Source organism: Marilutibacter chinensis, assembly GCF_021725675.1.
Taxonomy (GTDB): domain Bacteria; phylum Pseudomonadota; class Gammaproteobacteria; order Xanthomonadales; family Xanthomonadaceae; genus Marilutibacter; species Marilutibacter chinensis.
The window spans coordinates 112,777-167,472 of the sequence record NZ_JAKJPO010000007.1 but is presented as its reverse complement, the minus strand read 5'-3'; the positions used below and the strand labels follow the sequence as shown (position 1 = coordinate 167,472).

The 54,696-nt window shown below is 69.0% G+C and carries 58 protein-coding genes (2 of these 58 cut by a window edge); 20 read left to right on the top strand and 38 right to left on the bottom strand.

The window, feature by feature from the left end:
- On the top strand, positions 1-353 hold the 3' portion of the coding sequence (locus tag L3V18_RS12005) for a hypothetical protein (protein WP_237055171.1). The gene continues 325 nt to the left of window position 1, outside the view; the window shows 353 of its 678 coding nt (coding positions 326-678); its start codon lies beyond the left edge, outside the window; its stop codon occupies positions 351-353.
- Between the two features lie 41 nt (positions 354-394).
- Here the strand turns inward: L3V18_RS12005 and aroB are convergent, their stop codons facing one another.
- Positions 395-1,498, bottom strand: coding sequence for a 3-dehydroquinate synthase (gene aroB / locus L3V18_RS12000; RefSeq protein WP_237055169.1), 1,104 nt, complete (start codon positions 1,496-1,498; stop codon positions 395-397).
- Positions 1,495-2,037: a shikimate kinase gene (locus tag L3V18_RS11995; RefSeq protein ID WP_237055167.1), complete on the bottom strand. Its 543-nt coding sequence runs from the start codon at positions 2,035-2,037 to the stop codon at positions 1,495-1,497. The genes aroB and L3V18_RS11995 overlap by 4 nt, the downstream gene beginning before the upstream one ends.
- A 151-nt stretch (positions 2,038-2,188) precedes the next feature.
- Between L3V18_RS11995 and L3V18_RS11990 the strand changes: the two genes are divergently transcribed.
- Positions 2,189-2,392 carry a dodecin family protein gene (locus L3V18_RS11990; protein ID WP_237055165.1) on the top strand — a complete coding sequence of 68 codons (204 nt, stop codon included), beginning with the start codon at positions 2,189-2,191 and terminating at the stop codon, positions 2,390-2,392.
- 18 nt (positions 2,393-2,410) lie between these two features.
- Here L3V18_RS11990 and L3V18_RS11985 read toward each other — a convergent pair whose 3' ends face one another.
- Entirely contained in the window at positions 2,411-3,223 is an 813-nt protein-coding gene (locus tag L3V18_RS11985) for a kinase (protein WP_237055164.1), read from the bottom strand.
- A gap of 17 nt (positions 3,224-3,240) precedes the next feature.
- Here L3V18_RS11985 and pdxH point away from each other — a divergent pair, with 17 nt between their 5' ends.
- A complete protein-coding gene (pdxH, locus tag L3V18_RS11980; RefSeq protein ID WP_237055162.1) occupies positions 3,241-3,843 on the top strand; it encodes a pyridoxamine 5'-phosphate oxidase in 603 nt (200 codons plus the stop codon).
- A gap of 11 nt (positions 3,844-3,854) precedes the next feature.
- Entirely contained in the window at positions 3,855-4,649 is a 795-nt protein-coding gene (locus L3V18_RS11975; RefSeq protein ID WP_237055336.1) for a cobalamin-binding protein, read from the top strand.
- A 292-nt stretch (positions 4,650-4,941) separates the two neighbouring features.
- Here the strand turns inward: L3V18_RS11975 and L3V18_RS11970 are convergent, their stop codons facing one another.
- The 3 genes from L3V18_RS11970 to L3V18_RS11960 all read right to left on the bottom strand — a co-directional run bounded on the left by L3V18_RS11970 (position 4,942) and on the right by L3V18_RS11960 (position 7,340).
- Positions 4,942-5,502 (bottom strand): DUF4426 domain-containing protein, encoded by a 561-nt coding sequence (locus tag L3V18_RS11970; RefSeq protein ID WP_237055160.1) that lies wholly within the window; start codon positions 5,500-5,502, stop codon positions 4,942-4,944.
- Positions 5,502-6,350, bottom strand: coding sequence for a pyrroline-5-carboxylate reductase (gene proC, locus L3V18_RS11965; protein WP_237055158.1), 849 nt, complete (start codon positions 6,348-6,350; stop codon positions 5,502-5,504). Before proC ends, L3V18_RS11970 begins: the two co-directional genes overlap by 1 nt.
- A gap of 273 nt (positions 6,351-6,623) precedes the next feature.
- Positions 6,624-7,340 (bottom strand): YggS family pyridoxal phosphate-dependent enzyme, encoded by a 717-nt coding sequence (locus L3V18_RS11960; protein WP_425493518.1) that lies wholly within the window; start codon positions 7,338-7,340, stop codon positions 6,624-6,626.
- Between the two features lie 213 nt (positions 7,341-7,553).
- Between L3V18_RS11960 and L3V18_RS11955 the strand changes: the two genes are divergently transcribed.
- From L3V18_RS11955 to L3V18_RS11930, 6 genes are all read left to right on the top strand, one after another.
- Positions 7,554-8,591, top strand: a complete 1,038-nt coding sequence (locus L3V18_RS11955) for a type IV pilus twitching motility protein PilT (RefSeq protein WP_237055156.1) — start codon at positions 7,554-7,556, stop codon at positions 8,589-8,591.
- A 168-nt stretch (positions 8,592-8,759) separates the two neighbouring features.
- Positions 8,760-9,890 (top strand): PilT/PilU family type 4a pilus ATPase, encoded by a 1,131-nt coding sequence (locus tag L3V18_RS11950; protein ID WP_237055154.1) that lies wholly within the window; start codon positions 8,760-8,762, stop codon positions 9,888-9,890.
- A gap of 229 nt (positions 9,891-10,119) precedes the next feature.
- Entirely contained in the window at positions 10,120-14,550 is a 4,431-nt protein-coding gene (locus L3V18_RS11945; protein WP_237055152.1) for an RHS repeat-associated core domain-containing protein, read from the top strand.
- Positions 14,551-14,552: 2 nt separating this feature from the next.
- A complete protein-coding gene (locus L3V18_RS11940; RefSeq protein WP_237055151.1) occupies positions 14,553-14,870 on the top strand; it encodes a hypothetical protein in 318 nt (105 codons plus the stop codon).
- Positions 14,871-15,127: 257 nt separating this feature from the next.
- Positions 15,128-15,376, top strand: a complete 249-nt coding sequence (locus L3V18_RS11935) for a hypothetical protein (protein ID WP_237055149.1) — start codon at positions 15,128-15,130, stop codon at positions 15,374-15,376.
- Positions 15,377-15,602: 226 nt separating this feature from the next.
- Positions 15,603-16,085: an FKBP-type peptidyl-prolyl cis-trans isomerase gene (locus tag L3V18_RS11930; protein ID WP_237055147.1), complete on the top strand. Its 483-nt coding sequence runs from the start codon at positions 15,603-15,605 to the stop codon at positions 16,083-16,085.
- Positions 16,086-16,191: 106 nt separating this feature from the next.
- Here the strand turns inward: L3V18_RS11930 and L3V18_RS11925 are convergent, their stop codons facing one another.
- On the bottom strand, positions 16,192-16,758 hold the full coding sequence (locus tag L3V18_RS11925) for a DNA-3-methyladenine glycosylase I (RefSeq protein ID WP_237055145.1): 567 nt from the start codon (positions 16,756-16,758) through the stop codon (positions 16,192-16,194).
- Between the two features lie 153 nt (positions 16,759-16,911).
- Here L3V18_RS11925 and L3V18_RS11920 point away from each other — a divergent pair, with 153 nt between their 5' ends.
- From L3V18_RS11920 to L3V18_RS11905, 4 genes are all read left to right on the top strand, one after another.
- Positions 16,912-17,478: a YqgE/AlgH family protein gene (locus L3V18_RS11920; protein WP_237055143.1), complete on the top strand. Its 567-nt coding sequence runs from the start codon at positions 16,912-16,914 to the stop codon at positions 17,476-17,478.
- Positions 17,471-17,965, top strand: coding sequence for a Holliday junction resolvase RuvX (gene ruvX / locus L3V18_RS11915; RefSeq protein WP_237055142.1), 495 nt, complete (start codon positions 17,471-17,473; stop codon positions 17,963-17,965). Before L3V18_RS11920 ends, ruvX begins: the two co-directional genes overlap by 8 nt.
- A 16-nt stretch (positions 17,966-17,981) precedes the next feature.
- Positions 17,982-18,950 (top strand): aspartate carbamoyltransferase catalytic subunit, encoded by a 969-nt coding sequence (locus tag L3V18_RS11910; protein WP_237055140.1) that lies wholly within the window; start codon positions 17,982-17,984, stop codon positions 18,948-18,950.
- Between the two features lie 173 nt (positions 18,951-19,123).
- Positions 19,124-19,564, top strand: coding sequence for a nuclear transport factor 2 family protein (locus L3V18_RS11905; protein WP_237055138.1), 441 nt, complete (start codon positions 19,124-19,126; stop codon positions 19,562-19,564).
- A 16-nt stretch (positions 19,565-19,580) separates the two neighbouring features.
- On the opposite strand, the gene L3V18_RS11900 is transcribed toward L3V18_RS11905, so the two are convergent.
- The 17 genes from L3V18_RS11900 to L3V18_RS11820 form a co-directional block, all read right to left on the bottom strand.
- Positions 19,581-20,432: a carboxylesterase family protein gene (locus L3V18_RS11900; protein WP_237055136.1), complete on the bottom strand. Its 852-nt coding sequence runs from the start codon at positions 20,430-20,432 to the stop codon at positions 19,581-19,583.
- A gap of 122 nt (positions 20,433-20,554) precedes the next feature.
- Entirely contained in the window at positions 20,555-20,962 is a 408-nt protein-coding gene (locus L3V18_RS11895; RefSeq protein WP_237055134.1) for a nuclear transport factor 2 family protein, read from the bottom strand.
- 26 nt (positions 20,963-20,988) lie between these two features.
- Positions 20,989-22,341 carry a magnesium transporter gene (gene mgtE, locus L3V18_RS11890; protein WP_237055132.1) on the bottom strand — a complete coding sequence of 451 codons (1,353 nt, stop codon included), beginning with the start codon at positions 22,339-22,341 and terminating at the stop codon, positions 20,989-20,991.
- Positions 22,342-22,870: 529 nt separating this feature from the next.
- Complete coding sequence (ptsP, locus tag L3V18_RS11885) at positions 22,871-24,601, bottom strand: phosphoenolpyruvate--protein phosphotransferase (protein ID WP_237055130.1); 1,731 nt, start codon at positions 24,599-24,601, stop codon at positions 22,871-22,873.
- Positions 24,602-24,936: 335 nt separating this feature from the next.
- Positions 24,937-25,206 (bottom strand): HPr family phosphocarrier protein, encoded by a 270-nt coding sequence (locus tag L3V18_RS11880; RefSeq protein ID WP_237055128.1) that lies wholly within the window; start codon positions 25,204-25,206, stop codon positions 24,937-24,939.
- 27 nt (positions 25,207-25,233) lie between these two features.
- Positions 25,234-25,626, bottom strand: a complete 393-nt coding sequence (locus tag L3V18_RS11875; RefSeq protein WP_237055126.1) for a PTS sugar transporter subunit IIA — start codon at positions 25,624-25,626, stop codon at positions 25,234-25,236.
- A gap of 441 nt (positions 25,627-26,067) precedes the next feature.
- Positions 26,068-26,466 (bottom strand): hypothetical protein, encoded by a 399-nt coding sequence (locus L3V18_RS11870; protein WP_237055124.1) that lies wholly within the window; start codon positions 26,464-26,466, stop codon positions 26,068-26,070.
- Between the two features lie 87 nt (positions 26,467-26,553).
- Positions 26,554-26,946, bottom strand: coding sequence for an EF-hand domain-containing protein (locus L3V18_RS11865; RefSeq protein ID WP_237055122.1), 393 nt, complete (start codon positions 26,944-26,946; stop codon positions 26,554-26,556).
- A 372-nt stretch (positions 26,947-27,318) separates the two neighbouring features.
- Positions 27,319-28,224 (bottom strand): RNase adapter RapZ, encoded by a 906-nt coding sequence (rapZ, locus tag L3V18_RS11860; protein WP_237055120.1) that lies wholly within the window; start codon positions 28,222-28,224, stop codon positions 27,319-27,321.
- Positions 28,225-28,226: 2 nt separating this feature from the next.
- A complete protein-coding gene (gene hprK / locus L3V18_RS11855) occupies positions 28,227-29,177 on the bottom strand; it encodes an HPr(Ser) kinase/phosphatase (protein WP_237055119.1) in 951 nt (316 codons plus the stop codon).
- A gap of 187 nt (positions 29,178-29,364) precedes the next feature.
- Positions 29,365-29,694: a ribosome hibernation-promoting factor, HPF/YfiA family gene (hpf, locus tag L3V18_RS11850; protein WP_237055116.1), complete on the bottom strand. Its 330-nt coding sequence runs from the start codon at positions 29,692-29,694 to the stop codon at positions 29,365-29,367.
- Positions 29,695-29,858: 164 nt separating this feature from the next.
- Complete coding sequence (locus L3V18_RS11845; RefSeq protein ID WP_237055114.1) at positions 29,859-31,292, bottom strand: RNA polymerase factor sigma-54; 1,434 nt, start codon at positions 31,290-31,292, stop codon at positions 29,859-29,861.
- A gap of 139 nt (positions 31,293-31,431) precedes the next feature.
- Positions 31,432-32,151 carry an LPS export ABC transporter ATP-binding protein gene (gene lptB / locus L3V18_RS11840; protein ID WP_237055112.1) on the bottom strand — a complete coding sequence of 240 codons (720 nt, stop codon included), beginning with the start codon at positions 32,149-32,151 and terminating at the stop codon, positions 31,432-31,434.
- Positions 32,151-32,690 (bottom strand): lipopolysaccharide transport periplasmic protein LptA, encoded by a 540-nt coding sequence (lptA, locus tag L3V18_RS11835; protein ID WP_237055110.1) that lies wholly within the window; start codon positions 32,688-32,690, stop codon positions 32,151-32,153. The genes lptB and lptA overlap by 1 nt, the downstream gene beginning before the upstream one ends.
- On the bottom strand, positions 32,671-33,237 hold the full coding sequence (gene lptC, locus L3V18_RS11830) for an LPS export ABC transporter periplasmic protein LptC (RefSeq protein WP_237055108.1): 567 nt from the start codon (positions 33,235-33,237) through the stop codon (positions 32,671-32,673). The genes lptA and lptC overlap by 20 nt, the downstream gene beginning before the upstream one ends.
- Complete coding sequence (locus L3V18_RS11825) at positions 33,234-33,806, bottom strand: KdsC family phosphatase (protein ID WP_237055106.1); 573 nt, start codon at positions 33,804-33,806, stop codon at positions 33,234-33,236. The genes lptC and L3V18_RS11825 overlap by 4 nt, the downstream gene beginning before the upstream one ends.
- An 83-nt stretch (positions 33,807-33,889) precedes the next feature.
- The gene (locus tag L3V18_RS11820; RefSeq protein WP_237055104.1) at positions 33,890-34,903 is read right to left on the bottom strand and encodes a KpsF/GutQ family sugar-phosphate isomerase; all 1,014 of its coding nucleotides are present in this window, start codon (positions 34,901-34,903) and stop codon (positions 33,890-33,892) included.
- 231 nt (positions 34,904-35,134) lie between these two features.
- Here L3V18_RS11820 and L3V18_RS11815 point away from each other — a divergent pair, with 231 nt between their 5' ends.
- Both L3V18_RS11815 and murA read left to right on the top strand, forming a co-directional pair.
- On the top strand, positions 35,135-35,365 hold the full coding sequence (locus L3V18_RS11815) for a BolA family protein (RefSeq protein WP_111265722.1): 231 nt from the start codon (positions 35,135-35,137) through the stop codon (positions 35,363-35,365).
- Positions 35,366-35,390: 25 nt separating this feature from the next.
- Positions 35,391-36,647, top strand: coding sequence for a UDP-N-acetylglucosamine 1-carboxyvinyltransferase (gene murA / locus L3V18_RS11810; RefSeq protein ID WP_237055102.1), 1,257 nt, complete (start codon positions 35,391-35,393; stop codon positions 36,645-36,647).
- Between the two features lie 66 nt (positions 36,648-36,713).
- Here the strand turns inward: murA and L3V18_RS11805 are convergent, their stop codons facing one another.
- The 4 genes from L3V18_RS11805 to purM form a co-directional block, all read right to left on the bottom strand.
- The gene (locus L3V18_RS11805; protein ID WP_237055100.1) at positions 36,714-37,421 is read right to left on the bottom strand and encodes a DUF3108 domain-containing protein; all 708 of its coding nucleotides are present in this window, start codon (positions 37,419-37,421) and stop codon (positions 36,714-36,716) included.
- 127 nt (positions 37,422-37,548) lie between these two features.
- The gene (locus L3V18_RS11800) at positions 37,549-38,355 is read right to left on the bottom strand and encodes a DUF3108 domain-containing protein (RefSeq protein ID WP_237055098.1); all 807 of its coding nucleotides are present in this window, start codon (positions 38,353-38,355) and stop codon (positions 37,549-37,551) included.
- Between the two features lie 76 nt (positions 38,356-38,431).
- Positions 38,432-39,088: a phosphoribosylglycinamide formyltransferase gene (gene purN / locus L3V18_RS11795; RefSeq protein ID WP_237055096.1), complete on the bottom strand. Its 657-nt coding sequence runs from the start codon at positions 39,086-39,088 to the stop codon at positions 38,432-38,434.
- Between the two features lie 4 nt (positions 39,089-39,092).
- On the bottom strand, positions 39,093-40,145 hold the full coding sequence (gene purM / locus L3V18_RS11790) for a phosphoribosylformylglycinamidine cyclo-ligase (RefSeq protein ID WP_237055094.1): 1,053 nt from the start codon (positions 40,143-40,145) through the stop codon (positions 39,093-39,095).
- 293 nt (positions 40,146-40,438) lie between these two features.
- Between purM and L3V18_RS11785 the strand changes: the two genes are divergently transcribed.
- Genes L3V18_RS11785 through hda form a run of 3 tightly spaced genes read left to right on the top strand, consistent with a single transcriptional unit; the run spans position 40,439 to position 43,436 of the window.
- Positions 40,439-41,503 carry a DUF2066 domain-containing protein gene (locus tag L3V18_RS11785; RefSeq protein WP_237055324.1) on the top strand — a complete coding sequence of 355 codons (1,065 nt, stop codon included), beginning with the start codon at positions 40,439-40,441 and terminating at the stop codon, positions 41,501-41,503.
- 8 nt (positions 41,504-41,511) lie between these two features.
- A complete protein-coding gene (locus tag L3V18_RS11780) occupies positions 41,512-42,732 on the top strand; it encodes an AI-2E family transporter (RefSeq protein WP_425493523.1) in 1,221 nt (406 codons plus the stop codon).
- A complete protein-coding gene (gene hda / locus L3V18_RS11775; protein ID WP_237055093.1) occupies positions 42,729-43,436 on the top strand; it encodes a DnaA regulatory inactivator Hda in 708 nt (235 codons plus the stop codon). Before L3V18_RS11780 ends, hda begins: the two co-directional genes overlap by 4 nt.
- 64 nt (positions 43,437-43,500) lie before the next feature.
- Here hda and L3V18_RS11770 read toward each other — a convergent pair whose 3' ends face one another.
- From L3V18_RS11770 to cysG, 7 genes are all read right to left on the bottom strand, one after another.
- Positions 43,501-44,319: a PDZ domain-containing protein gene (locus L3V18_RS11770; protein ID WP_237055091.1), complete on the bottom strand. Its 819-nt coding sequence runs from the start codon at positions 44,317-44,319 to the stop codon at positions 43,501-43,503.
- Between the two features lie 5 nt (positions 44,320-44,324).
- A complete protein-coding gene (locus L3V18_RS11765; RefSeq protein WP_237055089.1) occupies positions 44,325-44,723 on the bottom strand; it encodes a hypothetical protein in 399 nt (132 codons plus the stop codon).
- A gap of 8 nt (positions 44,724-44,731) precedes the next feature.
- A complete protein-coding gene (locus L3V18_RS11760) occupies positions 44,732-45,364 on the bottom strand; it encodes an RNA polymerase sigma factor (RefSeq protein ID WP_237055087.1) in 633 nt (210 codons plus the stop codon).
- A gap of 78 nt (positions 45,365-45,442) precedes the next feature.
- Positions 45,443-46,177 (bottom strand): N-acetylmuramate alpha-1-phosphate uridylyltransferase MurU, encoded by a 735-nt coding sequence (gene murU, locus L3V18_RS11755; RefSeq protein WP_237055085.1) that lies wholly within the window; start codon positions 46,175-46,177, stop codon positions 45,443-45,445.
- Positions 46,174-47,241 carry an aminoglycoside phosphotransferase family protein gene (locus tag L3V18_RS11750; protein ID WP_237055083.1) on the bottom strand — a complete coding sequence of 356 codons (1,068 nt, stop codon included), beginning with the start codon at positions 47,239-47,241 and terminating at the stop codon, positions 46,174-46,176. The genes murU and L3V18_RS11750 overlap by 4 nt, the downstream gene beginning before the upstream one ends.
- Before the next feature lie 313 nt (positions 47,242-47,554).
- Positions 47,555-48,514, bottom strand: a complete 960-nt coding sequence (gene cysK, locus L3V18_RS11745; protein ID WP_237055081.1) for a cysteine synthase A — start codon at positions 48,512-48,514, stop codon at positions 47,555-47,557.
- Between the two features lie 89 nt (positions 48,515-48,603).
- A complete protein-coding gene (cysG, locus tag L3V18_RS11740; protein ID WP_237055079.1) occupies positions 48,604-50,055 on the bottom strand; it encodes a siroheme synthase CysG in 1,452 nt (483 codons plus the stop codon).
- A 278-nt stretch (positions 50,056-50,333) separates the two neighbouring features.
- Between cysG and L3V18_RS11735 the strand changes: the two genes are divergently transcribed.
- The gene (locus L3V18_RS11735) at positions 50,334-51,317 is read left to right on the top strand and encodes a LysR family transcriptional regulator (protein WP_237055077.1); all 984 of its coding nucleotides are present in this window, start codon (positions 50,334-50,336) and stop codon (positions 51,315-51,317) included.
- Between the two features lie 236 nt (positions 51,318-51,553).
- Here the strand turns inward: L3V18_RS11735 and L3V18_RS11730 are convergent, their stop codons facing one another.
- The 3 genes in view from L3V18_RS11730 to L3V18_RS11720 are tightly spaced (at most 1 nt apart) and all read right to left on the bottom strand, a layout consistent with a single transcriptional unit that may run on beyond the window.
- Positions 51,554-52,339, bottom strand: coding sequence for a phosphoadenylyl-sulfate reductase (locus L3V18_RS11730; RefSeq protein WP_425493517.1), 786 nt, complete (start codon positions 52,337-52,339; stop codon positions 51,554-51,556).
- Positions 52,336-54,051 (bottom strand): assimilatory sulfite reductase (NADPH) hemoprotein subunit, encoded by a 1,716-nt coding sequence (gene cysI / locus L3V18_RS11725; protein WP_237055075.1) that lies wholly within the window; start codon positions 54,049-54,051, stop codon positions 52,336-52,338. Before cysI ends, L3V18_RS11730 begins: the two co-directional genes overlap by 4 nt.
- 1 nt (position 54,052) lies before the next feature.
- Positions 54,053-54,696, bottom strand: the 3' portion of a protein-coding gene (locus tag L3V18_RS11720; RefSeq protein ID WP_237055073.1) for an assimilatory sulfite reductase (NADPH) flavoprotein subunit. It continues 1,240 nt past the right edge of the window; 644 of the gene's 1,884 nt are visible here — the last part of the coding sequence; its start codon lies beyond the right edge, outside the window; the stop codon is at positions 54,053-54,055.

The window sequence follows — 54,696 nt, the reverse complement described above, 5'->3', positions numbered from 1 at the left end:
CCGGCAACGACGCCGCCCGGCAGGCGATCACCGGCGCGCTCGCGCGTTTGTGCATGATCCTCGGCGGATTGACCCTGTCGGCCAACAACGGCACCGCGCCGACGAGCTACTCGATCGTCATGGCGTCCGACCTCTACCGCACCTGGGAGCATTGGGCGTTGGGCCTGGCCAACAATGTCGGCGCGCCGGGCAACCCGCCGGTGCAGTACGTGCAGCGCGATGCCGGGGTCAATCCGGTCAATACCCGTTCGGCGGAGGTCTGGGGCGATCACCCGATCCTGACCACGGTCTACATCACCGGCCTGCTCGACGGCCACGTCGAGTACCTGCGCCACGCCGTCGGCTGGCCCTGAGCGACCGGGGCTGGACCGATGGGCCGAGCCGGCCGGGGCGATCAGGCCGTCAGCGTCGCCAGCACCGCCTCGTCGGCGATGCCGGCCACGATCCGTGCCGCACCGGCCTTGTCCCAGAGGATGAAGCGCAGACCCTGCGCGTCGGCCTTCTTGTCCAGCCGCATGCGCGTCAGCAGCGCCTCCGGCGACAGCCCGACGGGGATTTCGACCGGCAGCCCGAATCGCTGCAGCAACGCCTGCAGGCGCTGCGCATCGGCCGCCGGGGCGAGGCCGAGCCTGGCCGACAGCCGCGCCGCCAGCACCATGCCGACCGCGACCGCTTCGCCATGGTTGAGGCCGTCGCCGCTCGTGCCCGCATAACCCTGTTCGGTCTCGATCGCGTGGCCGAAGGTGTGGCCGAAGTTCAGCAGCGCACGATCGCCGTGTTCGAGCGGATCACGCTCGACCACGTCGGCCTTGTAGCGGCAGCTGCGCGCGACCGCCTCGGCGACCGCGGCGTCGTCGCGTGCGAGCAGCGCATCGACATGCGTTTCCAGCCAGTCGAGGAAACCGGCGTCGAAGATCGCGCCGTACTTGACCACCTCGGCCAGGCCGGCGCGCAGCTCGCGGTCGGGCAGGCTGCGCAGAACGGTGGTATCGGCGACCACCGCACGGGGCGGATGGAACGCGCCGACCAGATTCTTGCCGCTGGGCAGGTCGACCGCGGTCTTGCCGCCGACCGATGAGTCGACCATCGCCAGCAGGGTGGTCGGCACCTGGATCACGTCGATGCCGCGCATCCAGCAGGCACCGGCGAACCCGGCCAGGTCGCCGATCACGCCGCCGCCGAGCGCGAGCACCGCGGCGTCGCGGGTCGCGCCCAGCGTAGCCAGCGCATCCACGCATTCGCCGAAGCGGGCGAGGGTCTTCTCATGCTCGCCCGCGGGCATCACATAGCGAGCCGTCGTCAGCCCGGGTCGCGCCGCGCGTGCCGCGGCTTCGACACGGTCGGCATAGAGCGGTGCGACGTGCGCGTCGCTGACCAGCAGCAGATGGCGGCCGCGCAGCGCCCGGGTCAGTGCGGCGCCGTCGTCGATCAGACCGGGCGCTATCGTCACCGTGTAGGGGGCCGTGCCGCCGATGTGGACGGTCTGGGTGGCGGTCATGCGGTCGCTCCGGTGCGTTGCCAGTGGCGGTCGAGCTCGTGCTGCAGCCGGCGTGCGGCATCGGCGGCGCCGAGGGTGTCGGTATCGAAGGCGAGGTCGGCGACCTCGGCATACAGCGGGTCGCGGGTCGCGGCCATCTCGTGCAGTACCGCCTCGCGATCGGGCCGCGCCAGCAGCGGGCGGCTGCGGTCGTGGCGCAGCCGTTCGAGCTGCTGGGCCGGCGTCGCCCGCAGATGGACGACGAAGCCGCGCATGCGCAGCAACTCGCGGTTGTCCGGATCCAGCACCGCGCCGCCGCCGGTCGCCAGCAGCAGGCCATCGTCGCGGAGCAGCGTCTCCAGCATCGACCGCTCGCGGGCGCGGAAGCCGGCTTCGCCCTCGCATTCGAAGATCGTCGCGATGGTGGTGCCGGTATGCCGCTCGATCTCGTGGTCGGCGTCGACCAGGCGCAGCCCGTAATGCCCGGCCAGGCGACGGCCGATGCAGGTCTTGCCCGCCCCCATCGGGCCGACCAGGATCAGGTTGCGTGCGGGATTCATCCGCCGATTGTAGAGCCTGTCTCCGATTCTCCGACCGGAGGTCGCCGCTCCTGCCCTGCGTGGGCGACGGATGTTGCGCCGGCTTAACGGACGCACGCGTAGCGTAGGCGGCTCGGGCGATGTCGCCCGGCCAGTCCAGAAGGAGCCTGCCATGTCCATCGCCAAGGTCATCGAGCTCAATGCCGCGTCCAGCGTCGGCGTCGAGGATGCGGTCAAGAACGGATTGAAGAAGTGCAGCGAATCGGTGAAGAACATCCAGGGTGCCTGGGTCAGCGACATCAAGGTCGTGACCTCGCCCGATGGCAACGTGACCGAGTGGCGGGTGAACCTGCGGGTGACTTTCGTCGTCGAGTAGGCGTGGAGCCGCCGACGCTCAGCCGCCCAGCGGCCGGCGCCGTCCGTCCAGGCGCACCGTGCGCTCGGCCAGGCCGGGCAGGGTGCGCAGGGCGTGCCGGCTGACCCGTTCGTACAACTGGACGAAGCGGACGATCTGCGCCCGGCTCATCCCGATGCGCCGCGGACGCGCGGCACGCATCGCCTGCTCCTGTTGCCAGCGCCACTCCGGCACTGCCTCGAAACCCGGTGGCTGCAGGAACAGCAGGCGGTCCAGCCGCGACCACAGCGCGGGGTAGTCGCGCGCAAGTGCCCGGTTGCACCAGCGGCGCCAGCGGCCGTCCGGATCCTCGTTGCGCTCGACCGCATTGATCGGCGCGACCAGCGCAGCCGCCGCCTGCGCCGGAGTCTTCAGGCACCAGCCTTCGAACAGCACCAGGTCGACCGCATCGCAACGGCGCCAGCGCGACGGCGGCAGGCGGGTGTCGGCCAACTTGTCGAAACGTGGCAGGCGAACCGGTAGGCCTGCGCGCATGGCATCGAGCGTCGCGCACGCCAGTCCGACCTCGTGCGTGCCCGGGGGGCCGCGGGTCGCCAGCAGCGGGTGCACCTCGCGTGCGAGCCGCTGCCGATCGCGACGGCCGAGGTAGAAATCGTCGATCGACAGCGTCGCGCAGCGCAGCCCGCGCGATCGCGCAAGCGCGGCGACCTGGGCGGCCAGGGTCGATTTCCCTGTGCCCTGCAGCCCGGCGATCGCGTACACCCGCGCGCCGCTCGCCAGCGCATCGTCGAGCACGCCGGCGACGAAGTCCGGTTGGAAACCGGCGGCAGGGGGATGCAGCGTTCGCGCCATCGCTCCACAATAGCGCGATGGATACCTCACCCCTGCTGACCGAAGCCCTGGCCACCTTCGACCGACTGTTCGAGGAAGCCGTGGCCGCCGCCGAGCCCGACCCCACCGCATTGACCGTGGCCACCGCGGGACTCGACGCCCGGCCGTCGGCGCGCATCGTGCTGCTGAAGGCGCACGACGCGCGCGGCTTCGTGTTCTACACCCACCTGGACGGGCGCAAGGGCCGCGAGCTGCAGGCCAACCCGCATGCCGCCCTGCTGTTCCACTGGCCGCGGGTGCGCAACGGCGTGCAGGTGCGGATCGAGGGCGCGGTCGAGATCGTATCCGACGCCGAGGCCGACGCCTACTTCGCGAGTCGGCCGCGTGGCAGCCAGCTCGGTGCCTGGGCCTCGAAGCAGTCCGAAACACTGGAAGGCCGCGAGGTCTTCGAACAGCGCCTGGCCCGGGTCGAGCAGGAGTTCGACGGCCGCGACGTGCCGCGCCCGGCACGCTGGACCGGGTTGCGCGTGCGCCCGTCGACGATCGAGTTCTGGTATGGCGCCGATTTCCGCCTGCACGAGCGCCAGCTCTACGAATGCGACCGCGCCGGTGAGTGGTCGCGTCGCATGCTGTACCCCTGAGCGCCGACGTGATCGGCCCCCGCCGCATCGTCTGCCTGACCGAGGAGCCGACCGAGACGCTGTACGCGCTCGGCGAGCAGGACCGCATCGTCGGCATCAGCGGTTTCACCGTGCGGCCGGCGATCGCACGCAAGGAGAAGCCGAAGGTCAGCGCGTTCACCAGCGCGAAGATCGGCGAGATCCTCAAGCTGCGCCCGGACTTCGTGATCGGCTTTTCCGACATCCAGGCCGACATCGCCGCCGAGCTGGTCCGCCACGGGATCGAGGTCTGGATCAGCAATCACCGCAGCGTCGACGGCATCCTCGACTACATCCGCCGGCTCGGCGCGCTGGTCGGGGCCGGCGAACGCGCGAATGCCTGGGCCGGAGAGCTGCGGCGCGGCCTGGAGACGATCGCCGCGGAGGCGGCGACGCTGCCGCGGCGGCCGCGCGTCTATTTCGAGGAGTGGGACGAGCCGCCGATCACCGGGATCGCCTGGGTCGCCGAGCTGGTCCGCATCGCCGGCGGCGACGACATCTTCCCGGAACGCGCGGCCGAGCCGCTGGCGAAACAGCGCATCCTCGAGGATCCGCGCGAGGTGGTCGCGCGGGCGCCTGACATCATCGTCGGCTCCTGGTGCGGCAAGAAGTTCCAGCCCGGGAAAGTCGCCGCGCGCCCCGGCTGGGACGCGATTCCGGCGGTGCGCGACGGCGAGCTGCACGAGATCAAGTCGCCACTGATCCTGCAGCCGGGCCCGGCTGCGCTGACCGACGGCGTGCGCGCGCTGGCGGCGATCGTGCAGCGCTGGGCGGAGCGACGGTCCTGAGTTTCTTCTGATTCGGCCGATCACGCGCGCCAGGCTACACATCGTCCCCCCGTAGGAGCAGCGTGGGCCGCGATCGGGCTTTCGTGGGGAGGCTGCATCGCGGCTCACGCTGTTCCTGCGAAGGCCGTGAGCAGCCAGCCCCTCGGCTCAAGGCTCGATGTCTGGTGGAAGAAAAGCGACAGCCATCGATCACGCGGACGAACACGGAGTCCGTTGACCAGGCCCTCGCCTTGTCCGTGTTCATCGGCGCAATCCGTGGCGGCGCATTTGCGCCTTCATGCCTGCGTGCGGCTCAATCCGGGAACACGTCGCGGCTGAACTGCAGGCGGATCGGCGCCTCGCCCGCGCGTTCGACCCGGATGTCGAAGCGCAGGGTCTCCGGCGGCGTCACCCGGACCGTGCCCACGTAGTCGATCAGCGCCTGCTCCGGGGGGCCGCCGCTGCGTACTTCGCGCAGCACCTGCCGTTCGGAGACGCCGCGCAGGTCGGCGGTTTCCAGGGTGACCTGCGCCGGCAGCGCGATCTCCCCGGTCTCCGGGCCCTGGCGGACGCCGACCAGCACCAGCACCCGGCCTGGGCCGCGTTCGATGCCGTATTGGCGCGCCACCGCCTCGCCCACGCGCAGGGTCGGGACCACGCTGGCGCGTACGGTGACGTCGCCGGCGCGCACCGTCGCCTCTTCCATTACCTGCCCGTGCGGCTGCGCAGGCGGCGTCGACGACTCGCGTCCGCAGCCGGCCAGCGCGAGCGGCAGCACGGTCAGGGCGAACAGGCCATGCAATGCGCTGCGGGCGAAGCCGGTGCGTGCCCGGGACGGAAGCGGTACCGTCGTCACCACCGGAAACGCCGCCATCAGTCGTTGGCCGCCGACAGCTCGCGCCCGCGCCGGGTCGCCGCTTCGATCGCGTCGGCGACCAGGGCGCGGAAGCCGCCGGCCTCGAAGGTCTCGATCGCGGCCTGGGTGGTGCCGCCGGGCGACGTCACCCGCTTGCGCAGCACCTCGGCGGATTCTCCGGACTCGACCAGCATCCGGGCGGCGCCGAGCAGGGTCTGCGCCGCCAGCGTGCGGGCGGTATCGGCCGGCAGGCCCTGGGCCTCGCCGGCCGCCTGCATCGCTTCGGCGAGGAGGAACGCGTAGGCCGGACCGCTGCCGGAGACCGCGGTCACCGCATCCATCAGCGCCTCGTCGGCGATCCAGACGGTTTCGCCCGCGGTCGCGAGTATGCGTTCGGCCAGCGTGCGCTGGTCGGCGTCCACGCGCGGGTTCGCGAACAGCCCGGTGATGCCGGCGCCGAGCAGGGCCGGGGTGTTCGGCATCGTCCGCACCACCGCACGGCCGTCGCCGAGCCAACGGTCGAGCTGGGTCGAAGTGATTCCCGCGGCGATCGACACGATCAACGGGTCGGCCGCTGCGGCGTCGGCCACCGTTTTGCAGACCGTGCGCATCACCTGCGGCTTGACCGCGAACACCCAGACCGGGGCACCGGCGGTCGCTTCGGACGCGTCGGCGAAGGTGGCGACTCCATAGTCGGCGTGCAGCGCGGTGCGCAGCGCCTCGACCGGCTCGGCGACACGGATCGAGCCGGGCGGCGTGCCGCGCGAGACCAGGCCGGCGATCAGGCTGCGGGCCATGTTGCCGCCGCCGATGAAGGCGATGGCTTGGGAATCGAGGGCCGGGGGCTGAGAACCGGGAGTGGACATGGAGACGGAGGGCGGCAGTTCGGGAAAGCGAGGATAACAAGGCCACGGCGGCCCTCGGTCTTCAGGCCGGTCAAGCGGAGCGCACCCGGGATGAACGCCAACGCGTAGATCCGTGGCCCCAGGCCGATCGCAATCGCGGGCTGTGCCCTGGGTTTGCCCGGGTGAAACCCCGCGAACCCCGTAGGAGCGGCGTGAGCCGCGACGGGCTTTCATGGGAAGGCTCCTCGCGGCTCACGCTCCTACAAAAGACCGCGGGCTGCCAGTCCTCGGCCCTCAGCCCCGCTTCCCGAACAATGCGGTCCCGATCCGCACCATCGTCGCGCCTTCGGCGATCGCGAGCGGGTAGTCGTCGCTCATCCCCATCGAGAGGGTGTCGACGTCGGGATGAGCGGAGCGCAGGATCTCGAAGCATTCGCGCATCGCCGCGAACGCCTGCCGGCGCACCGCGTCGTCCGGCGACGGCGCCGGGATCGCCATCAGCCCGCGCAGGCGCAGGTTCGGGTGTCCGGCGATCTGCGCCGCCAGCGCGGCAACCTGGTCCGGCCGGCAGCCGTGCTTGCCCGCCTCGTCGTCGATGTTGACCTGGATCAGCAGGTTCAACGGCGTGCGGCCGGCAGGGCGATGGCGGGCGAGGGCGGCGATCAGCTTGCTCCGGTCGATGGTCTGGACCCAATCGAACAGGGTCGCGGCCTCGCGCGCCTTGTTCGACTGCAGGTGGCCGATCAGGTGCCATTCGATCGGCGGGACGCCGGCGATCGTCGCCAGTTCAGCCTGCTTCGCCGCCGCTTCCTGAACGTAGTTCTCGCCGAAAGCGGGAATCCCGTCGGCGTCGAGCTCGGTGAAGGCGGTGGCCAGCCCGGCGACCGCACGAGCCGGCTGGGTCTTGCTGACCGTCAGCAGTCGTGGCGCTGGCCGGCGATGGCTTTGTGCCACGTTATCAATACGTTGCAGGGTATCGCACAACGTGGCGTGCAGTGGGGTCGCGTGCACGGTAGGGGCCGTCGGAGTCGTGGTTGAAGTGGGGGGCGAGGTGGGCGTCGAAGCGGAAAAGGGCGTCGACGGGTCGCTTTGCGACCCATGCCGCAGTTGGCGGTCGACGCTGGATTTGCGTCGTCGATCCGGGGCTATACTGCCCCGCAGGGGTAGTATCGTTCCATTCCACGGCGCCTGACAGGGGCCGACCAGTAGTGCGGGGGAGCACGCATGGATATCGCCGAGCTGTTGGCGTTCTCGGTCAAGAACAAAGCATCCGACCTGCATCTGTCGGCCGGACTGCCGCCGATGATCCGCGTCGACGGCGACGTCCGCCGGATCAACATCCCGGCCCTGGACCACAAGCAGGTGCACGCGCTGGTCTACGACATCATGTCGGACAAGCAGCGGCGCGACTACGAGGAATTCCTCGAGGTCGACTTCTCGTTCGAGATTCCCGGCCTGGCCCGCTTCCGCGTCAACGCGTTCAACCAGAACCGCGGTGCCGGTGCGGTGTTCCGTACGATTCCCTCCGAGGTGCTGACCCTGGAGGACCTGGGTTGCCCGCGCATCTTCAAGGAACTGATCGACCAGCCGCAGGGCCTGATCCTGGTGACCGGCCCGACCGGTTCGGGCAAGTCGACCACGCTGGCGGCGATGCTCGACCACGTCAACAAGAACGAGTACGCGCACATCCTGTCGGTCGAGGATCCGATCGAATTCGTCCACACCTCGCAGAAATGCCTGATCAACCAGCGCGAGGTGCACCGCGACACCCATGGCTTCAACGAGGCGCTGCGCTCGGCGCTGCGCGAGGACCCGGACTACATCCTGGTCGGCGAGCTGCGCGACCTTGAAACCATCCGCCTCGCGCTGACCGCCGCCGAGACCGGCCACCTGGTGTTCGGCACCCTGCACACCAGCTCGGCGGCCAAGACCATCGACCGCATCATCGACGTGTTCCCGGCCGGCGAGAAGCCGATGGTGCGCTCGATGCTGTCCGAATCGCTGCGCGCGGTGATCAGCCAGGCGCTGCTGAAGAAGGTCGGCGGCGGCCGCACCGCGGCGTGGGAGATCATGGTCGGCATTCCGGCGATCCGCAACCTGATCCGCGAGGACAAGGTCGCGCAGATGTACTCGGCGATCCAGACCGGCCAGCAGCACGGAATGATGACCCTCGACCAGCACCTGCAGGACCTGGTCAAGCGCGGCCTGGTCGCGCGCCAGCAGGCCCGCGAATACGCGAAGGACAAGCGGCTGTTCGATTGATGCCGGGACTCGCGGCTCCGGATTCCGGACCCGCAAAGACGATGACGTACACGGTACGGGTTTGATTCAAAGCAGATGGACAGGTGACCGACGGGAATCGCGGCGGACGCAGGGCTCACGGCCTTGCCGAGTCGCCAGTCCCGAGTCCCGAGTCCCGGGAGTACACCCATGAGCACGATCGACTTCACCTCCTTCCTCAAGCTGATGGCGCACCAGAAGGCGTCGGATCTCTTCATCACCGCCGGCATGCCGCCGTCGATGAAGGTGCACGGCAAGATCTCGCCGATCACCCAGAACGCGCTGACCCCGCAGCAGAGCCGCGACCTGGTGCTCAACGTGATGAGCCCGCAGCAGCGCGAGGAGTTCGAGAAGACCCACGAGTGCAACTTCGCGATCGGCGTCGCCGGCGTCGGCCGCTTCCGCGTCAGCTGTTTCTACCAGCGCAACCAGGTCGGCATGGTGCTGCGCCGGATCGAGACCAAGATCCCGACCGTCGAGGAACTGAGCCTGCCGCCGATCATCAAGACGCTGGCGATGACCAAGCGCGGCATCATCATCTTCGTCGGCGCCACCGGCACCGGCAAGTCGACCTCGCTGGCGGCGATGATCGGCTACCGCAACAACAACTCGACCGGCCACATCATCACCATCGAGGATCCGATCGAGTTCGTGCACAAGCACGAAGGCTGCATCATCACCCAGCGCGAGGTCGGCATCGACACCGACAGCTGGGAGAACGCGCTCAAGAACACCCTGCGCCAGGCGCCGGACGTGATCATGATCGGAGAGGTGCGTACCCGCGAAGGCATGGACCACGCCATCGCCTTCGCCGAGACCGGCCACCTGGTGCTGTGCACCCTGCACGCGAACAACGCCAACCAGGCGATGGACCGCATCATCAACTTCTTCCCCGAAGACCGCCGCCAGCAATTGCTGATGGACCTGTCGCTGAACCTCAAGGGCGTCGTCGCCCAGCAGCTGGTGCCGACCCCGGACGGCAAGGCGCGCCGGGTCGCGATGGAAATCCTGCTCGGCACCCCGCTGGTCCAGGACTACATCCGCGACGGCGAGATCCACAAGCTGAAGGAAGTGATGAAGGATTCGGTCCAGCTGGGCATGAAGACCTTCGACCAGAGCCTGTTCGAGCTCTACCAGGCAGGCGAGATCAGCTACGAGGACGCCCTGCGCTACGCCGACTCGCAGAACGAAGTCCGACTGCGCATCAAGCTCGCCCAGGGCGGCGACGCCCAGACCCTCGCGCAGGGGCTGGATGGGGTTGAGGTGGCGGAGGCGCGGTAGCCAGTCGTCTTAGACAGGCTGCCCCGACGTTGGCGCCCGGGCAGCATCAGTCCAATAGGCGAAATGCTGAAGCGGTCGGACGAGCGTGCCTTGTCCGGCCGCTTATGCTTTTGCATGCAATCGAAACATGGCATCTTGGCCGCGTTACGGTCCTGCCGCGATGACGCGTCACGACTCGATGCGGACATCGTCCTTCATGCATCTTGATGAAAAGTTCAAGGATTGAATTATGAGGTTTTTGTTGTGTTCGTGTTATTCCCTGATGTTCGGGGTGCTCGCCCTGGTCGCGCCTGGTCAGGTGAGTGCTCAGAACCGGGACATTCCTGCTTCCACCGCATACAAACCTCAGGTGGCCATATCGGGGTACTTGTTCTCTAATGGAGATGAGGCTTGTCGTCGTGTCGGGGATAACTACAACTCCCGCGAAAATCATGGCACGACGTACGCGAACGCGAAGTTCGCGGTGCATCCCGAGTTGGGGGTCGGATGCTATTACGACGAGACGGATGAGGCGTCGGGTAATGTTAGATACGGTCAGTTTCGGGCCAACTGGGTGAACAGAAAGCTTGTATGTCCATCCGGATATAACTACATGAAGAATGGCGGGTTCTGTCGCAGGTACGACTCGCCGGTTGTGGTGGACAACAAGCCCATCAAGCAGTGCGTTCACGCAGGAAATCCAATCGTCTGCAATCAGCAGTCGAAGCTTGAGATTGATATCGATCAGATTACGCCCGGCTTTGCATTGAGGAAGACATACAGGTCGGTACCGCTTTCGCCCGAGTCGATCGATAATCTTCACGGCAGGAACTGGACGTCCAGGCTGACCCGGCAGCTGTCGCTGCCTGATGAGCATGCGCTGCCTCAGTCGCAGGGAGTGATCTATTCCTTCCGGGAAGACGGAACGACCATCCCGTTTGTCGATAGCGGTGCCGGCCAGTGGGTGTCGGAGGCCGACATGGATGGTTATTTGCTGGTCGATCTGGGACCTGCCGGTGATGAACGCTGGGTACTTTCGCGTCCCGATGGGCAGAGCGAACACTATGACGATAAAGGCAGGATCGTCAGGGAGTCGTTCGGCAATGTTGATGTCGCCAGGTACGTGCGTTCCGATGCCGGACGCATCGAATCTATAGTTGATGAGATGGGCCGTTCCATCCATATCAACTATGTCTTGAGCAACGGTCTGATCGACAGTATCACCGCTCCGGATGGTGCCGTTTTTGGCTACCAGTACAACGACAAAGGGCACCTCGTTGGTGTTCTGAAGGGCGGTGAATTCAAGGAATTTGTTTACAATGTCTCTGGCAACAACCCATATCTCGTAGAGGTTCGCGAGAATGGGGTAGCGACTGCGAGTTTCTCCTATGATTCAGGATACAAATACACCCATACGGAGAAAGCTGAAGGGCTTGACGCGTACAGCATCTCCTATGCGAACTATGGTTTGACCGCCACAGTAGTCAACCCCGTTGGCGGTGAAACACGCTATACCTTCGAGAGCCGCTATGGAATGCGGGTGCCGGTGCTGGTCGAGAAGCTGCTCGATGGCCAAGTGCATTCAACCGTACAGCTCGGTTACGACAATCGCTCGAATGTCGCGATGAGACGTGATGATGCGATTACCGAGTGCAGCTATTACGATCCGGTGCAGCGTTTCAGGACCGCGCACTTTGTCTTTGACGCGACGATGGCGTCGTGCCCCTCGGACGTTCAGGCAGCGCAGGCGGCCGGGCCTTTAAGAGGTGAGGTTGTAACCAAGGACGCACTTCTGCCTCGGCCCGTACGGATTGATCACTACGGAAGCACGGGGGAGATACTCAAATATGAAGCCATCACTTATAACGATATCTGGCGGGTCTCCTCCAGCACCGTTACCGATACGATCAGCAGTGAATCGAGGACGACGAATTTCTCGTACTGCGAGGCTCCGGGAGTTGCTGCGGGCACCTGCGCCCGCATCGGCAACCTCCTGTCGGTAGACGGCCCCCGCACCGACGTCAGCGACCTGACCAGCTACCAGTACTACCCCGCCGACCACGCCGACTGCGCGATCTCGCCGACGACCTGCGCCTGGCGCAAGGGCGACTTGTGGAAGGTCACCGACGCGCTCGGCCACGTCACCGAGACCCTGCGCTACGACGGCGCCGGCCGGGTGCTGTCGGTCAGGGACGCCAACGACGTCGTCACCGACTTCGAGTACCACCCGCGCGGCTGGATGACCGCGCGCAAGGTCCGCGGCAGCGACGACACCGCCGAGGCCGACGACCGCATCACCACCATCGCCTACCTGCCGACCGGCCTGGTCAGCAGCGTGACCCTGCCCGACGGCAGTTTCACCTCCTATGTCTACGACGCCGCACACCGGTTGACCGACATCGTCGATGCCGACGGCAACCGCCTGCACTACACCCTCGACAACGCCGGCAACAGGATCAAGGAAGAAGTGCTGGGCGAGAACGACGCCGTCAAGCGCACCCTGTCGCGGGTCTACAACCAGCTCGGCCAGCTCGCGACCCAGGCCGATGCCGGCGCCAACCCGACCGACTTCACGTACGACGCCAACGGCAACCTGAAGACCACCACCGACGCGCTGGACCGGGTGATGCAGAACGACTACGACCCGCTGAACCGGCTGATCGGCACCCTGCAGGACGTCGGCGGCATCGAGGCCGCGACCGCGTTCGAATACGACGCGCTCGACAATCTCACCAAGGTCACCGACCCGAAGGGGCTGGACACCGTCTACAGCTACAACGGTTTCGGCGACCTGACCCAGCTCGACAGCCCGGATACCGGTATCACCACCTACACCTACGACGCCGCCGGCAACCGCACCGGCCAGACCGACGCGCGCGGTGAGACCACGACATACGGCTACGACGCGCTGAACCGCCTGACCTCGGTGAGCTACAGCGACAGCAGCCTGGACGTCGCCTACGCCTACGACACCGTCCAGACCAGCTGCGCGACCGGCGAGACCTTCGCCATCGGCCGCCTGAGCCGGATGAGCGATGGCAGCGGCCACACCGACTACTGCTACGACCGCTTCGGCCAGCTGGTACGCAAGGTCCAGGTCACCGATGGCCAGCCCTTCACCCTGCGCTACGTCTACACGAAGGCCGGCCAGCTCAGCCGGATGACCTACCCGGACGGCACCGAGGTCGACTACGTCCGCGACGGCCAGGGTCGGACCAGCGAGATCGGCGTCACCGCGCCCGGTGGCAGCCGCGAGGTGCTGCTCAGCAACGCGAGCTGGTACCCGTTCGGCCCGGTCGGCGCCTGGACCTACGGCAACGGCCGCACGCTGTCGCGCACGCTGGACCTGGACTACCGCCCGCAGTCGATCCTGAGCACCGGCACGGGCTCGGCCACCAGCGGCGGCGGCGGCCTGGACCTGGGCTTCGGCTTCGACCCGGTCGGTAACCTGACCAGCCTGCACGGCGCCGACCGTGCCGAGCCGCCGCGGGTGCGTCTGGACTACGACGGGCTGAGCCGGCTGACCGCGTTCCGCGACGGCCCCACCGACACCACGATCGAGAGCTACGGCTACGACGCCACCGGCAACCGCACCAGCTTCACCAATGCCGGCGGTACCCAGGCCTACAGCTATCCGACCGACAGTCACCGACTCAGCGCGGTCGCGGGCGTGGCCCGCGGCTACGACGCGGTCGGCAACACCACCACGATCGGAACTACCCGCGAATACGTCTACAACGCCGCCAACCGCCTGAGCGCGGTCAAGCAGGGCGGTGCGGTGACGATGAACTATGGCTACAACGGCCGCGGCGAGCGTGTGCATCGCCACTTGGGCAGCGACGTCACCTACAGCGTCTACGACGAAGCCGGCCATTGGGTCGGCGACTACGACGCCAGCGGCGCCCCGAAGCAGCAGGCGATCTGGCTCGACGACCTGCCGGTGGGCCTGCTCAGCGGTATCGCGACAACCGCCAACCGCCTGCACTACATCGAGCCCGACCACCTCGGTACCCCGCGCGCGGTGATCGAACCCCAGCGCGACGTCGCGGTCTGGACCTGGGACATCGCCAGCGAGGCGTTCGGCAACAGCGCCCCGAGCCAGGATCCTGACGGCGACAGCACCGCGTTCGTCCTCGACATGCGCTTCCCCGGCCAGCGTTACGACGCGGCAAGCGGGTTGAACTACAACTACTTCCGGGATTACGAGGCAGGGACGGGACGGTATTCGCAGTCGGATCCGATAGGGCTTTCTGGAGGTGTCTCGACCTACGCCTATGTGCGGTCGAGCTCCTTGCAGCATGCCGATCCACTAGGACTCGTTGACCATGTCAGCGGTCGCTGGATCGACTGCGGAAAGGGGTGCCGAATTCGTATCGACTTTACCTTTGATGGAAATACCGGCCAAAGGACAAGGCATTTACATTGGGAATGCAAAGGCGAGTCAGGAGAGTGTGGTGAGTTCGGAAAGCCTTCGCATGGCGGAACTTGGGATGACGCTCCTAGACACATTCGGGAATGCGCGCTTCGAAATGGATTTAGTGGGCAGACGTCGCGCGATCAGGAGCAACGACGAACCGCACCAGAGATGCCTGAAATGAGTCCGGGTTCTAAGGCGGCGGCGGCCGGTGCGGTAGTTGGCGCAGCCCTGGTGGCCTTATTTGGCTATCTTGTAGGAGGGTGACTATGACTTTGAGTGAAGAATTTTCCGACCTCGCTAGTCGTGACTTTCACGATGCCGAAATAATAGCTATCCACTTCGATTTGCGAGCGCGACGATGTAATATCGAACTGGCGTTGCCAAAAGAGATGGATCGCGAGCGCCTTCCGTTCGCCCTGGAATTGACAGGGTTATCTGCCGCGACGTGTGCTCTGGATATAAATGAGATTGTAGATAACGCTAAGACGGGGAACGTTATGACTTGTCGCGTCGATGAGGAGCGGAAGATTGTTCGGCTTTATCTAACCGATGGGTTTGTTGAATTGCGGGGAGAAGGTGGCTGACCGGTAGATATGGCTTGAAGAATGGGGTCGGGTTAATTTTCTAACCGCGACTAGCAAACGCGAGATGCTTGCTTGCAGCCAGCGTAGCCCGGATAAGCGGAGCGCATCCGGGACTATTTCCGTTGCCAATGTTGAGCTTGACGAATTGCTCTTTTCACAACGCACCCCATTGATTCGGCTGGAAGCACTCGCGAATACGTCTACAACGTCGCCAACCGCCCGAGCATGATCAGGCAGAGCAGGGTGGTGAGGACGGGATGAACTACGAGAATGGAGCGGCCGTCCTGATCGGCGATAGGGTGGATCTCGGCGGTGGCATGACAGGAGTCGTCGTAGCCGTTATCGATACCGGCGATTTTTCCGCAGGCTATGCGGCTAAGGAATGGAGCTATCTGCGCGCGGGGATCCTGGTCGAGTCGTCCCAGGCCGGAGTCGTTCACTATCCGGGAGCATGGGCTGGTCTTGTCCTGCTTGGTCGGGCCGATGCCGGCTCGCGGGACCACTGAATCGTTGCGTCCGGACTCGATGAGTTGTGGTGGTCCAGGTGCGATCGCTGAACGGGCGGTTCCTGCGGCGAGGGAATATGCGCTTGGGCACCCCAACTTGCACTCCCTGCCCGCCACGTCCAGACTTCCCGCATGGCCGCCTTGTGCGGCTGTTTCTTTGCGTCGTCTGTCAGTGCTTCGGCCTTTTCGGCGTATTCCCAACACTTCCCGAATGATGGAGGCCCTCATGGAAATCGCCGACCGCTGCGTCGCTTCCTTTCACTACACTCTGACCGACGATGCCGGCCAGGTCATCGACTCGTCCAGCGGCCGCGACCCGCTGAGCTACCTGCATGGCGCCGGCAACATCGTCGCCGGTCTGGAGAAGGCGCTGGCCGGCAAGCAGGCCGGCGACAAGCTCAAGGTCGACGTCGCCCCGGAAGAGGGCTACGGCATCCGCCACGACGGCCTGGTCCAGCAGGTGCCGCGCGACGCCTTCCAGGGCATCGACAACGTGCAGCCGGGCATGCAGTTCCAGGCGCAGACCGGCAACGGTCCGCTGCTGGTGACGGTGACCGAGGTCGGCGAAGGCACCGTGACCGTCGACGGCAACCACCCGCTGGCCGGCAAGACCCTGCATTTCGACGTGGAGGTCACCGAGGTGCGCGAGGCCACTGCGGACGAACAGCAGCACGGCCACGCCCACGGTGCGGGCGGCGCGCACGGCTGATCGCCGGCGATGGTCGCGGCCTTCCGCGACCACGCTAGGAATCCCGGCCCGGATCGCGTTGGCGGTCTGGGCCGTTTCGTGTCCGCGGGCGAGGGTCGCGCTGCGCTCAGCCTGCCAGCGCGACGACCGACGGCAGCTGCGGGTGGGCGCGGGCGATGCGCTGCATCGTCGGGCAGTCGTGGCGGTGCGCGCCGGGCAGGTAACCCAGGCTCATCAGGAATTCGCCGGTGATCTCGCCACCGGTGAAGCGGAAGGTGCGCTTGAACAGCTTCACCCATGCGGCCTTGTCGCGGTGGCGGTCGCCGTCGCGGGCATGCGCGTCGAGCCAGGCCGCGAAGCCGCCGTGGCTGTCGCGCATCCCGCGGATTACGCCGGCGTTGTGGATCGCGGCCTCGACCTTGAGCCGGTTGCGGATGATGCCGGCATCGGCCAGCAGGCGTGCGCGTTCGGTATCGCCGTAGGCAGCCACCGCGTCGACGTCGAAGCCGTCGTAGGCGCGGCGGAAGCCCTCGCGCTTGCGCAGGATCGTCTCCCAGCTCAGCCCGGCCTGGTTGATCTCCAGCAGCAAGCGCTCGAACAGCACCGCTTCCTCGTGTTGCGGGAAGCCGTACTCGTGGTCGTGATAGGGGCCGTGCAACGGGTGGCCGGGTGCGATGTCGCAGTAGCCGGACATGGGGCGCTCCTGGCGATCGGACACAGGCCCGATGGCCTGGACGGGTGGGGTGGGAGTGGCAGCGCCGGCCGGGTCTGGCGGGCGCCGGACCCACGACGATAACGCGTCGGCGCGCTCCACGCGAGGCGCGGGCGAGGCGGTAGAATGCAGGCCATGTCCGTGTCTCCCACCCCGCTCGCCAACCAGCTCCTGATCGCCCTGCCTTCGCTGGCGGACAGCAATTTCTCGCGCAGCGTCGCGCTGATCTGCCAGCACGACGAGGACGGCGCGATGGGGATCGTGGTCAACCGGGCCTCGGAGTACACGCTGGGCGAGGTGCTGGGCCAGATGGGCGTGGAGGGCGGCAGCGAGTCGCTGCGCGCGCAGCCGGTGCTGGCCGGCGGGCCGGTCCATCCGGAGCGCGGCTTCGTGCTGCACGACGGCGGCCTGCAATGGGATTCGACGATGCAGATCGGCGAGCGGCTGTACCTGACCACCTCGCGCGACATCCTCGAGGCGATGGTGCGCGGCGAGGGGCCGCGGAACGCGACGGTGGCCCTGGGCTGCGCGGGGTGGGGTTCCGGCCAGCTCGAACGCGAACTGGCCGACAACGACTGGCTGACCGCGCCCTCCGATGCCGAGCTGCTGTTCTCGCTGCCGCTGGATTCGCGCTGGCAGGCCGCGGCCGGCCGCATCGGCGTGGATTTCGCGCACCTGGCCGACTACGCGGGCCATGCCTGAGACGGCGACGATGAAGCGCGACGGCACGGTCCTCGGTTTCGATGTCGGCGCGCGCCGCATCGGGGTCGCGGTCGGCAGCGCGTTCGGCAATGGCGCGCGTGCGCTGGCCGTGGTCGACGTGCACGGCCACGGTCCGGACTGGACGGCGATCGACCGCCTGCGCAAGGAATGGCGGCCTGACGGCTTCGTGGTCGGCGACCCGATGACCCTGGACGGCGGCGACCAGCCGATCCGCAAGCGGGCCCACGCCTTCGCCCGCGAACTGCATGCGCGCTACCGGCTGCCGGTGGCGCTGGTCGACGAGCGCGCGAGCTCGATCGAGGCCGCGCAACGTTTCGCCAGCGATCGCGCCGGAGGACGCCGGCGCCGCCGCGATGCCGAGGTGCTCGACGCGATGGCGGCCGCGGTCGTCGTCGAGCGCTGGCTGGCCGCACCGGACGATGCCATGGAGATAGGTGTCGCACCGCCCTCCGATGCTTCCCACTGAACCTTCTCCGGACCGCATGAACCAGGATCTTTCCGCCCCCGCGCCGCATGCAGCGGTCGATGCCTCTCGCCACCTGATCGGACTGCAGGAGATGCCGCGCGCCCGGATGGAGGCGCTGCTCGATCGGGCCCAGCATTTCGCCGATGGCCATGATGAGCGCAGGGCGCTGGCCGGCGTCGCGGTCTGCACGCTGTTCTTCGAGCCATCGACCCGGACCCGGCTGAGCTTCCAGCTCGCGGCGCAGCGGCTGGGCGCGGACGTGCTGAGCTTCGATGCGTCGACATCGTCGACCAGCAAGGGCGAGACCGCGTGCGACACCCTGAAGACGATCGAGGCGATGGGCGTACGCGGCTTCATCGTCCGCCACAAGGACGACGGCGCGGTGGCCGGACTGGCCGCCGAGGCCGGCGAGGGCACCTGCCTGATCAATGCCGGCGACGGCCGCAGCGCGCACCCGACCCAGGGCCTGCTCGACATGCTGACCCTGCGCCAGGCCAAGGGCGCGGATTTCTCGCGGTTGAAGGTGCTGATCGTCGGCGACGTGAAGCACTCCCGTGTCGCTCGCTCGGACCTGCATGCGCTGCGCACCCTGGGTACAGGCGAGGGCAGGTCGATTGAAATCCGGGTCTGCGGCCCGCAGGCGCTGTTGCCGGACGACGACACCCTTCACGGTTGCGCGGTGTCGCAGGACTTCGACGCCGCGCTGGAAGGCGTGGACGCAGTGATGATGTTGCGGCTGCAGCGCGAGCGGATGGAGGACGGCCTGGTCGCATCGCTGGAGGACTACCACCGCGACTATGGCCTGACCCTCGCACGCCTGGCCCGAGCCGATGCCGACGCGGTGGTGCTGCATCCGGGCCCGATGAATCGCGGTGTCGAGATCACCGACGCGGTCGCCGATGGCCCGCAGTCGCTGGTGCTGCGCCAGGTCGCCAACGGCGTGGCGGTGCGCATGGCGGTGCTGGAGAGCCTGCTGAAGGGCTGAGGCCGGGGCGGGGGATTGATCCATAATCGGGAAAACCGACTGTGGAGATCGCTTCGATGTTTGCCGTCCTCCGTCCGAAGGCCTTGGCGACGTTCGCCTTGGCGATCGCGCTTTGCCCTCCCTTCGCACTGCATGCACAAGGTGGCGGCGGTGACGCCGGACCCGTACCGAAGGTGGAACGTAGCGCCGATGCGGGTACCGAGAAGGTCGCGATGGAGGCGTGGCGACGTTTCCTCGCGGCCTGGGACAGTGGCGACTGGGCGCCGTTCCTGGAGATGACCACGGATGATTTCCAGTTCCAGTTTCCTGTAGGTCCCCATGCCGGTCGACACGAGGGTGCGGCAGGCAAGGCGGCGCTGGAAGCGTGGATCGAGTCGAACCGCGGTGTACGAATCAAGGGGCGGGCACTCGAAGTGTTGATCGCCGGCGATACGGCTGTGTTCGAGAGCTACGGCGAAAGCGTTCCGCCCGACGCTTACCGCAACTTCGAAGCGATCGTGTTCGAGGTCGAGGGAGACAGGATCCGCGCGATGCGCGAATACTGGGGTCTGGCCGATCCATCGCCGACCGGCGCGGTGCGGCCGGCGATCGACGTCGATGCCCCGCAGAACTAGCGGGGCTGCCAAGACTTCAGCGGCGCCGCTGCTGCGCGAACAGCCAGTCCCACATCGGCGCGTGGCCGTAGGTCGCGTCCCAGGAGTTGTGGTTGGCGTCCGGAAACTCGGTGTAGCGGACATCGGCGCCGGTCGCCTCGAGCGCGGCGTTCATGCGCCGCGACTGCTCCGGCGGCACCACGTCGTCCAGGCCGCCGTGGAAGATCCACACCGGCAGCTCGCGCAGGCGTTCGGCGGTGGCCATGAACGGGTCGGCGCTGCCTGCGACCGCTTCGACCGTGAGCGGCGATTCCGCCCGCGGCGATGTGATGCCGCCGCAGACCGGGACCAGCGCGGCGAAGCGTCGCGGCTGCAGCAGCGCCAGCTCCCATGTGCCGTAGCCGCCGCGCGACATGCCGGTCAGGTAGGTGCGGTCGGGGTCGCCGCCGAACTCGGCGCTCGCCGCGTCGAGCATGGCGAACGCCATCGCCGCGACGTCGCCATCCCACGAGCGTTCCGGCGGCGACTGCGGGAACACCACGATCGCGGGGAAATCCCGCGCATGCCTCCGCAGGTAGGGGCCCAGTCCGACCTCGGTCTGCTTGACGCCATCGTCGCCGCGTTCGCCCGAGCCGTGCAGGAACAGCACGACCGGCCGCCTGCCGCCGGCGTCCTGCAGGCGCGCGGAGGAGGGGACGAAGACCTGGTAGACGTGGGCGACACCGTCGATCGTCAGCGTGCGGCGGACGAATCCGCCCGGCGCTGCGGGCTCGGGGGACGCGGCAGGCCCCTGCGATGGCGCTGGTGAGGTCGTGCAGGCGGCGGTCAGCAGGGCGGGCAACGTGATGGCGGCCATCAGGATCAGGATCCGGCGCAATGCGAAGGGCATGACGGGAAGCTCTCCGGGTGCGTTCGTGCAGGTCATCGGCAGGCTACCGCAACGTACCGGTCGTTGCCCGCCCTGCATGTCCCCCGACGGCTCGGCGGCACATGGTGGGCTCCCGATGGCGGTCAATCGCCCTGGTCGCGATCTGCCGTCGTTGGCGTGCCCTGGTGGAAGACCATCCGCCACCATGCGTGCCCCGCGACGCTTTCGCGTCGCCACAGCGAGCTTCGCAGGGAATGGCGCGGCGGTCGCGCGGAGTCGGGATCGGCGATCGTCGCCCGATAGGTCGCCAGGACCAGGTCGCCGGCCATGACACGTACCGCGAAACCGGCGATCGAGTAGCGGTAAAGACCGGCCTCGCGCGGCAGCCGTGCCAGCACTTCGGCCTTGCCGAACGAACGGCCGGTGCTGGCGAACTCGAGAAAATCGTCGGCGATCAACGCATCCAGCGCCTCGACGGAGGCACGGATGTCGGGCTGGAGCAGGCGCCGTTCCAGTTCGAGGATGCGTGCCTGCAATGCCGTGGTGTCCATGAGCTCGCCGTCGTCGGGGCAGCGGTTCAGTGCAGGAGAACCAGCGTCGCCAGGCCGAGGAAGGTGAAGAAGCCGAGTACGTCGGTGACCGTGGTCAGGAAGATGCTGCTGGCGAGGGCGGGGTCGAAACCGAGCCGCTTCAGCGTCAGCGGCACTGTCACCCCGGCGGTGGCGGCGAACAGCAGGTTCAGCGTCAACGCGGAAGCGATCACCAGCGACAGCTGCAGGTCGTGGAACCAGAACCAGACCACGGTGCCGAGCAGGGTGCCGAGCGCGAGTCCATTGAGCAGCGCCAGCCGGACCTCCTTCCACAGCAGCACGCCGGCATTGGAGGCGCCGACCTGGCCGAGCGCGAGGCCGCGTACCATCAACGCCAGCACCTGGGTGCCGGCGTTGCCGCCCATGCCGGCGACGATCGGCATCAGCACGGCGAGGGCGACGATCTTCTCGATCGTCGCCTCGAACTGGCCGACCACGCTGGCGGCGAGGAAGGCGGTGCCGAGATTGATCGTCAGCCAGGCCAGCCGCCGCCGCATCGCCCGGCGGATCGGACTGAACAGGTCTTCCTCCTCGTCGAGACCGGCCGCACCCAGCGCCTGGTGCTCGGCACGATCGCGGATGATGTCGACCACGTCGTCGATGGTGATGCGGCCGAGCAGCACGTTGCCGTCGTCGACCACCGGCGCGCTCAGCCAGTCGTGGTCGGAGAACTGGCGGGCGACCTCGTCGGCGGACTCGTCGACGTCGATCGCCGGCTGTTCGTCGTCGATCAGCCTGTTGATCGGGTCGCCCGGCTCGCAGGTCAGCAGCGAGGCCAGCGCGATCCGGCCCAGGTACTGGTGACGCCGGCTGACCACGTACAGATGGTCGGTGTGCTCGGGCAGCTCGCCGCGCAGGCGCAGGTAGCGCAGCACGACGTCGACGGTGGTGTCCGCACGCACGGTCACGACGTCGGGATTCATCAGGCGGCCGGCGGTGTCCTCGGGATAGGACAGCACCTGCTCGAGCCGGTCGCGGTTCTCGCGGTCCATCGACTTGAGGACCTCGTCGATGACCGTGTCCGGCAGGTCCTCGACCAGGTCGGCGAGGTCGTCGATGTCGAGGTCCTCGACCGCGGCGACGATCTCGTCGGGGTCCATCTCCGCGAGCAGGCTCTCGCGGACCTCGTCGCCGACGTGGACCAGGACTTCGCCGTCGTCCTCGGCGTCGACCAGGCCCCAGACCACGGTGCGCTTGGGTGGCGGCAGCGATTCGAGCAGGTTGCCGATTTCCGCCGGCGACAGCGTGTTGACCAGCCGCCGGACCGGCCCGAGACGGCCGCTGTCGAGCGCGTCCGAGAGCAGGCGGAGCTGGCGGGCGGTCTCAGAACCGGTCTGCATGGGCTGCGCGCTCCGCGTTGGGGCCGTGTGCCCGGGATGCGAGGAAGGCCGGGAACCCGCACGGCGACGCATGCCCGGTCGACGACGCGCCAGCGCGGCCGTGCGGCCAGGCGCGTCCAGCCATCATGGCCGTCGCGGCCGTCCGCCGCGACGCGGTCCGGTTCCGCGGACAAGCCATCGCGCCACGCGATGCCATCCGATCGCGAAGGCCGGGCCATGAAGCCCATGTGGCGGATCCTGGCAGGCGGTTGGGGCGGACGGCTTCGGCCATGCAGGGCTCCGGGTATGGGACTCGGCGATCTTGATCGGCGGAACAGGACGGCAGTGCCGCACGATTCCGGTCGGGTGCCGCAATCATTCCGGCACCCCCGACGGCGGATCAGGGTGGCGGGCCCGGGCGCGGCTTGCGCGGAGCATCCCCGAGCGGGGCGGACGTTCCGCGGACGACGCGTCCAGTGCGTCCCGCGTGATTATCGCCGCTGCGCGCGAAGCTGCCCAGCCCGGGCGCCACGGCCGTGATCGCGGCGGCTCAACCGCCGGGCGCGGGGGTGTTGGCGGTCAGCCAGCGCACGAGCGCGGCATGGTCGCCGGCGCGCAGCAATCCGGCACTGCGCCGGCGCAGCGCCGACAGGTCGTGGCTGCGGATGGTGTGGCGCAGCTCCAGCATCGTCGCCGGATGCAGACTGAATTCCGTCAGCCCCAGCGCGAGCAGCAGCGGAGCGAAGCTGGCGTCGCCGGCCATCTCGCCGCATACCGCCACCGGCACCTCGCGCGCCCGGGCCAGCCGGATCACGTCGCGCAGCACCCGCACCACCGCCGGGTGCAGCGGCGTGTAGAGCTCGCCGAGCGCCTCGTTGATGCGGTCGGCGGCCAGCAGGTACTGGACCAGGTCGTTGGTGCCGATCGAGAGGAAGTCGACCTCGTCGATGAAGCTGGCCAGTGCGATCGCCGCCGCCGGAACCTCGATCATCGCGCCGAGCGGCACGCGGTCGGCGATCGCATGGCCCTGCGCGCGCAGCGCTTCGGCGACCCGCTCCAGGTGGGCGCGCACCTCGCGGATCTCGGTACGGCTGCTGACCATCGGCAGCAGGATCCGCAGCGGGCCGTAGCCGGATGCGCGCAGCAGCGCACGCAGCTGGGTCTCGAGCACATCGGGGCGGGCCAGCGACAGGCGCACGCCGCGCAATCCGAGCGCCGGGTTGGGCTCGTCGCGCAGGGCCAGGCCGGTGTGGTCGGCCTTGTCGGCGCCGAGATCGACGGTGCGGACGGTCACCGTGCGCCCGGTCATGCCGAGCACCAGGTCGCGATAGGCGCGGAACTGCTCCTCTTCGTCCGGCAGCTCCCTGCGCTGCAGGAACAGGAACTCGGTGCGGTACAGGCCGATGCCGGCGGCGCCCAGCGCATGCGCCTCGGCGACGTCCTCGCGCGATTCCGCGTTGGCGTAGAGCTTGATGTCGACACCGTCGAGCGTACGGGTCGGTTCGCGGCGCAGCCGGTGCAGTTCCCTGCGCTCACGCTTGAGCTCGCGCGCGCGCGCGCGGTGGCCGCGCAGGTCCTCGGCATTGGGCTCGAGCACGACCAGGCCGTTGCCGCCATCGATCATCAACGTGTCGCCATCGTTGATCTTCTGCAGCACGCCGGGTGCGCCGACGACCAGGGGCAGGTGCAGGCTGCGGGCGAGAATCGCGCTGTGCGAGAGCGGGCTTCCGCTGGCGGTGACGATTGCCATCACCCCGTGCGCCTGCAACTGGGCGATCTCCGCCGGTGCGACCGAGTCGGTGATCAGGATGTCGCCGGCGAGGCCCTGGAGTTCGCCCTCCTGGCGATGCAGGGCGGCATGGACGCGGCCGATGACCTGGTCGATGTCCTCGACCCGGCTGCGGAAATACGCATCGTCCATGTCCTGGAACACGGAAGCGATGCGGTCGCGCTGCAGGCGCAGCGCGTAGTCCGCGGAATAGCGGCCGATGCGGATCAGTTCGTTCAGCCCCTGCAGCAGTTCCGGATCGTCGAGCAGCAGGGTGTGCAGGTCGAGGAATTCGCCGACCTCGTGCGCCAGCGCGCCGTGCAGCCGTTCGCGCAGCGCATGCATCTCGCCGCGGACGGTCGTTATCGCGGCGTGCAGCCGGGCGAGCTCGGCGTCGATCGCCTCGCCGGCGATCTGCTCTTCGGCGACCTCCAGCGCGTGTGGCAGGCGCACGCGTGCGCGCCCCAGCACGCTTCCGCGCGAGGCGCCGGTGCCGTGGAATTCCTGCCGCATCAGGACCAGTCCATGCAGCCGGACACGGCGACACCGCACCCAGGTCGAGATGCCCCTGCACCCGGGCGGGCGTGTCGCGGCGTCCTCACTCGCACATCTGTCGTCATGAAATCCCTCGTTCCTCCCTGCCCCACGTACGGCGGGGCCATTCCGGCAGCGGGGGCGGCCGCTGCGCCCTCGCTGATCGTCGAAGAGCGCACACCCGTGCGTTCTTCAGGCCGCGGGTCCGAAGCCTGTCCGTATCCGCTTCCGACGAATCAGGTGCCGCCTGCACGCCCGATTCGCGGGAAGCGATCGTCCCTGGCCGCGTCGGCACGCCGTTCTCCGGCCGCCGGCTAGCTGTCCTCGTCGAAGCGGCGCTCGAACAGCGCGACGATCGCTTCGGTGGCCGCGTTCTCGTCCTCGCCCTCGACCCGCAGCCTGACCACGGTGCCCTGGCCCGCGGCAAGCAGCATCACGCCCATGATGCTCTTGGCGTTGACCTCCCGGCCCTTGGCGAGCAGCGTGGCGTTGCTGCGGAATGCGGACAGCACCTGGACCAGCTTGGCGGTCGCGCGCGCGTGCAGGCCGAGTCGGTTGGAGACGGTCAGTTCGCGTTCGATCATCGGGCAGATCCTCGGGCCGTCTTCGTGTCAGGCATCGTCCAGGACGACGCCGTTGCGGGCGCCTGCGGCGGCGACCGCGGGCAGTTCATCCAGGGCGAGCTCGGCGTAGTTCATCACCCGCAGGAGCATCGGCAGGTTCAACGAGGATACCCGCCGCACCGGTGTGCCCAGGCGGGCGACCTTGGCGGCAAGGTTGCTCGGCGTCGCGCCGTAGACGTCGGTCAGCACCAGTACGCCGTCGCCGCCGTCGACCCGCCTCAGCGCCGCGCTTGCCTGCGGCAGCAGCCGGTCCGGGTCCGCGCCGAGCGGGACCTCGAAGGCCTCCGCGCGCAGGGGCAGGCTGCGCAACAGCTGCGTGGCCACGGCCAGCAGCGCGTTGCCGATGCCTTCATGGGTGACGAGGAGGATGCCGACGCTCATGCCGCCAACTTATCAGAGCGCGATGGCGCGCCGATAGCGGCGGCGGGGAGATGGGTTCCGGAAAGCGGCGCGGGCAGCCGGATGGCCGCCCGTGGCGTGGTTCGAATCGGTCGTGTGGCGAAAGATTGTCCGGAGATCGGCCGGTGAAGGGTTGTCCGGCGAGAACTCCGGACAACGCCGGCCGTGGACGTCTCCCGGACGGCATGGGGCCGGGCGCGGCTCGGCCCTGCTTCCGAGGGATCTGGCACGCGGGATCAAGCACGTGCGCTCGCGTGGATGCAGGCCGCCGTCGCGAACCGGTCCGATCGTGCCCGGTTCGCGGTGGTGATGCGGGCAATCAGTGCCGGCGGCCGGTACTCACTCACCCCGGCAAGGGGAGCCTCCGCATCGAGCGGAGGCTGCCGGGAGGCTACGTCCAAGGGACCGGATCGCCGTTGCCCGTCAGGGCTCCGGCGGAGTATCGGCGGGGGCCGGTTCCTCGGGCATGGTCGACGGGTCGTCCGGCGCGATCGGATCAGGCGGCGTGAGCTCGTCGTCGATCGGGTCCGGTGTCGGCGACGGATACGCGTTCTCGGTTCCGGCATCCATGTCCCCGTCGGTGTCCGTTTCAGGCAGGGTGGTGTCGTCGGCCGGCAGCGTATCGGTGGGCTCGGACGGCATCGGCTCGGGCGCGGTGGTGTCCGGCGCGGTTGGCGTCGGTTCCGATGGCGGCGGAGTCGGTTCGCAGGCCGTCAGTCCCATGACGAGCAGGGCCGCGATCGGGAGCAGGGTCAGCGGCTTCCGGTACGCGGTCCCCGGGGTGGCGGCGTTCGGGATGGATGTCTTCTGGAGGCGGTTCATTTTGAATCTCCCTGTGTGGGGAAAGACGCCGGCCTCTGCAGGCCATGCGGGTTGGGGGCACCGGGAGGTGCCGTCGGCGCGTGTCCATCAGGGCACGGGCGGTTCGTCGTCGATGGATGCGTGTTCCGTCGGCGTCAGCAGGCCGTCTTCGTTGAGATCGGCATCGTCGAAACGGAGGGTCAGGGCCGCATCCGCGGCGGCTTCCTCCCGGGTCAGCTGGCCGTCGCCATTGCGGTCCAGGTCCGCGAACGCCGGCGGCACCGGCGGCGCTTCTTCGGATTCGACGGGCGAGGCCTGCTCCTGTTGTTCCTGCGCTCGTTCCTGCGTCTGGGCATGCGGCGCCGGCAGGTACGCGATCGACGCGAACGCCACCAGCCACCCGGCGGCGGCCGGCCCCGCCCTTGCCAGAGACGAGCATGGGCCTTGTTCCCTGGAGGCGTGCTTCCCGGGAGCGCATTTGTCGGGGGCATCGGTCGACATGTTCGGACTCCTGAACGCGTTGCGTTGGAATACGGGTCCGACGCTATCGCTGCGGATGCGATCCATGTGCGAGCAAGCGATGAAGGTTTCGTAATTCGGTGAACACGGGCCGGAATCGTGTCAGCGTGCGTTCACCCCCGTTGTCGAGGGGCATCCTCCGGCTGAATGCCGATGGTGAGAGGAAGCGGCGCGTGTGGCGCGGGCCCGATCGGGGATGCCCGGCGATGCGCTTTTTCCCCGGTGCGTGCCGTCCCAGGAGAGCGGGGTCCGGCAATCGGCGAACGGATGACGCCACGTTGCCCGGGTCCGCCTGCGGCCGGCGCTGTCGTCCGGCGAGAGGTGGCGGCGGGTGTCGCCGCGTATCGGATGGTTCTAGTCCAGCTCGCGGTGATGCACCGCCACCTCGTCCCAGCCCTGCTGGCGCGCGTGCTCGGCCATGCGTTCTGCGAGATAGACCGAGCGATGACGGCCGCCGGTGCAGCCGAATGCGACCGTGACGTAACTGCGGGTGGTGTCTTCGACCATGCGCGGCAGCCAGGTGTCGAGAAACGCGCCGACCTGGGACAGGTACAGGCCGACGTCGGTCTGCTGGTCGAGGTATTCGCGGATGGCGGCATCGCGTCCCGAAAGCGGCCGCAGCGTCGCATTCCAGTGCGGATTGGGCAGGCCGCGGGCGTCGAACACGAAGTCGGCGTCGGCCGGCACGCCGTGCCGATACGCGAAGGATTCGAACAGCAGCGAGACGGCATTGTCGCCGCTCAGCCCGAACCCGGTGATGATGTGCCGTCGCAGCTGGTGCACGTTCATCTCGCTGGTGTCGATCACGGTATCGGCGATCTGCCGCAGCGGCCGTGAGACCTGGCGTTCGAGCGCGATCGCGTCGGCCAGCGGCAGCCCGAGCCGGCTCAGCGGGTGTCGGCGACGGGTGTCGGCATAGCGCCGCAGCAGCACCTCGTCGCTGCTTTCGAAATAGACCAGTTGCGGATCGAAGCCGAGCGCACCGACCGCCGACAGCCACTCCGGAATCTTCGCCAGGTCGCTGTGCCGGTTGCGCACGTCGATCGCGACCGCGAGCTTGGGCGGCGCGCCATCGTCGTTGTGCACGCTGCGGACGAACTGCGGCAGCAGGTCCGCCGGCAGATTGTCGACGCAGTAGTAGCCCAGATCTTCCAGGGTCTTCAGCGCCACCGACTTGCCCGAACCGGACATGCCGCTGACGATCACCAGCACCGGAGCGGCGGCCGCCGGCGACGGCGTCGCGTCGGTGTCCTCGGTCATGCTCACGTATCCCCCCGTTCCAGGAAGTTGCTGTGCCGGGCGATGAACGCGGCGGCCGGATCCATGCCCTTCATCCGCAGGCTGTGCAGCCGCGTCGCGGCCTCGGCGAGCACCGCGAGGTTGCGGCCAGGCATCACCGGCAGGGTGATCGTCGGCACGTCCAGGTCGAGGATGCGGCGGGTGCCGCTGTCGCCGGTCAGGCGCTCGATGCCGGTCGGCAGCGGCTCGGCCATCGGCCGGGTCAGGTGGATGACCAGGCGCAGGTACTTGTTGCCCTTCACGGCGGTGTCGCCGAACATCTCGCGGATGTTGAGCACCCCCAGGCCGCGCACCTCCAGCAGGTCCTGGAGCATGTCCGGGCAGGTGCCGTCGAGCACGTCGGGCGCGATCTGGGTGAACTCGGGAGCATCGTCGGCGACCAGCCGATGGCCGCGGGTCACCAGTTCCAGCGCCAGCTCGCTCTTGCCCGAGCCGGATTCACCGGTGATTAGCACGCCGATCGAATAGATCTCCATGAACACGCCGTGCAGGGTCACCCGCGGCGCCAGCGTGCGCGCCAGGTGGTACTGCATGTGGTTGAGCAGCTCGTGGCCGCGGCGGGGCGAGACCCACAGTGGCGTGCCGGACTCCTCGGCGGCCTCGCGCAGGTCTTCGGGGCAGGGCTGTTGCTTGCTGATCACCATCGCCAGCGGCCGCGACTGGATGATCTTCTCGATCGTCTCCCAGCGCAGGCGCGAATCCAGGGAGTCCAGCCAGGCCAGCTCCTCGGTGCCGAGGATCTGCACCTTGTTCGGATAGATGGTGTTGAGATAACCGGCCAGCGACGGCCGGCGCGCGACCGTCTGCACCGACTCCAGCACCCGCCCGGCGCCCGCCTCGCCCGCGATCCAGCGCAGGTCCAGCCGGTCGCGCTGCTGCTCGAACAGCTCGCCGGCGCTGATGCTCGCGTTCATGTCCGGCGTCCCGGGCGGTGCCGCATCCGGGCCGGGTCCGGATCCATGCCGCGGGTCGGTGGGCGCGTCCAGTCGATCATTCACTCGGTCGATGCCGTGATGCCGGGTGCGTCATGTTAGCCGGGACGCCGTCGACATGCCGCCGACGTCGCGCCGGGCGGCATGGAGCGGCGGTTCGCTGCCCCGCTCAGAGGCTGAAGTCGCCGTTGCGGGCCAGGCTCTCGCCGCGGTGGTGGTCGACCATCTTTTCCTTGTGCTTCATCAGCAGGCGATCGAGCTTGTCGGCAAGCAGGTCGATCGCGGCGTACATGTCGATGGCGTTGGCATCGGCATGCAGGGTACGGCCGGCAATGCTGACGGTCGCCTCGGCCTTGTGTTCGGGTTTGTCGAGGCTGAGCTGGGCGCGCACGTCCAGCGGCTGCTCGTAATGGCGTTCCAGGCGCGACAGCTTGGTCTCGATGTAGTCGCGCAGGGCCGGGGTGACGTCAATCTGTTGGCCGTGGGTTTCGATACGCATCGCAGACCTCCTGGTTAATCGCAGTGTTGATCGCAGTGGGAACCCGGCTTCGGCGGGTGCGGGCGCGAGGCCGGAATCACAGCATCGCACGATCGACGCCGGAGGTGCATGCCCCAGGCGGCCGGTCCGTTCGCGGCGGGCGCGGCATCCATCCGGGCAGCGTTTCAGCCGATTCTCACGCGATCCTGCGACGACGGGATGTTCATCGCCTCGCGGTACTTGGCGACCGTACGCCGGGCCACCGGCACCCCGGAGGACTTCAGCGTCTCGGCAAGGCGGGCGTCGGACAGCGGCTTGCGCGGATCCTCCGCGTCGATCAGTTCGCGGATCATCGCCTGGATCGCGGTGCTGGAGGATTCGCCGCCGCTGTCGTTGCTGACGCCGGAGGCGAAGAAGCCGCGCAGGGGGATCGTGCCGCGCGGGGTACGGGCGTACTTGCGGGCGATCGCGCGCGAGACGGTGGATTCGTGCAGGCCTACCTCGGCGGCCACTTCGCGCAGGGTCAGCGGCCGCAGCGCGCTGTCGCCGAACTCGAGGAAGCCGGCCTGCTGGCGGATCAGGCACTGGACCACCTTGAGCAGGGTCTCGCCGCGCGCTTCCAGGCTCTTGAGCAGCCAGCGCGCTTCCTGCAGGTGGCCGCGCAGGTAGCTGGCATCGGAAGCGCTGGCGCCGCGGATCATGCCCTCGTAGCCACGGTGGATGGTGATGCGCGGGCGCATGCTTTCGGCCAGCGAGACCCGCCACAGTCCGTGCTGGCGCCAGATCACCACGTCCGGCGCGACATAGGTGTCGCTGCCGGTGCCGCCGATCTGCGAACCGGGCCGGGGGTCGAGCGAACGCAGCAGTTGCACCGCGGTCTCCACCTGGTCGACGGAGAGCTTCATCTCGCTGGCCAGGCCCGCGACGCCGACCTTGGCCAGGCGTTGCAGCGGCCCGTTCGCCAGCCGGTGGGCGAGTGTCCTGCCGGGCGTGTCGTCGGGCATCGGCTCCAGCTGCAGTCGCAGGCATTCGCCCAGGTCGCGCGCGCCGACCCCGGCCGGGTCGAAGCGCTGGATCGTGTGCAGCACGGTGAGGATCTCTTCCATGCCGGCCTGGATGTCCGGTGCCAGCGATGCCGCGATCGCGTCCAGCGGCTCGCGCAGGTAGCCGTCGTCCTCGATCGCCTCGATCAGGATCACGCCGATGCGGCGGTCGCGTGGCGAAAGGTGGCTGAGGTGCAACTGCCAGAGCAGGTGGTCGTGCAGGGTCTCGTCGCTGGCGACCTGTTCGGCGGCGTGCTCGTCATGGCCGTCGCCGGCCGGTCCGATCCGCTCGTACCAGGGCTCGCCGTCGCCCGGCGGCCAGTCGTCGACCGCTTCCACCTGCACGACCTGTTCCGCAAGGCTGTCGTGCGCGGGCGCGTCGTCCGCGCCGGAATCACTGTCGGCGCCGGACTCGATCGCGGTCTCGTTCCAGTCCAGCAGCGGATTGGTCTCGACCGCATTGGCCAGCTCCAGCTCCAGCTCGGTGGCGGACAGCTGCAGCAGCCGGATCGCCTGACGCAGCTGCGGCGTCATGACCAGGCTCTGTCCGAGTGCGGGTTGGAGGCGGGGCTTCATGGCCTAGTCGGGAGTCGCGTGCGGTCGGGCATGGGGCAGCGCGCCGGACACGCACCCTCGCCGCCGCGGGATGACGCGCCTGCGCGCGACACCTGCGGTCATGCCAGGGCGTGGAGCCACCCGCAACCGGGGCTCCGCGTCAAAGACGGAAGGTTTCCCCCAGGTACACGCGGCGCACGTCCGGATTCGCCAGCAGCGTGTCCGGAGCCCCCTGCGCGAGCACGCCACCGTCGTTGAGGATATACGCGCGGTCGCAGATTCCCAAGGTTTCGCGCACGTTGTGGTCGGTGATCAGCACGCCGATGCCGCGATTCTTGAGGTGGCGCACGATTCGCTGGATCTCGCCGACCGAAATCGGATCGACGCCGGCGAACGGCTCGTCGAGCAGGATCAGCCGCGGCTGCGCCGCCAGGGCGCGGGCGATCTCGACGCGCCGGCGTTCGCCGCCGGACAGGCTGGCGCCGAGCTGGTCGGCGACATGGGTGACCTGCAGTTCGTCCATCAGGCTGGCCAGCTCGCGCTCGCGGCCGGCCTTGTCCAGGTCCTCGCGCAGCTCCAGCACCAGCCTGATGTTGTCGGCGACGTTGAGCTTGCGGAACACCGACGGTTCCTGCGGCAGGTAGCCGACCCCGTACTTGGCGCGCGCGTACATCGGCTCGGAGGTGATGTTCTTGCCGTCGAGCTCGATCCGGCCGGCATCGGCCGGGATCAGCCCGACGATCATGTAGAAGCAGGTGGTCTTGCCGGCGCCGTTGGGACCGAGCAGGCCGACCACTTCGCCGGCATCGAGGGTCAGGCCGAAATCCTTGACCACCTCGCGCGAACGGTAGGCCTTGCGCAGGCCCTCGGCGACCAGCATCAGTCGCTCTCCGGCTGGTCGGCCGGCGCCGGGTTCTTCGGCTCGATGCGCATGCTGACCCGGCCGCTGTCGGTGCCGTTGCGGGTCGCCTGCACGCGCCCGGTCTTCATGTTGTAGACCACGCGCGGGCCGTTCATCGTGTTGCCGCGCTGGTTCACGGTGACGTTGCCGGTCAGGGTGACGGTATCGGTGGTCAGGTCGTAGACGATCCGGCTGGCATCGGCCGAGAACGGGCTGCCGTCGTCCATCTCCTGCTTCAGCCTGGCCGGGTTGCCGGTCAGCACGACCTGGGTCGGCTCGTTGTTGCGGATGCTGACGTCGGCCCGCGCCGAGCGGATGTCGAGCGTGCCCTGGGTGATGACGACGTTTCCGCTGAGCACGGTCGGCTGGCTCTCGTCGAGCGCGTGCACGACGTTGTCGGCATCGATCAGCATCGGCTTGGTCCGGTCCGACGAGCGCGCCAGCACGCCGGCCGGAAGCGCGACCAGCAACAGCGCAGCCAGCATCAGCGCGGTACGGCTAGCGTTCGGTGTTCTCATATCGGGATCGGGTGTCCTTGAGGGTGATCCGGTTGCGCTCGAGGTCGGCCTCGAGCCCGCGGCCGTTCATTATGAGCCCGGGCTGGGTGAGCGTCACTTTAACCGGCGAGGTCGCCCGCCTGTCCTCGGGGAACACGTTCAGCTGCTCGGTTCGCATCGTCACAGGCCTGCCGGCGGCGTCCTTGCTGTCTGCCTGGACCTTGCCGCGCAGGCGGATCTCGTCGCCGCCCTCGCTGACCCAGGCGGTCGTCGAGCGCACTTCCCAGGCGCTGCCTCCACTGTCGCCGGCCGGTGGAATCAGGAACAGCGGAGTCTCGATGTCGAGGGTCCTGGCATTCGGGTCGCGTGCCAGCCTCGGGGCGCTCAGGGTGAACGACTCTTGGCCCCGGTCGTCGAGCGCGATCAGCTCGAAGTCGTTGAGGATGTAGTCGGGCGTTTCGGTGCCGGTCGCCGGTGCGAGCTCGCGGCTGCGCTGGTTCCACAGCGCCCAGCCGCTGGCCAGGGCGCCGGCGAGCAGGACCAGCGTGACCAGGCCGCGCCAGTTCATGCCCGGGTCCCGTCGCTGGCGGCGCCGGTGATGTCGGACAGCAGCGCCTCGGCATGACCCTGCGCGGCCAGCAACAGGTCGCAGAACTCGCGGACCGCGCCATGGCCACCGGCCGCCCGCGTGCGCCAGCGGACGCGCTCGCGGGTCCAGATGTGCGCATTGGCAGGTGCGGCGGAAAGGCCGACCCGGGTCATCACCCTGAGGTCCGGCAGGTCGTCGCCCATGAAGGACACCTCGTCCATGCCGAGGCCCAGGCGGTCGGCGATCGCCTGTACGCAGGCCAGCTTGTCCTTGACCCCGGTATGGGCTTCCACGCCCAGCTCCTCGGCACGCCGTTCGGCCGCCGCGCCGGCACGGGCGGTCACGAACGCGACCGCGATGCCGGATTTGCGCAGCATCACCAGGCCCATGCCGTCGTGGATGTGGAAGAACTTGTACTCGCCGCCCTCGCTGTCGAAGCCCACCAGCCCATCGGTCAGCGTACCGTCGACATCGAAGCAGGCCAGGCGGATGCGCGCGGCGCGTTCGCGGATGTCGGCGGGGTAGTCGTTGAGGTGGCTGTAGGGCATGGAGCAGGTCTGGAATGGGGGGGGAAAGGAGCGGGGATGGAGGCCGGTACACCGGTTGGCCCGTCTCCTGCCTACGCGGGTCTTTACACCACCCGCGCCCGCAACAGGTCGTGAATGTTGAGGGCGCCGACGACGCGCCGGTCGTCGTCGACGACCAGCAGGCCGCTGATCTTGTGCGTTTCCATCAGTCGCGCCGCCTCGACCGCGAGCGCGTCGGCACCGATGGTCTTGGGGTCGCGGGTCATCACCTCGCCGATCCGGGTCGAGCGCAGGTCGACCGCGGCATCGTCGAGGCTGCGGCGCAGGTCGCCGTCGGTGTAGAGCCCGAGCAGCCGGCCGGCGTCGTCGACGATCGCGGTCATGCCCAGGCGCTTGCGGCTGATCTCGACCAGTGCCTGGCTGACCGTCGCGTCGGCGTCGATCCGCGGCACGTCGTCGCCGGCATGCATCACGTCGGTGATGTGCAGCAGCAGGCGACGTCCGAGCGAGCCGGCCGGATGCGAACGGGCGAAGTCGTCGGCGGTGAAGCCGCGCGCTTCCAGCAGCGCGACCGCCAGCGCATCGCCCATCGCCAGTGCCGCGGTGGTGCTGGACGTCGGCGCCAGGTCGAGCGGGCACGCCTCGGCGGGCACGGTGACGTCGAGGTGTACATCGGCCTCACGGGCGAGGGTCGAGTCCGGGCGGCCGGTCATCGCGATCAGCGGATTGCCCTGGCGCCGCAGCACCGGCAGCAGCATCAGCACCTCGTCGCTTTCGCCGGAATTGGACAGCGCCAGCACCACGTCGGCGTCGGTGACCATGCCCAGATCGCCGTGGCCGGCCTCGCCGGGATGGACGAAGAATGCCGGGGTGCCGGTCGAGGCCAGGGTCGCGGCGATCTTCCGTGCGACATGGCCGGACTTGCCCATGCCGGTGCAGACCACGCGGCCGGACGTGTCCAGCATCAGCCGGCAGGCGGCGGCGAAACCGGCGCCGACGCGGGCGCCGACCGCGGCCAGCGCCTGGCCCTCGATTTCGAACACGCGGCGCCCGCAGGCGGCCAGGCCATCATCGGTGACGGAGGCAATGGGACTCGCGGTGGAAGGAATGGCGGTCATCGATGACGATCCGGTGCGCGACCGGGATTTATGGCGGGGAGGGTTTGGGCTAGGCTAATCCGTCGATTCTAGGCGGTTCGCGGCGCGTTTGCCCGTCGGCCCCTGCCTGCCTGGACCGCGCGACACCCGGACGACGCATCGTCGGTGGCGCTTCCCGCCGCCAGGGCGTCGGCGTTCCCGGAGCCGCCCCATCCAGCTTCCGTTCCATCCGCATCTGCAAGGATTCCCGACGTGACCCCCGCCACCATCCAGTCATTGATCGAACAGGGCCTGCCCGGTGCCCGCGCCGACGTGCGCGGCGACGACGGCGTGCATTTCGAGGCCACCGTCGTCTGCGAGGCGTTCCGCGGCAAGCTGCCGCTGGCCCGTCATCGCCTGGTCTACGCGACCCTCGGCGAGCGCATGGGGGGCGAGATCCATGCCCTGTCGTTGAAGACCCTGACCCCCGAAGAGGCCGCCTGAGCGGCCTCCCGCACCTGGAACCCCCATGCAGAAAATCGTTGTCCAGGGCGGCCGGCCGCTCACTGGCGAAGTGCAGATATCCGGCGCCAAGAACGCGGTGCTGCCCATCCTCTGCGCGACGCTTCTGGCCGACGGGCCGGTCGAGATCAGCAACGTTCCGCATTTGCACGACGTCGTCACCACGGTGAAGCTGCTGGGCGAGCTCGGCGCCGGCATCACCATCGACGAGCAGTACGGCATCACCGTCGATCCGGCCACGGTGCACAGCCAGGTCGCGTCGTACGAACTGGTCAAGACGATGCGCGCCTCGGTGCTGGTGCTAGGACCGCTGCTGGCGCGTTACGGTCATGCGGAAGTGTCGCTGCCCGGCGGCTGTGCGATCGGCTCGCGTCCGGTCGATCAGCACATCAAGGGCCTGCAGGCGCTGGGCGCCGAGATCACGGTCGAGAACGGCTTCATCAAGGCCCGCGCCGAGCGTCTGAAGGGCGCGCGCTGCGTGTTCGACATGGTCAGCGTCGGCGCCACCGAGAACGTGCTGATGGCCGCGACCCTGGCCGAGGGCACCAGCGTGCTCGAGAACGCGGCGATGGAGCCGGAAATCGTCGACCTGGCCGAATGCCTTAAGGCGCTCGGCGCGCGGATCGAGGGCGCCGGCAGCAACCGGATCGTGGTCGAGGGCGTCGAATGCCTGCACGGTGGCCGCCATGCGGTGGTGCCGGACCGGATCGAGACCGGCACCTTCCTGGTCGCCGCGGCGATGACCGGCGGCCGCATCGTCGCGCGCCGTACGCGTCCGGACACGCTCGACGCGGTGCTCGACAAGCTGCGCCAGACCGGCGCGGAAATCGAGGTCGACGGCGACCGCATCAGCCTGGACATGGGTGGGGAACGCCCGCGCGCGGTCAACATCACCACCGCGCCGCACCCGGGGTTCCCGACCGACATGCAGGCGCAGTTCATGGCGTTGAACTGCATCGCCGACGGCGTGGGCGTGATCAACGAGACGATCTTCGAGAACCGTTTCATGCACGTGAACGAGCTGCTGCGGCTCGGCGCCGACATCCGCGTCGACGGCCACACCGCGGTCGTGCGGGGGGCCGAGCGGCTCAGCGGAGCACCGGTGATGGCGACCGATCTGCGCGCTTCGGCCTCACTGATACTCGCCGGCCTGGTGGCCGAGGGCGAGACCACGATCGACCGCATCTACCACCTCGACCGCGGCTACGAGAACATCGAGGAGAAGCTGTCGGGCCTGGGAGCCTGCATCCGCAGGATCAGCTGATCCCGCGGACGGGGCCGGCAGCCGGCGCCGTGGCGCCGGACCAACGGAGCCGATGCCGCGCCGGCGTCAGTGCAGCGCCTGGATCGTCAGTTCCAGCGAATCGCCGTTCTTGTTGCGCTGGACGATGCGCGCCGGTACCGGAATGCCCTCGACCACCCAGGCGGTGGTCTGGCGGCGGCCGTCGTCGCTGACCACCTTGGTCGCGGTGCGGGCCTCGCCGCCGATGTCGATGCTCTCCTGGCCGGCGGTGGTGTATTCGAGCTCCTTGATGCGGCCGTCGTCGACCATCCGGTAGTTCAACGGCCTGCCGGCGGCGAGATCGCGCACGATCGCGAGGTTGATCAGCAGTGCGTCCATGTCGCCCGGCCGCAGCGCGATCGGCCCGGCGCGGTCGGGTTTCACGTCGCCGCTCCAGCGCGCCTCGCCGCGGGCCCAGTCGTAGGTCGCGCTCTTGCGCGAGCGCTTGACCAGCACCTTGTTGGTGTCGTTGCTGCTCAGCGGGCGCCACTGGCCGTCCTTGACCTCGAACACGGTGACCTGGCTGAGGTCGGCCAACGCATTGCGCACGTTGAGGCTGTAGCGCCAGCGCCCCCGGTCCTCGCGCGCGAGGGTCATCTGGCCATTCGCTTCCATGCCCATGAAGTTGGCCTTGTAATCGGCGGTGAACGGCTCGATCGCATGCGCCGGCAGCAGCGTGGCCGCGGCCAGGGTGGCGGTCAGGGCGATCGCCGCGATCGGCTTGAATCGCTTGCGCGGGTTCGGCGCTGGTTTCATTTCGGCTTTCATCTATAGCACTCCCGTTGGCGGGGAAATCGGGCGGTCATGGTCCCGGTATCGTCGCGGTGGTGGCCGGCGCTCCGGCCCGGGTTCGGCGGATACGCCGTCGATGGCATGCAGTACCTCACTCGGCGGTCCCGTAATCGACCAGGCGCAGGTCGTAGGTGTCCTCGCCGTCCTCGCGCTGCAGCATCCGCACCGGCGTCGGTACGCCCTTGACCACCCAGATCACGGTCTCCTCGTTGTCGGGAGTGCCGTCGTCGATCGGCAGCCGGGTGACCCGCATCGCGTTGTAGCTGAGCTCGCCGACGGCCACGCCTTCCAGTTCCCCGGCGACCTGGTACGCATGGGGGCGGGCACGGCCGTTGTCGACATAGCGGTAGTGCAGGGTCTTGCCGGGCTCGGCGTCGCGGATCACCGCCAGGTTGATCAGCAGCCCGCTCATGTCGCCCGGCTGCAACGGGACCGGGCGCTGGCGCCAGTCCTTGATGTCGCCGGTCCAGCGCGCCTGCCTGGTCCTCCAATCGTAGCTGCCGGTACTGCGCTTGCGGGTGAACAGGGTCTTGCGCACGGTCGCCTGGCTCAGCGGCAGGAAGCCGCTGGCGGTGTCCTCGAACACGGTGCTCTGCTCGGCATTGATGCCGGCGAGCTTGAACAGGCCGCGCCCTCCCATGGTCAGGTCGACGCGCCAGCGCGGCGCGCCCAGCTCGACCACCTGAAGGGTCGCCTCGCCGAGTGCGTGTCCGCCGTTCAGGACCTGATAGCGGGCGATGAAGGGTTCGAGCGCCGGAGCCGGTTCGATCGCCAGCGTCGACGCCGCTGCCGGCGCTGCATCGGTCATGACCGGCTCGGCGGTCCGAGCCGTCGCCGTGACGGCGGTCAGCGCGACGGCAAGCATCGTGACGGCGAAACGGGCGGAAAAACGTGGCATGCGGCAGTGGTCCGGGGAAAGGATGGGAACGGCTTGCGGCAGGGTGGCGACAACACGGGCCGGTCCGGGCGGACGATCAGCCTAGCAGGCGGTCGTCATCGCCAAGTTGCAGCGGTGCGGCCAGCGGCCGGCCGTGATCGCAGACCTGTCCGTCCACCAGCCGCACCCGGCCCTCCACCAGGGCGCCGACGGTCGCCAGCAGCAGCGGATGCTCGCGGGCGAGCACCCGGGCCGACAGGCGCTCCACGTCGTCGTCCGGCAGCACCGGCACCCGGGCCTGGGCGATCACCGGTCCGCCATCCAGCTCGGCGGTAACGAAATGCACGCTCGCGCCGTGCTCGGTCGCCCCGGCGTCCAGCGCCAGCTGGTGGGTATGCAGGCCCTTGAAGGCCGGCAGCAGCGATGGATGGATGTTGATCATGCGGCCTTCTCGTGCCTCGACCACGTCTGCGCTGAGCAGCCGCATGTATCCCGCACAGACGATGAGGTCGGGCTGAACGTCGTCGACCCGGCTGAACAGTGCTTCATCGAAGGCCGCGCGGGTGTCGAAATCGCGCGGGCGCAGCGAAACCGCGGGGATCCCCGCGGCGCGTGCCCGTTCCACAGCACCGGCGCGGGAACGGTCGGAGAACACGCCGACCACCTCCGCGGCCAGATCGCCGCCGGCGATCGCGTCGATCAGCGCCTGCAGGTTGCTGCCCCGCCCCGAGGCGAGCACCGCGATCCGGCGCATCCGTTCAGCCGATCTTGACGCGGGAGTCGCCGCTGGCCGGGATCACCTGTCCGATGCGCCAGCTCGGCAGCTCCAGTCGGGCCAGGTCGGCCTCGACCGCCTCCGCGTCGGAGGGCGCGACCACCAGCACGAACCCGATGCCGCAGTTGAAGGTCCGCCACATTTCCTCGGTCGGGACCGCACCCTCGCGCTGCAGCCACTCGAACACGGGAGGCAGCGTCCAGCTGGACGCGTCGATGTCGAGACCCAGGCCCCCCGGGATCACCCGGATGATGTTCTCGGTCAGGCCGCCGCCGGTGATGTGCGCCATGCCGTGGATCGTGGCGTCCGCGCCGCCGCCGTGCTTCGACAGCAGCTCCAGTACCGGCTTCACGTACAGCCGGGTCGGTGCCATCAGCGCATCGGCGAGCCTGCGGCCGTCGGCGAGCGGATGGTCGGCCGGGCTGCCGGCGCGCTCGTAGATCCTGCGGATCAGCGAGTAGCCGTTGGAGTGCGGGCCGGACGAGGCGATGCCGATCAGCAGGTCGCCGTCACGGGTGCCGCTGCCGTCAAGCAGCTTCGACTTCTCGACCGCGGCGACGCAGAAACCGGCCAGGTCGTACTCGCCGGGCGGGTACATGTCCGGCATTTCGGCGGTTTCTCCGCCGATCAGCGCACAGCCGGACTCCTCGCAGCCGCGGGCGATGCCGCCGACCACCGCCGCGGCGGTGTCGATGTCGAGCTTGCCGGTCGCGAAATAGTCGAGGAAGAACAGCGGTTCGGCACCCTGCACGAGCACGTCGTTCACGCACATCGCGACCAGGTCGATGCCGATGGTGTCGTGGCGGCCGAGCTGCTGGGCCAGTTTCAGCTTCGTGCCGACGCCATCGGTGCCGGACACCAGCACCGGCTCCCGGTACTTGTTCGACAGGTCGAACAGCGCGCCGAAGCCGCCGAGACCGCCCATCACCTCGGGCCGGAAGCTGCGCTTGACCAGGGGTTTGATGCGCTCGACGAGTTCGTTGCCCGCGTCGATGTCGACGCCGGCGTCGCGGTAGGTCAGGGGAGTGGGGGTCACGGCACGGTCGCGGAAGGCGGCAAGGGTGTGGATTTTAGCAGCCGCACGCGCTGCGGTCGCGTGCGCGGATCCCCGTGAAGACGGCCATCGACGCGACCGGACGGCCGCCGTCGATGGACGTGCCGGCCCGGCTGCGGCACCATTCCGGGGATTCCGACAGCAATCCGGACGGCGAAACCTGCATGACTGGCGCACTGCGTACGGCCTTTCCCGCGATCAGGGCCGCGACCGGACCGGCCTACGGACCGGCCCTGACCCTGCTACTGCTTCTCCTGTCGCTGGCGGCCCCGGCAATGGCGCAGCGCGTCGAGGGCGACCGTGTCCAGGCCGATGACATCTATACGGCCGAGGTGGTGGTCCGCGGCCAGGGCGAGGCCGAGCGCAGATCGGCATTCGCGCGCGGACTGGCGCAGGTGCTCGGAAAGCTGTCCGGCGACAGCGCGGCGGCGTCGCGTCCGGGCGTCGGCCAGGAGCTGCGACGCGCCGAGGAATTCGTGACCGGCTACGACTACCGTCAGGACGAGGGCATCTCTTCCAGCGGTGCGCCGACCTACAAGACCGTGCTGGTGGCCCGTTACGACGAGGACGGCGTCGACGCGCTGGCCTCGACCCTGGGCATTCCGGTGTGGCCGGCGCCGCGCCCCAAGCCGGTGTTGTGGCTGGCGATCGACGACGGCAGCGGACCGCGCCTGGTCGGCCTGTCGAAGGCCAACGCCGCGCGCTCGGTGCTGGACCGCGCGCTCCAGCGCGGCTACCGCCTCGGTCTGCCGGGCGGCAGCGCCGCCGAGCAGGCGGTGGTCGGCGCGATCTGGCGCGGTGACACGGCCGCCGTGGCCCGCGCGTCGCAGCGCTACAGCCCGCCGATGCAGCTGATCGGCAAGCTGTACCGCCGCAACGGCGGCTGGGCCGCGGACTGGGTCTTCGTCGACCGCGGCCGGGTGCTGGCACGCTGGTCGGAAAGCGGAGCGGACGCCCGCATGGTCATGGCCACCGGTGCCGACGGCGCCGCCGACGCCTTGACCAAGCGTTACGCGAAGCGGACCGCGGTCGGTCCGGCCGGCAGCTACGCGGTCACTTTCCGCGGCATCGACAGCAGCGAGGACTACATGCGCCTGTCCGGCTATCTGCAGAAGCTGGCGGTGGTGCGTGCGATCCGGCCGCTGCGGGCCGACGCCGACGGCATGGTGCTGGAACTGGAGCTGCTGACGGGGCTGCCCGGCCTGAAGCGGATGGCCGAAGACGGCGACGTACTGGTGGCGCTGGATGCTGAGGCGCCGACGCCGCCGGGACCGGTGGTCGACGGCGGCGAGGAGACCGAAGCCGAGTCTCCCGCGCCCAGCGTGTACCTGGTGCGCTGATGCAGTCGATGGAATCGTTCGACGAAATCGCCCGCTTCCTGAAGCGCCTGCAGTGGGGTGCGCTGGTGCTGGCGCTGCTGTGGCTGCTGTGGGCGCTGGGGCCGATCCTGACCCCGTTCGTGCTGGGGGCGCTGCTGGGCTGGCTGGGCGATCCGCTGGTCGACCGTCTCGAACGTTCCGGACGCTCGCGCAACGTCGCGGTGACCCTGGTGTTCACCCTGATGGCGCTGCTGCTGGCGCTCGCGCTGCTGATCCTGGTGCCGATGATCGAGCGCCAGATCATGACCGTGCTGGAGCTGATGCCGAAGGCGCAGGCCTGGGTGATGGAGACCGCGCTGCCGTGGATCGAGGCGCGTACCGGCATGGAGCTGACCGGCTGGCTGGATCCGCAGGCGCTGATCCAGCTGGTGCGCAGCCACTGGCAGGAGGCCGGCGGGGTCGCGGCGACCTTCTTCGGCTATGTGTCGCGCTCCGGCATGGCGGTGGTCGCATGGGTGGCCAACATCGTGCTGCTGCCGATCCTGACGTTCTACTTCCTGCGTGACTGGGACAAGCTGGTCGAGCGTGTCGCCGCGCTGATTCCGCGCGACCGGATCGACACCGTCGGGCGGCTTGCGCGCGAATCCAACGACGTGCTGTCGGCGTTCCTGCGCGGCCAGATCCTGGTGATGCTGGCGCTCGGCGCGATCTACGCGATCGGGCTGAGCGTGGTCGGCCTGAAGGTCGGCCTGCTGATCGGCATCGTCGCCGGCCTGATCAGCTTCGTGCCCTATCTGGGCACCGCGACCGGGGTGGTGCTGGGCCTGATTGCTGCGTTCATCCAGCCCGACGGCGATTTCACCCTGGTGCTGATGGTCGCCGGTGTGTTCGTGGTCGGCCAGATGCTCGAAGGTTACGTGCTGACCCCGCGGATCGTCGGCGACCGGATCGGCCTCCACCCGATGGCGGTGATCTTCGCGATCATGGCCGGCGGCCAGTTGTTCGGCTTCCTCGGCATGCTGATCGCGTTGCCGGTGGCTGCGGTCGCCAACGTGCTGCTTCGCTATGCGCAGGAACGCTACACCCATAGCCGGTTGTACGCCGGCGCGCAGGCGGACACGGGCGCGACCGCGCCCGCAACGGTGCCGGTCGTCGCCGCCAGCGTCGACGATCCGGGCGTGCCTGCCAGCGAACTGGAGGCGCAGGACCCGGCAGCCGCCGACGAAGACGAAGGGCAGGGGCGGGGGTGACCGGTCCGCAGCTGCCGTTGGCACTGCGCTACCCGCCGGACCAGCGATTCGAGACCTACGTCGGCGCCCCGGAGGGCGTACTGGCGCAGTTGCAGGCGATCGCCGCCCATGGCGGCGGCGACTGGCTGTACCTGGCAGGGCCGGCTGGCGTCGGCAAGACCCACCTGATGCTGGCGACCTGCGCGGCCGCGGAGGCGGCGGGACGTCGGGTGGCCTACCTGCCGCTGCAGGCGGCCGCGGGGCGGCTCGGCGATGCGCTGCAGGCGCTGGAAGGCAACGACCTGGTCGCGCTGGACGGGCTGGAGGCGATCGCGGGACGGCGCGACGACGAGATCGCGCTGTTCGACGCGCACAACCGTGCCCGCGCGTCGGGGGCCTGCCTGCTCTATGCGGGCAGCGGCAACCCGGCCGAACTGGCGCTGATCCTGCCGGACCTGCGCTCGCGGTTGTCGCAATGCGCGCGGGTCGTGCTGGAGCCGCTCGACGACGACGGCCGCCGCGCGGTGCTGTCGCAGCGTGCGCAGCGGCGCGGGCTGGTGCTGGAGGCGGCCGCGCTCGACTGGCTGCTCAGGCGCGCCGGTCGCGACCTGACCGGCCTGACCGCACTGCTCGACCGGCTCGACCGTGCCTCGCTGGCTGCGCAGCGCCGGCTGACGGTGCCTTTCCTGCGCCAGGCGCTCGGCGACAGCCTCGGTCGCGACTAGCGCCTGTCGTCGCCGGCGGTCCCGGGCAGGTTTCCCGTTGCCCCGCCGATTGCCTGCCTGGACGTCAGCGGCAAGGGTCTTCGACTTCCTGCCAGACCAGCGGCTCCCAGTAGGCGTTCTCGCTGATCGTGCGGCTGCCGAGATCGCGGTCGAGGAAGCGCGCCCCCAGCCGGTAGCGGGTGTCCGGCCGTACCTCGATGACCAGTGCCTTGCCCGCACGCGCGCCGAGCCGGGAGAGCATGCGCGAGCGCTGGGTCCGCTGTACCGGATCGAAGCGGATGTCCTCGATGCGTTCGCTGACGATCACCACATGCAGGCCGGCCGGCAGCCGGTGCCGATTGGCGTCGATGGGCCGGCCGCCGCCATCGATGTCGATGATCTCGACCGGATACAGGCGGTCGCTGACGTGCGGCAGGGTGCCGCGGGTGGTGACGTAGCCGCAACCTTCCGGCGCCGGGTCGGAATCGGCCGTCGCGGCGGTGCCGGTCAGCGTCAAGGCGCGGCCGTCGCGCGATACCCGCAGTTCCAGCGGGCGCTGCACCGTCATCGCTTCGGCCATCACCCTGGAAGGTTCCAGCGTGTCGGTGAGCGGGCGGCCGTTTACCTCGAGGATGCGATCGCCGACACGCAGGCCGATCCGGTCGCCGGTGCCGCCGGGAGTGACCGCCAGCACCATCAGTCCGTCCGCATGCGCGCGGCGGACGTCGATCACCGCGTCGAGCGCATTGCCTCCGCTGGCCATTGCCGCGGCGAGGGCCGACGGGGACAGTGCCAGCGCCGCGGTCGGCAGCAGGCCGCGTGCCGGCGGCTCCGCCGCGACCGGCAGGGTGGGCAGAAGGGCCAGCAGGGCGATGCTCGGCAGGAGTCGGAAACGCAGCGGCATGGACATCACGAGGGGTTGGAGTCGGGGCGACGGCCCGATGACGGGAGCAGCATTTCGCGCGCGCGCCACAGCGGCGCGACCTCGTCGTCGCTGGCGCCGCGCTCGTAGGCGGCCTGCAGGGCGCGGTCGATCGCCCGCAGGCGGGCGACGGCCTCGTCGACATGCAGCGCCGGCGGCGCAACCGGCGCCTGCACCGTTGCGGTTTCGGGGGCGGTATCCTGCAGAGGCAGCGCGGGGCGCAGCAACGCCACCGCCACAACTGCCGCCGCGACGCCGGTCGCGCCGTGGATCACCCGTCGCCGGCGTCCATGCGAGGCGATGACGCGGTCGCGCAGACGGTCCGGCAGCCCGGGGTCGGGAAGGGCGCGCAGATGGCGGCGAAGCTGGGAATCGTAGTCGTTCATCGGCATGTTCATCGGACAATACGGCGCTGCGTGGGTTCGGTCGACTCTGGTTCCGGGGCCGGCTCCCGGGCGTCCTCCGAGGCGTGTTCCGTCGGTGGAGCATCGGCGGCGGCGTCGAGACTGCCGCGCAACCGCAGCAGGGCGCGCGAGAGCAGCGATTTCGACCAGCTCGGGGTGCGGCCGAAGCGCTCGGCCAGTTCGGTGTGGGACCAGCCCTCGACCTCGTGCAGCCACACAAGGGTACGGGCCTGCGGGCTCAGCCGTTGCAGCATCGCCGCCGCTTCCACGTGCGCGGCCGGGTCGGTCGCGGGACCGGCCCAGAGTTCACTGTCCGGACCCTCGTCGCCGGTATCCGCGTACAGGTGGCGGTGCTCGTGGCGCAGCCGGTCGATCGCCGCGTTGGCAACGACCTTCTTCAGCCAAGGTCGTACCGGGCGGTCGCTGCGGACGCTGCCGATGAACCGCAGCATCTTGACGAAGGCGTCGTGGGTCAGGTCCTCGGCCGCGGCCGGGTCGGCGGTCAGCCGCAGCGCCAGCGCGTGCACGGCACCGGCGTGGCGGGCGTACAGTTCGGCGAACGCCTGGCGATTGCCCCAGCGTGCCTTGCGTAGCAGTTCGGGTTCGTCCACGAGGTGGGTCACGGCCTGATCCATGATGGATCTGTACGGCTGAGCCGCCCGAACCGTCGCATATCCGCCGCATCGGCGGCGTGATGCCGCTCAGGTCGCCGGGGGCGGTGCGATGGCGGCCAGTCGTGCATCGAGTTCGGCCAGCCGTTGTGGCGTCCCGACGTCGGTCCAGGCACCGCGGTGGTGTTCGCCGCTGATCCGTCCGGCGTCCATATGGGCCTTCAGGATCGGAGCGAGGCGGAACCGGGGCTTGCCGTCGACCTGTTCGCAGTCGCCGATCACCGTCTCCCAGCCGTCGAGCAGCTGCGGTCGGTAGACGCCCAGGCCGGCATAGGTCAGGCGCTGCTGGCCATCGGCGCGCACCAGGCCGTCGGCGTCCAGCGCGAAATCGCCATGGGTCGCATGCGCCGGCCGATCGACCATCACCAGGTGCGCGAGGCCGTCCGGTTCCCGGGGCAGGCGGGCGAAGTCGTAATCGGTCCAGATGTCGCCGTTGACCAGGAGGAAGGCTTCGTCGGAGCCGGATGCGTCGGCGAGAAACGGAAGCGCATGCAGCATGCCGCCGCCGGTTTCCAGTGGCGTCGTTCCTTCGTATGCGCAGCGCAGCCTCAGGTTCCAGCGCGAACCGTCGCCGAGCGCCTGCGGGAACTGTGCGGCCAGCCAGCTGGTGTTGATCACGACCTCGCGCACGCCGCAGGCGGCGAGCTTCTCGAGATGCCAGACGATCAGCGGCCGGCCGCCGGCGCGCAGCAATGGCTTGGGCGTGTGGTCGGTCAGCGGACGCATCCGTTCGCCGAGGCCGGCGGCGAAGATCAGCGCCTTCATGCGTCGCCGCCGCGGGGCGATTGCGGACCGGCGGATCGCGCTGCGTCTCCTCGCTGCAAGCGCTCGAACGCGGGGCGCACGACGCCGTCGAGCAACTCGTGCAGCGGTCGCAACTGCGGATGCCGCGGCAGGACTTCGTCGAGATAGCCGAGGAAACGCGGTGCGTCGACGAGATAGCGGGGCTTGCCGTCGCGATGATGCAGGCGGGCGAAGATGCCGAGGATCTTCAGGTGGCGTTGCACGCCGAGCCAGTCGGCATCGCGCAGGAAGCGTTCCAGCGGCGGCACCGGCAGGCCCGCGTCGAGCGCGCGGGCGTGATAGCGCGCCAGCCAACCGTCCACCCGCGTCAGCGGCCAGCTGATGAACGCATCCTTGAACAGGCTGACCGGATCGTAGGCGATCGGTCCGGTCACGCAATCCTGGAAGTCCAGCACTGCCGGTCCGTCCGCGACCGGCCCGCTCTTGGCAGGCATGAGGTTGCGCGGCATGTAGTCGCGGTGGGTCAGCACCCTGGGCTGCGCGAGCACGTTGTCCATCAGCCGCCGCTGGGCGAGCTCCAGCCGCTCGGCGCCGGCGCAGTCCAGCGTTATTCCGAGGTGGCGATGCAGGAACCACTCCTCGAACAATCCTGCGTCGCGCTGCAACAGTGCTTCGCCGAACGCCGGCAGGTCGACCGGCGGTGTGATCCGTTGCAACCGCAGCAACTGCCCGATCGCGGCATCGAAGTGGGCGTCGGCGCTGTTCTCGTCGATGGTCTGGGCGAGGGTCGGTCCGCCGAGATCCTCCAGCAGCAGGAAGCCGGCCGTCTCGTCACCGGCAATGATCGCCGGTACGCGGACTCCGCCGCGTTCGAGCAGGGCATGGATGCGCAACCAGGGGTGGACGTCCTCCAGGCCCGGCGGCGCATCCATCAGGATCCGGTCCGGGGCCGTTCCGCGGGTTCGCCAATAGCTGCGATGGCCGGCGTCGAAGGACGCGCGCTCGAGTTCCAGGCCGGGTTGTCCGGTGGCGGCACGGACCCAGGCCAGGCGGTCGCGGGCGCGTGCGTCGGTATCGGCGGTCATGCAGGGACTTCAGGTCGTTCCGAAGCGCACAGCATAAACGCCAGGCCGCCGATGCCGGGCCCGGCGGACAGGTGCGAGATGCCGCAGGAGCGGCGTAAGCCGCGACGGGGCTTTCCAATGCAAGCCTGATCGCGGCTTACGCCGCTCCTACGCTCAAGAGGGGTGTGACCCGGCTCCCTGCGTCAGAAGGACGACTCGCGCATAGCGCGAATGGGGAGTGGAAGCGCAACGGCAGGGCCCCAGGATTTGCGCAGCAAGCCTTGGGATTCCCGGGCGCAGCCCCGGGATCGCGGCTTGCACCGCTCCTACGGGGTCAGCCCTGCGCGGCCAGCCAGTCGTCGTCGGAACCTTCGGCGACGCCTTCGAACAGGAAGGTCGACAGGTAACGCTCGCCGGTGTCGGGCAGCATCGCCAGGATCACTGCGCCTTCCGGCGCCTTTGCGGCGACCTGCAGTGCGGCGGCCATGGTCGCACCGGCGGAGATGCCGACGAACAGGCCTTCCTCCACGGCCAGCCGACGCGCGGTGTCGCGGGCCAGTACGTCGTCGATCGGCAGGATCTCGTCGGCGATCGTACGGCTGAGCACGTCCGGCAGGAAGTCCGGCGTCCAGCCCTGGATCTTGTGCGGCTGCCACTCCTTGCCCGAGAGCAGCGCGGCGCCGGCCGGCTCGCTGGCGATCACCCTGATGTCCGGGCGGGCCAGCTTCAGCACCTCGCCGGCGCCGGTGATGGTGCCGCCCGTGCCCCAGCCGCTGACGAAGTAGTCGAGCCGCCGGCCGGCGAAGTCGCGCAGGATTTCCGGTCCGGTGGTCTGGCGGTGATAGGCCGGGTTCGCCTCGTTCTCGAACTGCCGCGCGAGGAACCAGCCATGTTTGTCGGCCAGCTCCTTCGCCTTGCGCACCATGCCGGTGCCGCGCTCGGCGGCCGGGGTCAGGATCACCTTCGCGCCGTACGCGCGCATCAGCTTGCGACGCTCGACCGAGAAGGTCTCGGTCATCACCGCGACGAACGGGTAGCCGCGCGCCGCGCACACCATCGCCAGTGCGATGCCGGTATTGCCGCTGGTCGCTTCGACCACGGTCTGGCCGGGCTTGAGCAGGCCCTTCTGCTCGGCGTCGAGAATGATCGCGAGCGCCAGCCGGTCCTTGACCGAGCCGCCGGGATTGAACGACTCGACCTTGGCGTAGAGGTTCACGTGCGTGGGCGCGATGCGGTGCAGCTTGACGATCGGCGTGCCGCCGACGGTGTCGAGGATGCTGTCGTACAGGGCCATGGGGGACTCCGGTGTCGGGATGGGGATGACGTGAAGAGGGACGCGGTCCGGTGCCCTCGTCGGCCACGGTGGGCGGGCCGTGTCTGCGCTCATGCGGCCTGCGGGACCGTCCGCGAACCGGGCGCATCTTCCAGGCGTAGCGGGCGGGGCCCGAACCAGTGTAGAGCCGTCGCCGCGGCCGCGACTTCACCCAGAATCAACAGCGCCGGGGCCTTCACCGCATGCGCGGCGGCGGCCTCGGGCAGTTGCGAAAGGGTGCCGGCGACCACACGCTGCTGCGCACGGGTCCCGTTTTCGATCAGCGCGAACGGGGTGTCGGCAGCGCGGCCATGGGCGACCAGGTTGTCGCGGATACGCTCCAGCCCGGACACGCCCATGTAGAACGCGAGGGTCTGCCGCTCCTGCGCCAGTGCGGGCCAGTCGACCGGGTCGTCGCCGTCGCGGCCGAGCGCGGTCAGGAAACGCACCGACTGGGCATGTTCGCGATGGGTCAGCGGCACGCCGGCATAGGCGGCGCAGGCGATCGCCGCGGTGACGCCCGGTACGACCTCGAAGTCGATGCCGTGCGCATGCAGGATCTCCAGCTCCTCGCCGCCGCGGCCGAACACGAACGGATCGCCGCCCTTCAGGCGCACCACCCGCCTGCCGGCCCGGGCGTGTTCTACCAGCAGCGCATGGATGCGCGCCTGGGTGGCGTGATGATCGCCGCCGACCTGCTTGCCGACCTCGATCAGCTCGGCATCGCGACGCGCCAGCGCCAGTACCTCGCGGCTGACCAGGCGGTCGTGGAGGATCACGTCGGCCTCGTTGAGCGCGCGCAGGCCGCGCAGGGTCAGCAGGCCCGGATCGCCGGGACCTGCCCCGACCAGGGCGACGCTGCCCCGGGGATGCGGTGTCGCATCCTGCTCGAGCGTCCGTTCGAATTCCGCGCGCGCGCCATCGGCGTCGCCGCGACGCAGCAGGCCCGGTACGGGGCCGGACAGCAGGCGCTCGAAGAACGCGCGCCGCGCGCCGATATCCGGCCAACGCCTGCGGATGCGCCGGCGTTGATCGGCCAGCAGCCCGGCCAGTTCGCCGAGGGATTCGTCCAGTTGGGCTTCGAACTTTTCGCGCAGGTGCCGGGCCAGCATCGGCGCGCCGCCGCCGCTCGAGATCGCGACCTGCAGGCGGCCGCGTTCGACCCGCGACGGCACCTGCACGCTCGACAGTTCGGCGTCGTCGACGACATTGGCCCAGACCCGCCGCGCCTCTGCGGCGGTGGCGACGGCGCGATTGATGATCGTGCTGTCGGTGGCGGCGACGACCAGCCATGTGTCGTTGAGCCAGTTCGGATCGAAACGCCCGACAAGGCGCTCGATATCGCCGTCATCGACCAGGCGCGCGATCGCCGGCTCCAGTGCGGGCGCGCCGACGACGACGCGGGCACCTGCATCGCGCAGCGCCTCGATCTTGCGACGGGCGACCGAGCCGCCGCCGACCACCAGGACACGGCGGCCCCGGAGGTCGAGGAACAGCGGGAACAGGGCGGGCGAGGCGGACATGCGACAGCGCTTGATGCGGTTCGGACTGCAGACGCTAGAGCCGCGGCACTGCAAGGGGAAATGAGCAATCGCCCGGCAGCCATGCCGAGCGGTCATAAGGGATGGCGCGGCGGCGCTGGACGCGCCATGGTGCATGGGCTAGCTTTCCGGCAGCACCCTCGGCGGCCGCGCCGCCGAGCCGTGTCGCCACTTTCCGGTCCGCATCGCATCGCTGCCTCGCATGAATGCGTTGGGGCCGGCAGCCGGCATCCCTGCCGGCATCACCGGACCGATCCGCGATGACCCTGACCCAGCTGCGTTACCTCGTTGCCATCGTCGACGCCGGCCTCAACATCACCCTGGCTGCCGAGCGCGTGCACGCGACCCAGCCGGGATTGTCGAAGCAGCTCAAACAACTGGAGGAAGAACTGGGCTTCCAGTTGTTCATGCGCCGCGGCCGCAGCCTGGAGGCGGTGGCGCCGGCCGGCGAACGGGTGATCGCGCACGCGCGCCGGATCCTCGAGGAGGCCGCGAACATCCGCGCCTACGCCGCCAACGAGCGCGGCGAACACGTCGGCCGGCTGGTGCTGGCCACCACCCATACGCAGGCCCGTCACGTGCTGCCGGGGGCGATCGCGAGCATCAGGCGCGCATGGCCGCGCATCAGCGTGCACCTGGAGCCGGTCGCCGACGGCGAAGTGCTCGAACAGCTCGCGCATGGCGCCGCCGATCTGGCGGTGCTCAGCACCGCCGGCCAGGTGCCCGACGGAGGCCTCGCGGTGCCGTTGTTCCGCTGGCAGCGGAAGGTGATCGTGCCCCGAACGCACCCGCTGGCCGGCATCGGCCGCGCACCGACCCTGATCGAACTGTCGCGGTATCCGCTGGTCAGCTACGAGTCGTCGATCCGTCCGGAGTCGTCGTTGCGCCGCGCGTTCGCCGGCGAGGGGGTCGAGCCGCAGATGGCGATGACCGCCCGCGATGCGGACCTGATCAAGACCTATGTGCGCGCCGGCATGGGCGTCGGCCTGCTGGCGGAGATGGCGCTGGGCACTCAGGAGGAAGATCTGGTCGTGCTGCCGGCGCCAGCGGCGATTCCCGAGTGCATCGCATGGGCGGTGCTGCCGCGCTCGCGGGTCTCGCGCGACTATGCGCTGGAACTGATACACGCGATCGCGCCACAGGTCGACCGCCACGACGTGCGGCGCGTGCTCGAAGGCAATGCCGAGGCCGACTGGCCGCTGCCGCCGGGCTGGATCGAGCTGACCCAGACGCTGACGCTGTAGGCGGGCCGCGGAGCGGGTCTACGCAGGAGCGGCGTGGGCGGCGATGAAGCTTCGCTTGCAGCGCCCGATCGCGGCTTGCGCCGCTCCTGCGTGGACAGTTCCCGGGAGCGAAATCAAGGGCGGGCCGCGGATCAGGCGGATGAGTATGGACAAGCCGCTCGACATGGATTCCGGTCCATGTCCATCCGCGTGATCCGCGACCGAAGTCGTTTTGCGGATACGGCTACGGCGGACGATCAGGCCGCCTGGTCGGACGGCATGTCGTCCTCGACGTCGAAATGCAGGCCGCACTCGCGCTTCAGGCCGAAGAAACGGGTGTCCTCCTCGCGCATGCCCGGCTCCAGCCGGCGGGTCGTGTGGACGTCGCCGATCGACACATAGCCCTGGTGCCACAGCGGGTGGTAGGGCAGGTCGTGCTGGTTGAGGTACTGCCAGACGTCGCGGTCGCTCCAGTCGGCCAGTGGGTGCAACTTCCAGCGGCCGTTGCGCAGTTCGAGGAAGTCGATGTTCGCGCGGCTGTCGGACTGGCTGCGACGCAGACCCGCGATCCAGGTACGCACCCCAAGCTCGTCGAGCGCGCGCTGCATCGGTTCCACCTTGTGGATGCGGTTGTAGCGATCGATGCCTTCCACGCCCTTCTCCCACAACCGGCCCAGCCGCGCTTCGGCCCAGGCGTTGCTGACCTGCGGTCGGTAGACATGGAGGTTGAGGTCGAGGCGCTCGCTGAGGCCGTCGATGAAGCGGTAGGTCTCGGGGAACAGGTAGCCGGTGTCGACCAGGATCACCGGGATGCCGGGAGCCTGGCGGGTCACCAGGTGCAGCGACACCGCGGCCTGGGCGCCGAAGCTCGACGACAGCGCATGCTCGCCGGCGGTGTTCTCGAGTGCCCAGGCGACGCGTTCCTCGGCGCTGCGATGGGCCAGCCAGCGGTTGAGCTCGGCAAGCGCTTTCGGCGACTCGGCGGCGGTGATCGGATCAGGCGGCGCGCCGACGGGAGGCCTGCCGCTCGGGAGCATGCTCATGGGGTCACCTCGTAATGCGAGGGGTGTGTATGGCTGACGACGGCGCTTCGCACGAGGAAATCGCCGAAGCCTTCGTCGCCCCGGCGCTCGCCGGCATAGCGTGCGAACAGGACGTCGAGCTCGGCGAGGATCGCGGCCTCGTCGATGTTCTCGCGATGCAGCGTGTTGAGCCGCTGGCCGCGGTGGTCGGCGCCGAGCATCAGGTTGTAGCGGCCGGGTGCCTTGCCGACCAGGGCGATCTCGCCGAGGTACGGACGCGAGCAGCCGTTGGGGCAGCCACTGATGCGCAGGTTGATCGCAGCGTCCCCGAGTCCGTGCTTCCTGAGCAGCTCATCCACGCTGGCGGTGAGTGCGGGCAGGTAGCGTTCGGCCTCCGCCATCGCCAGGCCGCAGGTCGGCAGCGCGACGCAGGCGATCGCATCGCGGCGCAGTGGGCTCGCATTGCGGTGGGCGTCGAGCGCGTACACCGCGACCAGGGCGTCGATCGCCTGCTTCCGCGAGACCGGCACCCCGGCGATGACCAGGTTCTGGTTCGCGGTCATCCGGAACTCGACGCCTTCGTCGGCGGCATCGAGAATGCGGGCAATCTCGCGCAGTCCGCTGAGATGGCGGACGCCATCGCCGTCGACGATTCGGCCCGCGGGCAGGGCCAGGGTCAGGTGCCAGCGCCCGTCCTCGCCCTCGATCCAGCCGAAGCGGTCGTTGTTGTGCTCGAACGTCCATGGTCGTGCCGGCTCGAACACGATCTCCGCGCGCTTCTCGACCTCGGCCTTGAACGCGTCCAGGCCACGGTCGTCGATCGTGTATTTCAGCCGCGCGCGCTTGCGCATTTCGCGATTGCCCCAGTCGCGCTGCGTGGTGACCACGGCCGTCGCCACGACCTTGAGCGCGTCGACGGGAATGAAGCCGATCACGTTGCCCAGCCGCGGGTAGGTCTCCGCGTCGCCGTGGGTGGCGCCCATGCCGCCGCCGACGACGACGTTGTAGCCGGCGATCTGCGCGTCCCCCGCCGGGCCGTGCTCGATGACGGCAATGAAGCCCAGGTCCTGGGCGAACACGTCGACGTCGTTGTAGGGCGGAATCGCGAACCCGATCTTGAACTTGCGCGGCAGGTAGGTCTCGCCGTAGATCGGCTCGCCGACCTCCGGGCTGCCGGCCACCTGTTCCTCGTCGAGCCAGATCTCGTAGTAGGCACGGGTGTTCGGCAGCAGGTGTGCGGAGACTTCGGCGGCGTGCGCGTAGACCGCCGCATGGGCCGCCGACTGCCGCGGGTTCGCCGATACCGCGATGTTGCGATTGACATCGCCGCACGCGGCAAGGGTGTCGACCAGGGCGGCGTTGATCGCCTTCATCGTCGCCTTCAGCTCGGTCTTGATCACGCCATGGAACTGGAACGCCTGGCGCGTGGTGATGCGCAGGCCGCGTTCGGCATAGGTGGTGGCGATTTCGTCGAGCTTCAGCCATTGCGCGGGCGTGACCACGCCGCCGGGAGTGCGCGTGCGGATCATGAAGCTGTAGGCCGGCTCCAGCTTCGCCACACGGCGTGCCTCGCGTACGTCGCGGTCGTCCTGCTGGTAGCTGCCGTGGTACTTGATCAGGGTCTGGTCGTCCTCGCGCAGCGAACCGGTCAGCGGATCGGCCAGGCTTTCCAGCAGGCTGCCGCGCAGGCCGGCGCTGGCGCGCTTGATGTCCTCGACGGAATGAGTGCTCATCTCAGTAGACATCCCGGGCGTAGCGGCCCTGTTGCTGGAGCCTGCCCAGGTAATCCTCGGCGTCCTCGCGTGACTGGCCCCCATGCGTGGCGATCACGTCGAGCAGGGCCGCGTGCACGTCCTTGCCCATCGCGATCGCGCCGCAGACGTAGAAGTGCGCGCCGTTCTCCAGCCAGTCGTAGATCGCGCGGCCTTGTTCGCGGAGGCGTCGCTGGACGTAGATTTTTCGATGCGAGTCCCCTGCAACGCCCTGCGCATCCACGTGCGGACTTTTCTCTTTGTCGCGCGAGAACGCGAGGTCGAGGCGATGCAGCCGACCATCGCGGATCGCGCGCTGCCACTCGAGCTGGTACAGGAAATCGGTACGGAAATGCGGGTTGCCGAAGAACAGCCAGTTGCGCCCGCCCGCTGCCGTCTCGGTGCGCTCCTGGACGAAGGCGCGGAACGGTGCGACGCCGGTGCCCGGACCGACCATGATGATGTCGCGGTCCGGGTCGGCCGGCAGCCGGAAGCGCTCGTTGGGTTCGATGTAGACCGGCAGGCGCGCCCCTTCGCCGGCGCGGGCGAGGAAATTCGACGCGGTGCCCCAGCGGGTGCGTCCATCGAAGTCGTACTCGACATGGGCCACGGTCAGGTGCACCTCGT

Bases quoted from the DNA above. Each gene is read 5' to 3' on its own strand.
- L3V18_RS11995 (WP_237055167.1), bottom strand. From the start codon at position 2,037: ATGAATCCCGCACGCAACCTGATCCTGGTCGGCCCGATGGGGGCGGGC.
- lptA (WP_237055110.1), bottom strand. From the start codon at position 32,690: ATGAGAACACCGAACGCTAGCCGTACCGCGCTGATGCTGGCTGCGCTG.
- cysG (WP_237055079.1), bottom strand. From the start codon at position 50,055: ATGTCCGCCTCGCCCGCCCTGTTCCCGCTGTTCCTCGACCTCCGGGGC.
- L3V18_RS11820 (WP_237055104.1), bottom strand. From the start codon at position 34,903: ATGACCGCCATTCCTTCCACCGCGAGTCCCATTGCCTCCGTCACCGAT.
- L3V18_RS11785 (WP_237055324.1), top strand. From the start codon at position 40,439: ATGGCGCAGCGCGTCGAGGGCGACCGTGTCCAGGCCGATGACATCTAT.
- L3V18_RS11920 (WP_237055143.1), top strand. From the start codon at position 16,912: ATGTCCGTGTCTCCCACCCCGCTCGCCAACCAGCTCCTGATCGCCCTG.
- L3V18_RS11870 (WP_237055124.1), bottom strand. From the start codon at position 26,466: ATGAACCGCCTCCAGAAGACATCCATCCCGAACGCCGCCACCCCGGGG.
- murU (WP_237055085.1), bottom strand. From the start codon at position 46,177: ATGAAGGCGCTGATCTTCGCCGCCGGCCTCGGCGAACGGATGCGTCCG.
- L3V18_RS11875 (WP_237055126.1), bottom strand. From the start codon at position 25,626: ATGAGCGTCGGCATCCTCCTCGTCACCCATGAAGGCATCGGCAACGCG.
- mgtE (WP_237055132.1), bottom strand. From the start codon at position 22,341: ATGCAGACCGGTTCTGAGACCGCCCGCCAGCTCCGCCTGCTCTCGGAC.
- L3V18_RS11945 (WP_237055152.1), top strand. From the start codon at position 10,120: ATGAGGTTTTTGTTGTGTTCGTGTTATTCCCTGATGTTCGGGGTGCTC.
- L3V18_RS11880 (WP_237055128.1), bottom strand. From the start codon at position 25,206: ATGATCGAACGCGAACTGACCGTCTCCAACCGACTCGGCCTGCACGCG.
- proC (WP_237055158.1), bottom strand. From the start codon at position 6,350: ATGTCCACTCCCGGTTCTCAGCCCCCGGCCCTCGATTCCCAAGCCATC.
- L3V18_RS11950 (WP_237055154.1), top strand. From the start codon at position 8,760: ATGAGCACGATCGACTTCACCTCCTTCCTCAAGCTGATGGCGCACCAG.
- purN (WP_237055096.1), bottom strand. From the start codon at position 39,088: ATGCGCCGGATCGCGGTGCTCGCCTCGGGGCGGGGCAGCAACCTGCAG.
- L3V18_RS11895 (WP_237055134.1), bottom strand. From the start codon at position 20,962: ATGGACACCACGGCATTGCAGGCACGCATCCTCGAACTGGAACGGCGC.
- lptB (WP_237055112.1), bottom strand. From the start codon at position 32,151: ATGCTGGTCGCCGAGGGCCTGCGCAAGGCCTACCGTTCGCGCGAGGTG.
- ptsP (WP_237055130.1), bottom strand. From the start codon at position 24,601: ATGCGGCAGGAATTCCACGGCACCGGCGCCTCGCGCGGAAGCGTGCTG.
- cysK (WP_237055081.1), bottom strand. From the start codon at position 48,514: ATGGCCCTGTACGACAGCATCCTCGACACCGTCGGCGGCACGCCGATC.
- L3V18_RS11750 (WP_237055083.1), bottom strand. From the start codon at position 47,241: ATGACCGCCGATACCGACGCACGCGCCCGCGACCGCCTGGCCTGGGTC.
- aroB (WP_237055169.1), bottom strand. From the start codon at position 1,498: ATGACCGCCACCCAGACCGTCCACATCGGCGGCACGGCCCCCTACACG.
- L3V18_RS11845 (WP_237055114.1), bottom strand. From the start codon at position 31,292: ATGAAGCCCCGCCTCCAACCCGCACTCGGACAGAGCCTGGTCATGACG.
- hprK (WP_237055119.1), bottom strand. From the start codon at position 29,177: ATGAACGCGAGCATCAGCGCCGGCGAGCTGTTCGAGCAGCAGCGCGAC.
- cysI (WP_237055075.1), bottom strand. From the start codon at position 54,051: ATGAGCACTCATTCCGTCGAGGACATCAAGCGCGCCAGCGCCGGCCTG.
- pdxH (WP_237055162.1), top strand. From the start codon at position 3,241: ATGGATACCTCACCCCTGCTGACCGAAGCCCTGGCCACCTTCGACCGA.
- L3V18_RS11940 (WP_237055151.1), top strand. From the start codon at position 14,553: ATGACTTTGAGTGAAGAATTTTCCGACCTCGCTAGTCGTGACTTTCAC.
- L3V18_RS11990 (WP_237055165.1), top strand. From the start codon at position 2,189: ATGTCCATCGCCAAGGTCATCGAGCTCAATGCCGCGTCCAGCGTCGGC.
- L3V18_RS11805 (WP_237055100.1), bottom strand. From the start codon at position 37,421: ATGAAACCAGCGCCGAACCCGCGCAAGCGATTCAAGCCGATCGCGGCG.
- L3V18_RS11935 (WP_237055149.1), top strand. From the start codon at position 15,128: ATGAACTACGAGAATGGAGCGGCCGTCCTGATCGGCGATAGGGTGGAT.
- L3V18_RS11735 (WP_237055077.1), top strand. From the start codon at position 50,334: ATGACCCTGACCCAGCTGCGTTACCTCGTTGCCATCGTCGACGCCGGC.
- murA (WP_237055102.1), top strand. From the start codon at position 35,391: ATGCAGAAAATCGTTGTCCAGGGCGGCCGGCCGCTCACTGGCGAAGTG.
- L3V18_RS11780 (WP_425493523.1), top strand. From the start codon at position 41,512: ATGGAATCGTTCGACGAAATCGCCCGCTTCCTGAAGCGCCTGCAGTGG.
- L3V18_RS11970 (WP_237055160.1), bottom strand. From the start codon at position 5,502: ATGGCGGCGTTTCCGGTGGTGACGACGGTACCGCTTCCGTCCCGGGCA.
- L3V18_RS11925 (WP_237055145.1), bottom strand. From the start codon at position 16,758: ATGTCCGGCTACTGCGACATCGCACCCGGCCACCCGTTGCACGGCCCC.
- L3V18_RS11865 (WP_237055122.1), bottom strand. From the start codon at position 26,946: ATGTCGACCGATGCCCCCGACAAATGCGCTCCCGGGAAGCACGCCTCC.
- L3V18_RS11825 (WP_237055106.1), bottom strand. From the start codon at position 33,806: ATGCCCTACAGCCACCTCAACGACTACCCCGCCGACATCCGCGAACGC.
- hpf (WP_237055116.1), bottom strand. From the start codon at position 29,694: ATGCGTATCGAAACCCACGGCCAACAGATTGACGTCACCCCGGCCCTG.
- L3V18_RS11900 (WP_237055136.1), bottom strand. From the start codon at position 20,432: ATGCCCTTCGCATTGCGCCGGATCCTGATCCTGATGGCCGCCATCACG.
- lptC (WP_237055108.1), bottom strand. From the start codon at position 33,237: ATGAACTGGCGCGGCCTGGTCACGCTGGTCCTGCTCGCCGGCGCCCTG.
- L3V18_RS11800 (WP_237055098.1), bottom strand. From the start codon at position 38,355: ATGCCACGTTTTTCCGCCCGTTTCGCCGTCACGATGCTTGCCGTCGCG.
- ruvX (WP_237055142.1), top strand. From the start codon at position 17,471: ATGCCTGAGACGGCGACGATGAAGCGCGACGGCACGGTCCTCGGTTTC.
- L3V18_RS11730 (WP_425493517.1), bottom strand. From the start codon at position 52,339: ATGAGCATGCTCCCGAGCGGCAGGCCTCCCGTCGGCGCGCCGCCTGAT.
- L3V18_RS11910 (WP_237055140.1), top strand. From the start codon at position 17,982: ATGAACCAGGATCTTTCCGCCCCCGCGCCGCATGCAGCGGTCGATGCC.
- L3V18_RS11985 (WP_237055164.1), bottom strand. From the start codon at position 3,223: ATGGCGCGAACGCTGCATCCCCCTGCCGCCGGTTTCCAACCGGACTTC.
- L3V18_RS11770 (WP_237055091.1), bottom strand. From the start codon at position 44,319: ATGCCGCTGCGTTTCCGACTCCTGCCGAGCATCGCCCTGCTGGCCCTT.
- rapZ (WP_237055120.1), bottom strand. From the start codon at position 28,224: ATGACCGAGGACACCGACGCGACGCCGTCGCCGGCGGCCGCCGCTCCG.
- L3V18_RS11765 (WP_237055089.1), bottom strand. From the start codon at position 44,723: ATGAACGACTACGATTCCCAGCTTCGCCGCCATCTGCGCGCCCTTCCC.
- L3V18_RS11955 (WP_237055156.1), top strand. From the start codon at position 7,554: ATGGATATCGCCGAGCTGTTGGCGTTCTCGGTCAAGAACAAAGCATCC.
- L3V18_RS11930 (WP_237055147.1), top strand. From the start codon at position 15,603: ATGGAAATCGCCGACCGCTGCGTCGCTTCCTTTCACTACACTCTGACC.